Annotated in this window: 52 protein-coding genes and 1 pseudogene (1 of these 53 running past the window's edge); 31 read left to right on the forward strand and 22 right to left on the reverse strand. The window is 64.0% G+C overall.

What is annotated here, in order from left to right; all coding sequences use genetic code 11:
- Window positions 1-229 precede the first annotated feature (229 nt).
- The 4 genes and pseudogenes from ACVWZA_RS17930 to ACVWZA_RS17945 form a co-directional block, all read left to right on the forward strand.
- Window positions 230-328 (forward strand): annotated as a pseudogene (locus ACVWZA_RS17930) (hypothetical protein); the annotation flags it as partial.
- 98 nt (window positions 329-426) lie between these two features.
- Window positions 427-546, forward strand: coding sequence for a hypothetical protein (locus ACVWZA_RS17935; RefSeq protein ID WP_457312724.1), 120 nt, complete (start codon window positions 427-429; stop codon window positions 544-546).
- 430 nt (window positions 547-976) lie between these two features.
- A complete protein-coding gene (locus tag ACVWZA_RS17940) occupies window positions 977-1693 on the forward strand; it encodes an alpha/beta hydrolase (RefSeq protein ID WP_457312791.1) in 717 nt (238 codons plus the stop codon).
- Between the two features lie 94 nt (window positions 1694-1787).
- Window positions 1788-2312 carry an AAA family ATPase gene (locus ACVWZA_RS17945; RefSeq protein WP_457312725.1) on the forward strand — a complete coding sequence of 175 codons (525 nt, stop codon included), beginning with the start codon at window positions 1788-1790 and terminating at the stop codon, window positions 2310-2312.
- Between the two features lie 135 nt (window positions 2313-2447).
- Here ACVWZA_RS17945 and ACVWZA_RS17950 read toward each other — a convergent pair whose 3' ends face one another.
- Together ACVWZA_RS17950 and ACVWZA_RS17955 are read right to left on the reverse strand one after the other, a co-directional pair.
- Complete coding sequence (locus ACVWZA_RS17950; protein WP_457312726.1) at window positions 2448-2900, reverse strand: MaoC family dehydratase; 453 nt, start codon at window positions 2898-2900, stop codon at window positions 2448-2450.
- Between the two features lie 21 nt (window positions 2901-2921).
- Window positions 2922-3131 carry a hypothetical protein gene (locus tag ACVWZA_RS17955; protein ID WP_457312727.1) on the reverse strand — a complete coding sequence of 70 codons (210 nt, stop codon included), beginning with the start codon at window positions 3129-3131 and terminating at the stop codon, window positions 2922-2924.
- 153 nt (window positions 3132-3284) lie between these two features.
- Here ACVWZA_RS17955 and ACVWZA_RS17960 point away from each other — a divergent pair, with 153 nt between their 5' ends.
- From ACVWZA_RS17960 to ACVWZA_RS17985, 6 genes are all read left to right on the forward strand, one after another.
- Window positions 3285-4403 carry an 8-amino-7-oxononanoate synthase gene (locus tag ACVWZA_RS17960; protein WP_457312792.1) on the forward strand — a complete coding sequence of 373 codons (1119 nt, stop codon included), beginning with the start codon at window positions 3285-3287 and terminating at the stop codon, window positions 4401-4403.
- Complete coding sequence (bioD, locus tag ACVWZA_RS17965) at window positions 4400-5026, forward strand: dethiobiotin synthase (RefSeq protein ID WP_457312728.1); 627 nt, start codon at window positions 4400-4402, stop codon at window positions 5024-5026. The genes ACVWZA_RS17960 and bioD overlap by 4 nt, the downstream gene beginning before the upstream one ends.
- The gene (locus tag ACVWZA_RS17970; protein ID WP_457312793.1) at window positions 5023-6273 is read left to right on the forward strand and encodes an adenosylmethionine--8-amino-7-oxononanoate transaminase; all 1251 of its coding nucleotides are present in this window, start codon (window positions 5023-5025) and stop codon (window positions 6271-6273) included. Before bioD ends, ACVWZA_RS17970 begins: the two co-directional genes overlap by 4 nt.
- A 361-nt stretch (window positions 6274-6634) precedes the next feature.
- Complete coding sequence (locus ACVWZA_RS17975) at window positions 6635-9346, forward strand: TonB-dependent receptor domain-containing protein (RefSeq protein ID WP_457312729.1); 2712 nt, start codon at window positions 6635-6637, stop codon at window positions 9344-9346.
- A 16-nt stretch (window positions 9347-9362) separates the two neighbouring features.
- Window positions 9363-10079, forward strand: coding sequence for a hypothetical protein (locus tag ACVWZA_RS17980; RefSeq protein WP_457312730.1), 717 nt, complete (start codon window positions 9363-9365; stop codon window positions 10077-10079).
- The gene (locus ACVWZA_RS17985) at window positions 10076-10816 is read left to right on the forward strand and encodes a PepSY domain-containing protein (RefSeq protein WP_457312731.1); all 741 of its coding nucleotides are present in this window, start codon (window positions 10076-10078) and stop codon (window positions 10814-10816) included. The genes ACVWZA_RS17980 and ACVWZA_RS17985 overlap by 4 nt, the downstream gene beginning before the upstream one ends.
- A 10-nt stretch (window positions 10817-10826) precedes the next feature.
- On the opposite strand, the gene hutC is transcribed toward ACVWZA_RS17985, so the two are convergent.
- The 3 genes from hutC to ACVWZA_RS18000 all read right to left on the reverse strand — a co-directional run bounded on the left by hutC (window position 10827) and on the right by ACVWZA_RS18000 (window position 14427).
- Window positions 10827-11549, reverse strand: a complete 723-nt coding sequence (hutC, locus tag ACVWZA_RS17990) for a histidine utilization repressor (protein ID WP_457312732.1) — start codon at window positions 11547-11549, stop codon at window positions 10827-10829.
- A 233-nt stretch (window positions 11550-11782) separates the two neighbouring features.
- Complete coding sequence (cueR, locus tag ACVWZA_RS17995; protein ID WP_457312733.1) at window positions 11783-12172, reverse strand: Cu(I)-responsive transcriptional regulator; 390 nt, start codon at window positions 12170-12172, stop codon at window positions 11783-11785.
- Window positions 12169-14427: a heavy metal translocating P-type ATPase gene (locus ACVWZA_RS18000; RefSeq protein ID WP_457312794.1), complete on the reverse strand. Its 2259-nt coding sequence runs from the start codon at window positions 14425-14427 to the stop codon at window positions 12169-12171. Before ACVWZA_RS18000 ends, cueR begins: the two co-directional genes overlap by 4 nt.
- Here ACVWZA_RS18000 and ACVWZA_RS18005 point away from each other — a divergent pair.
- Window positions 14329-14550 carry a hypothetical protein gene (locus ACVWZA_RS18005; RefSeq protein WP_457312798.1) on the forward strand — a complete coding sequence of 74 codons (222 nt, stop codon included), beginning with the start codon at window positions 14329-14331 and terminating at the stop codon, window positions 14548-14550. The two genes, ACVWZA_RS18000 and ACVWZA_RS18005, sit on opposite strands and share 99 nt — an antisense overlap.
- Before the next feature lie 200 nt (window positions 14551-14750).
- On the opposite strand, the gene copD is transcribed toward ACVWZA_RS18005, so the two are convergent.
- Together copD and copC are read right to left on the reverse strand one after the other, a co-directional pair.
- Window positions 14751-15689: a copper homeostasis membrane protein CopD gene (copD, locus tag ACVWZA_RS18010; RefSeq protein ID WP_457312734.1), complete on the reverse strand. Its 939-nt coding sequence runs from the start codon at window positions 15687-15689 to the stop codon at window positions 14751-14753.
- Window positions 15690-16067: a copper homeostasis periplasmic binding protein CopC gene (gene copC / locus ACVWZA_RS18015; RefSeq protein ID WP_457312736.1), complete on the reverse strand. Its 378-nt coding sequence runs from the start codon at window positions 16065-16067 to the stop codon at window positions 15690-15692.
- Between the two features lie 136 nt (window positions 16068-16203).
- Here copC and ACVWZA_RS18020 point away from each other — a divergent pair, with 136 nt between their 5' ends.
- From ACVWZA_RS18020 to ACVWZA_RS18080, 13 genes are all read left to right on the forward strand, one after another.
- The gene (locus ACVWZA_RS18020) at window positions 16204-16488 is read left to right on the forward strand and encodes a hypothetical protein (protein WP_457312737.1); all 285 of its coding nucleotides are present in this window, start codon (window positions 16204-16206) and stop codon (window positions 16486-16488) included.
- 17 nt (window positions 16489-16505) lie between these two features.
- A complete protein-coding gene (locus tag ACVWZA_RS18025) occupies window positions 16506-16925 on the forward strand; it encodes a periplasmic heavy metal sensor (RefSeq protein ID WP_457312796.1) in 420 nt (139 codons plus the stop codon).
- Window positions 16922-17491 (forward strand): RNA polymerase sigma factor, encoded by a 570-nt coding sequence (locus ACVWZA_RS18030; RefSeq protein ID WP_457312738.1) that lies wholly within the window; start codon window positions 16922-16924, stop codon window positions 17489-17491. Before ACVWZA_RS18025 ends, ACVWZA_RS18030 begins: the two co-directional genes overlap by 4 nt.
- Window positions 17492-17630: 139 nt before the next feature.
- Window positions 17631-19598 carry a copper resistance system multicopper oxidase gene (locus tag ACVWZA_RS18035; protein ID WP_457312739.1) on the forward strand — a complete coding sequence of 656 codons (1968 nt, stop codon included), beginning with the start codon at window positions 17631-17633 and terminating at the stop codon, window positions 19596-19598.
- A complete protein-coding gene (locus ACVWZA_RS18040) occupies window positions 19595-20821 on the forward strand; it encodes a copper resistance protein B (protein WP_457312740.1) in 1227 nt (408 codons plus the stop codon). The genes ACVWZA_RS18035 and ACVWZA_RS18040 overlap by 4 nt, the downstream gene beginning before the upstream one ends.
- 69 nt (window positions 20822-20890) lie before the next feature.
- Complete coding sequence (locus tag ACVWZA_RS18045) at window positions 20891-21466, forward strand: c-type cytochrome (protein WP_457312741.1); 576 nt, start codon at window positions 20891-20893, stop codon at window positions 21464-21466.
- 101 nt (window positions 21467-21567) lie between these two features.
- Window positions 21568-22014 (forward strand): DUF305 domain-containing protein, encoded by a 447-nt coding sequence (locus ACVWZA_RS18050; protein WP_457312742.1) that lies wholly within the window; start codon window positions 21568-21570, stop codon window positions 22012-22014.
- A 130-nt stretch (window positions 22015-22144) separates the two neighbouring features.
- Window positions 22145-22579, forward strand: coding sequence for a DUF411 domain-containing protein (locus ACVWZA_RS18055; RefSeq protein WP_457312797.1), 435 nt, complete (start codon window positions 22145-22147; stop codon window positions 22577-22579).
- 86 nt (window positions 22580-22665) lie between these two features.
- Entirely contained in the window at window positions 22666-23007 is a 342-nt protein-coding gene (locus tag ACVWZA_RS18060; protein ID WP_457312743.1) for a HoxN/HupN/NixA family nickel/cobalt transporter, read from the forward strand.
- 172 nt (window positions 23008-23179) lie between these two features.
- Complete coding sequence (locus tag ACVWZA_RS18065) at window positions 23180-23539, forward strand: hypothetical protein (RefSeq protein WP_457312744.1); 360 nt, start codon at window positions 23180-23182, stop codon at window positions 23537-23539.
- 422 nt (window positions 23540-23961) lie between these two features.
- On the forward strand, window positions 23962-25197 hold the full coding sequence (locus ACVWZA_RS18070; protein WP_457312745.1) for a TolC family protein: 1236 nt from the start codon (window positions 23962-23964) through the stop codon (window positions 25195-25197).
- Window positions 25197-26444: an efflux RND transporter periplasmic adaptor subunit gene (locus ACVWZA_RS18075; RefSeq protein ID WP_457312746.1), complete on the forward strand. Its 1248-nt coding sequence runs from the start codon at window positions 25197-25199 to the stop codon at window positions 26442-26444. Before ACVWZA_RS18070 ends, ACVWZA_RS18075 begins: the two co-directional genes overlap by 1 nt.
- A complete protein-coding gene (locus ACVWZA_RS18080; RefSeq protein ID WP_457312747.1) occupies window positions 26441-29563 on the forward strand; it encodes an efflux RND transporter permease subunit in 3123 nt (1040 codons plus the stop codon). The genes ACVWZA_RS18075 and ACVWZA_RS18080 overlap by 4 nt, the downstream gene beginning before the upstream one ends.
- Before the next feature lie 304 nt (window positions 29564-29867).
- On the opposite strand, the gene ACVWZA_RS18085 is transcribed toward ACVWZA_RS18080, so the two are convergent.
- Window positions 29868-30185, reverse strand: coding sequence for a helix-turn-helix domain-containing protein (locus tag ACVWZA_RS18085; RefSeq protein WP_457312748.1), 318 nt, complete (start codon window positions 30183-30185; stop codon window positions 29868-29870).
- 300 nt (window positions 30186-30485) lie between these two features.
- Here ACVWZA_RS18085 and ACVWZA_RS18090 point away from each other — a divergent pair, with 300 nt between their 5' ends.
- From ACVWZA_RS18090 to ACVWZA_RS18115, 6 genes are all read left to right on the forward strand, one after another.
- The gene (locus tag ACVWZA_RS18090) at window positions 30486-32054 is read left to right on the forward strand and encodes a DUF389 domain-containing protein (RefSeq protein WP_457312749.1); all 1569 of its coding nucleotides are present in this window, start codon (window positions 30486-30488) and stop codon (window positions 32052-32054) included.
- Complete coding sequence (locus tag ACVWZA_RS18095; RefSeq protein ID WP_457312750.1) at window positions 32051-33322, forward strand: cation:proton antiporter; 1272 nt, start codon at window positions 32051-32053, stop codon at window positions 33320-33322. Before ACVWZA_RS18090 ends, ACVWZA_RS18095 begins: the two co-directional genes overlap by 4 nt.
- On the forward strand, window positions 33319-35043 hold the full coding sequence (locus tag ACVWZA_RS18100; protein ID WP_457312751.1) for an SLC13 family permease: 1725 nt from the start codon (window positions 33319-33321) through the stop codon (window positions 35041-35043). The genes ACVWZA_RS18095 and ACVWZA_RS18100 overlap by 4 nt, the downstream gene beginning before the upstream one ends.
- Window positions 35044-35151: 108 nt before the next feature.
- Complete coding sequence (locus tag ACVWZA_RS18105) at window positions 35152-36363, forward strand: hypothetical protein (RefSeq protein WP_457312752.1); 1212 nt, start codon at window positions 35152-35154, stop codon at window positions 36361-36363.
- A 2-nt stretch (window positions 36364-36365) separates the two neighbouring features.
- The gene (locus ACVWZA_RS18110) at window positions 36366-37694 is read left to right on the forward strand and encodes a chloride channel protein (RefSeq protein WP_457312753.1); all 1329 of its coding nucleotides are present in this window, start codon (window positions 36366-36368) and stop codon (window positions 37692-37694) included.
- Window positions 37695-38710: 1016 nt separating this feature from the next.
- Window positions 38711-39265 carry a hypothetical protein gene (locus ACVWZA_RS18115; protein ID WP_457312754.1) on the forward strand — a complete coding sequence of 185 codons (555 nt, stop codon included), beginning with the start codon at window positions 38711-38713 and terminating at the stop codon, window positions 39263-39265.
- 55 nt (window positions 39266-39320) lie between these two features.
- Here the strand turns inward: ACVWZA_RS18115 and ACVWZA_RS18120 are convergent, their stop codons facing one another.
- The 12 genes from ACVWZA_RS18120 to tssK all read right to left on the reverse strand — a co-directional run bounded on the left by ACVWZA_RS18120 (window position 39321) and on the right by tssK (window position 52678).
- Window positions 39321-39719: a hypothetical protein gene (locus tag ACVWZA_RS18120; RefSeq protein ID WP_457312755.1), complete on the reverse strand. Its 399-nt coding sequence runs from the start codon at window positions 39717-39719 to the stop codon at window positions 39321-39323.
- 26 nt (window positions 39720-39745) lie between these two features.
- Entirely contained in the window at window positions 39746-40087 is a 342-nt protein-coding gene (locus tag ACVWZA_RS18125; RefSeq protein ID WP_457312756.1) for a peptidoglycan recognition protein family protein, read from the reverse strand.
- A complete protein-coding gene (locus ACVWZA_RS18130) occupies window positions 40078-40293 on the reverse strand; it encodes a hypothetical protein (protein WP_457312757.1) in 216 nt (71 codons plus the stop codon). Before ACVWZA_RS18130 ends, ACVWZA_RS18125 begins: the two co-directional genes overlap by 10 nt.
- Window positions 40294-41189: 896 nt before the next feature.
- Window positions 41190-41453: a hypothetical protein gene (locus tag ACVWZA_RS18135; protein ID WP_457312758.1), complete on the reverse strand. Its 264-nt coding sequence runs from the start codon at window positions 41451-41453 to the stop codon at window positions 41190-41192.
- Between the two features lie 70 nt (window positions 41454-41523).
- Window positions 41524-42114, reverse strand: coding sequence for a hypothetical protein (locus ACVWZA_RS18140; RefSeq protein WP_457312759.1), 591 nt, complete (start codon window positions 42112-42114; stop codon window positions 41524-41526).
- Complete coding sequence (locus ACVWZA_RS18145; RefSeq protein WP_457312760.1) at window positions 42111-43115, reverse strand: BPSL0067 family protein; 1005 nt, start codon at window positions 43113-43115, stop codon at window positions 42111-42113. Before ACVWZA_RS18145 ends, ACVWZA_RS18140 begins: the two co-directional genes overlap by 4 nt.
- Window positions 43116-43264: 149 nt before the next feature.
- The gene (locus tag ACVWZA_RS18150; protein ID WP_457312761.1) at window positions 43265-45094 is read right to left on the reverse strand and encodes a protein kinase domain-containing protein; all 1830 of its coding nucleotides are present in this window, start codon (window positions 45092-45094) and stop codon (window positions 43265-43267) included.
- On the reverse strand, window positions 45091-45855 hold the full coding sequence (locus tag ACVWZA_RS18155; RefSeq protein ID WP_457312762.1) for a PP2C family protein-serine/threonine phosphatase: 765 nt from the start codon (window positions 45853-45855) through the stop codon (window positions 45091-45093). The genes ACVWZA_RS18150 and ACVWZA_RS18155 overlap by 4 nt, the downstream gene beginning before the upstream one ends.
- A complete protein-coding gene (tagF, locus tag ACVWZA_RS18160) occupies window positions 45852-46364 on the reverse strand; it encodes a type VI secretion system-associated protein TagF (protein ID WP_457312763.1) in 513 nt (170 codons plus the stop codon). The genes ACVWZA_RS18155 and tagF overlap by 4 nt, the downstream gene beginning before the upstream one ends.
- Window positions 46361-49885 carry a type VI secretion system membrane subunit TssM gene (gene tssM / locus ACVWZA_RS18165; protein ID WP_457312764.1) on the reverse strand — a complete coding sequence of 1175 codons (3525 nt, stop codon included), beginning with the start codon at window positions 49883-49885 and terminating at the stop codon, window positions 46361-46363. The genes tagF and tssM overlap by 4 nt, the downstream gene beginning before the upstream one ends.
- A 13-nt stretch (window positions 49886-49898) precedes the next feature.
- Entirely contained in the window at window positions 49899-51362 is a 1464-nt protein-coding gene (icmH, locus tag ACVWZA_RS18170; RefSeq protein ID WP_457312765.1) for a type IVB secretion system protein IcmH/DotU, read from the reverse strand.
- On the reverse strand, window positions 51338-52678 hold the full coding sequence (gene tssK / locus ACVWZA_RS18175) for a type VI secretion system baseplate subunit TssK (protein ID WP_457312766.1): 1341 nt from the start codon (window positions 52676-52678) through the stop codon (window positions 51338-51340). Before tssK ends, icmH begins: the two co-directional genes overlap by 25 nt.
- A gap of 132 nt (window positions 52679-52810) precedes the next feature.
- Between tssK and ACVWZA_RS18180 the strand changes: the two genes are divergently transcribed.
- On the forward strand, window positions 52811-54250 hold the full coding sequence (locus ACVWZA_RS18180) for a peptidoglycan DD-metalloendopeptidase family protein (RefSeq protein ID WP_457312767.1): 1440 nt from the start codon (window positions 52811-52813) through the stop codon (window positions 54248-54250).
- A 162-nt stretch (window positions 54251-54412) separates the two neighbouring features.
- Here ACVWZA_RS18180 and ACVWZA_RS18185 read toward each other — a convergent pair whose 3' ends face one another.
- Both ACVWZA_RS18185 and ACVWZA_RS18190 read right to left on the reverse strand, forming a co-directional pair.
- Window positions 54413-55267: a CPBP family intramembrane glutamic endopeptidase gene (locus ACVWZA_RS18185; protein ID WP_457312768.1), complete on the reverse strand. Its 855-nt coding sequence runs from the start codon at window positions 55265-55267 to the stop codon at window positions 54413-54415.
- 5 nt (window positions 55268-55272) lie between these two features.
- A protein-coding gene (locus ACVWZA_RS18190; RefSeq protein WP_457312769.1) for a CHAT domain-containing protein crosses the window boundary here: on the reverse strand, window positions 55273-57671 show its 3' portion. 727 nt of this gene lie beyond the right edge of the window; 2399 of the gene's 3126 nt are visible here — the last part of the coding sequence; the start codon falls outside the window, past its right edge — the gene reads right to left on this strand; it ends in the stop codon at window positions 55273-55275.

A 57671-nucleotide genomic window follows, 5' to 3' on the forward strand; every position in this document is an offset into this window, starting at 1 on the left:
CCAGGACCCAAAACCATGGCACAAGGATGGAGGCAATTCGCCGCCGTCCTCTCAGGCTTCCTCATCGCTCACCAACTTCCGTGAATCCCGTAGCCCAGCGGCACCGCATCATGGAGGTGCCGGCGAAGCACGGCCATCCGTTTCGCAACTTCGCCACTTCCCGGTTCTAGCTTTCGATTATCGATCATGGTGGTCTACCCCGTCCGAAAGAGGATCGTTCAGCGGACGGTTGCTGGCTGAACTGTCGAGGCACGGAAATCCGCCAAAAGCCGAGCCTCACAATATTCTCGCCACCTTCGCCGAGTTCGAGGCGGACCTGATCCGCATACGAACCCGTGAAGGGATGGCAGTTGCACGATCCAAGGGGAAGCTCCGCGCGGCGAGAAGCCCAAGCTCTCAGAGCGGCAGCAGAAGGAGTTGCGCCGCATGTACGACACCAACGACTATTCGATTAGCGATCTCGCCGAGGTGTTCTCGATATCGCGTCCAACCGTTTATCGAACACTTGGACGCCAACCCGCCGCGCTTGCGGTAAAGGCAGCATGACCTTGCCCCGGCCATCCCACAGAATCTTCCCTTTTGGGAAGCTATCTATTTGCGCAAAGTGCATCGGTCGCTAGTCTCCGCTCCTGCAATCAGCCTGATTTCAAAGCGCGGATTGCACCCTCAAAGAAGGAGATATGGTTTGTCACGGTTCGGTTTCGTCGTGCCCTCTCTCCTTGCGATTGGCATCGCTGGCGCAGCTTGCGGTCAGGTCAGCAAGCCCGACACTTCACCGGCGAAGGCGGTCCTTCCGAAAAACGAGCGGGTCGGCATATGGCGGGCCACCGGGAGTGGTGTTCAAATGCCGCTCTGGCCGGCGAGCATACCTCTCGCCAAACCGGACTCTGGCGACCGTCCCGAGGGGACCGGTAATGGCACGGGCCTTGTCGGAGGGCGCAAATGGTATTGGGCGAGCTATGTCACCCGGCCTACCATGACGATCTATCGGCCGAAGGGACGCAATATAGGGACAGCCATGTTGGTCCTGCCGGGCGGCGGCTTTGAGGTCATCGCGACCGATCTGGAAGGCACGGAAATCTGCGATTGGGTGGTGCAGCAGGGTATGACCTGCGCCGTGCTGAAATATCGGGTGCCACAAGCGTGGCCGAGGAAAAATGGCAAGCAGCAGCGGCCCAAAGTGCTATTGGGTCTGGAGGACGCTCAGCGCGCGATGGGGCTGCTGCGACAGCGGGCATCGTCCTACGGGATCGATCCGCGCAAGATCGGCGTGATCGGCTTTTCGGCGGGTGCCTATCTCGCGGCAAACATGAGCAACAACGAAGAACGCTCCTATGCGCTTGCGGACGCAGCTGACCGGCTATCGCCACGGCCCGACTTCGCGATCGTCGCGTACACAGCCCGTATGTTGGATGACAGCAAGGGGAGGAATAGTCTCGAACTTAAGCCTTGGGTGACCATCAGTCCCAAAGCCCCGCCGACCTTGATCCTACACGCCATGAACGATCCCACCGATCCAATCCGGCAACCGATGGCATATGCCCTGGCGCTCAGCGATGCGGGCGTGCCGGTCGATATGCGGCTATACGCCAAGGGCGGCCATGCCTTCGGGATGCGTCCAACTGCCGATCCGATCTCGCGGGAATGGCCGGCGCAGGTCAAGCAATGGATGCACGATATCGGCATGCTGTGACGGCAACGGCACGGTGAGTGCGGCTTACCGTTTTACCATCGTTGTGAGACCGCCCATGCAAACATGTGGCGTCGTCAGGAGAGGTATCGCGGTCATGACGCTGGACGAGCTTGGGTCACGCATCTGCATCATGGGGCCGTCCAACAGCGGCAAATCTACGCTGGCGGAGGCAATATCGCGGACGCGGAGCTTGTATGTCGTCCACCTCGATCAGCTTCATCATCTCCCGCACACTGATTGGGTGCGCCGGCCGGCAGACGAGGTCACCGCCCTCCACGATGCGGCGATCAGTGGTGAGCGCTGGGTAATTGAAGGCAACTACTCCCGGCTGCTTCCGCAAAGGCTGGAACGAGCTACCGGGTTAATCCTTCTCGATGCTCCCACCGCGACTAGCCTATATCGCTACATGCGGCGGTGCTGGTTCGAGCGCGATCGGCGCGGTGCGCTGGAAGGGGAGCGCGATAGCGTTAAGTGGGATATGACCCACGACATCGTCGCGACCAAAGCCAACCGCAGCCGCTACCGGCACATGATCGACGGCATCAGCCTGCCCAAAATGCAGATCGGTTTAAGCAAGGATTTGGCCGCGTTCTACCGCTCAAATGGCCTGAGCCGTTAAGCCGTCACATTCCCATTTCATGATCACAATCAGGAACGCGATCCCGCCGCGCGGGGAGTCATTTATCGCTGATAGACCGTGCCAATTAGCGCTGACACCTACACGGAAGGTGTGATGCCGTTTGGCGCAAATGCCTTAAGCGGGTTTGCTCATCATCAACGCCGCGCGCATTGTCCGCAGGATGACCTCGTCGCGCTGGTTGAGACCGATATGCTCGAAGGTGACGATGCCCTGGCCGGGTCGCGACTTGCTCGGACGCAGCTCCTTGACCTCGGTCTCGGCACGGATCGTGTCGCCGGCGAAAACCGGTTTTGGGAATATGGTTTCGCTCATGCCGAGATTGGCGACGGTGGTGCCGAAGGTCGTGTCCTGCACCGACAGGCCGATCACCAGGCCGAGGGTGAAGAGCGAGTTCATCAGCGGCTTGCCGAATTCCGTCGTCGCGGCGTAGGCGTGATCGATATGGATCGCCGCCGGATTATAGGTCAGCGACGAGAACAGCATATTGTCCATGTCGGTCACCGTGCGGCGGATCTCATGGACGAACTTCCGCCCGATCTCGAACTGCTCGAAATATAGTCCCGCCATCGTCATCCCTCTCGCAATTCGTCAGCGCGGGGTTGAGCCGATTTGGCGGCCAAGATCAACATGGCCACCGCATCTACCATGCCAGTCGCGCCTGTTCTCCTGCCAGGCAGTTTCGAGCGCGGCGGCCAGTGAGATACCCGCCGCTATCTCGGCCGAGTCGAGCGCAGCCCCGTCGAAGATCAGCTTGCCCGCCTTGAAGCGGTCGAGGCGCGTTCGGCGGATATCACGCAACGCCGGGAGGTTTCGACCTTGAACAGAAATTTCGTTCCGCCCTTTTGATCGTTTAACGCGTCGAGTTTCGCTGACCGTAACGGTTACCCTTCAGCATAACCCTAGATTCTTGGGGTCGTCATCGCCTGATCGCGCCGCTACGGCACGCTCGTGATCCTCGACGACCTCCAAGCCGATCTCGCGCGCCTCGAGACTCAGGATCGATTGCGACGGCTGATTCCGCGACGGGGAATCGATGTCTCTTCCAACGATTATCTGGCGCTCGGCTCGTCGCGCCGGTTGCGCGACGCGGTTGCCGCAGCGATCGAGCGCGGCGTGCCGATCGGGTCAGGCGGATCACGGCTGCTGCGCGGCAACCATGCGGAGCATGAAGCGCTCGAGGCGGAGGCCGCGACTTTCTTCGCAGCCGAAACCGCGCTGTTTTTCTCCAGCGGTTATGCCGCCAATGCGGCGCTGTTCGCGACGCTGCCGCAGCGTGGCGACCTGGTCGTGTATGACGCATTGATCCATGCCAGCGCGCATGAAGGCATGCGGCTCGGCCGTGCCGAATGCCGGTCCGCCGCGCATAATGACGCAACCGCCTTTGACGACGCGATCGGTCGCTGGCGGCGGGCGGGGGGCACCGGGCGACCGTGGATCGCGGTCGAAAGCCTGTACAGCATGGACGGCGACCAGGCGCCGCTCGAGGCGCTGGCGGCGGTTGCCGAACGGCATGACGGCGTGCTGCTGATCGATGAGGCGCATGCGACCGGCGTGTTCGGCGAACAGGGCCGCGGCCTCGCCCATGCGCTGCGGGGGCACGATAATGTCGTCACCTTGCACACGTGCGGCAAGGCGCTCGGTTGTGAGGGTGCGCTGGTCTGCGCGCCCCCCATTGTGCGGGACTTTCTGGTCAATCGCGGCCGCGCCTTCATCTTCTCGACCGCGCCATCGCCGTTGATGGCCAGCGCGGTGCGCGAGAGCCTCCGCATCCTCGCCGAGGAACCGGAACGTCGCGCCGAGCTCTGGCGATTGGTCGCTGCCGCCGAAAGCGCCCTGGAGCGGTGTGGTGTCGCGCCGACCGGCTCGCAGATTCTGCCATTGGTCCTGGGTGACGATGCTCGTGCGATGCGCGTAGCGGTGGCGGTACAAGCGGCCGGTTTCGACGTTCGCGGTATCCGCCCGCCGACCGTGCCGCAAGGCACGGCGCGGCTACGCATCTCCCTGACACTCAATCTGACCATTGCCGATGTCGACCGGCTCGCCGGCGCGATCGAACAGGCGCTGCGATGACCGCCCGCTTCGTCATCACTGGCACCGATACGGATGTGGGCAAGACGATCTTCGCCGCCGCACTGGCCGGGGCGCTTGGCGCTTTCTACTGGAAACCAGTGCAGGCGGGCCTTGATGACGGCGGGGATTCGGCAACCGTCGCAGACCTGTCGGGGCTGCACACAAAGCATATCCTGCAGGAGGCCTATCGGCTGGCAACGCCCTGCTCGCCCGATCTCGCCGCCGAACGCGACGGCATCGCAATCGATCCGCGGCGCCTGATCCCGCCATCGGTCCATGGGCCGCTGGTGATCGAGGGCGCGGGTGGTGCGCTTGTTCCGCTGGTCGGCGACATGGTCTTCGCCGATCTGTTCGCGCAATGGCAATTGCCCGTCATACTGGTCGCGCGCACCGCGCTCGGTACGATCAACCATAGCCTGTTGTCGATCGAAGCGCTGCGCAACCGCGGGGTGCCGATCCTGGGTATCGCCTTTAACGGCGATGCGGCCGAGCATAGCGAAGCGACGATCGCGCGGATCGGCGGCGTGCGGCGGCTCGGTCGCCTGCCGTATCTGACGACACTCGATCCGGACTCCTTGCGCACCGCCTTCGCGGCGAACTTCGATCCGGAGGATTTCCGCTGAGCGGCTCTCCGATCTGGCATCCGTTCACCCAGCATGGGCTGAGCGAGGTGATCCCGCTCGTCACCCATGCCGAGGGCGCGGCGATCTTCACCGCCGATGGACGCCGGATCGTCGATGGCATCTCGTCCTGGTGGGTGACGACGCATGGGCATTGTCATCCCCGGATCATGACGGCGATCGCGGCGCAGACGGAATTGCTCGACCAGATCATCTTCGCCGGGTGGACGCACGAGCCGGCCGAAACTCTCGCGCGGGGGCTGGTCGACATGATGCCTGCGGCACTGACCCGCGTATTCTTCTCCGATTCCGGATCGACCAGCGTCGAGGTCGCGTTGAAAATGGCGCTCGGTTATTGGGCCAATCGCGGTGAACCACGCCACCGGCTGCTGGTGCTGGAACATAGCTATCATGGCGATACGATCGGCGCGATGTCGGTCGGCGCGCGCGGTGTGTTCAATCAGGCCTATGCGCCCTTGCTGTTCGAGGTCGGCACGCTGCCCTTCCCGGCCGCTGGCCGCGAGCAGGAAACGCTCGACGCGCTGGAGGCGGCCTGTCGCGACCAGCCTGCGGCACTAATCGTCGAACCGCTGATCCTCGGCGCGGGCGGCATGCTGATCTATCCGGCATGGGTTCTGGCGGCGATGCGCGAGATTTGCGCGCGCCACGGCGTGCTGTTCATCGCCGATGAAGTGATGACCGGTTGGGGCCGGACCGGCACGCTGCTCGCATGCGAACAAGCGGGCGTGGTGCCGGATATCCTTTGCCTGTCCAAGGGCCTGACCGGCGGTGCGGTGCCGCTCGCCGTGACGATGGCGACGGAACCGATCTACGCCGCGCATCTGTCGAACGACCGCGCCCGGATGTTCTTCCATTCATCGAGTTACACCGCCAATCCGATCGCTTGTGCGGCGGCCAACGCCAATCTCGCCATCTGGCGCGAGGAACCGGTGCTGGAGCGAGTCGCCGATCTGACGATGCGTCAGGGGAAGCGACTTGCGGATCTGTCCGACAATCCTTCGGTACGCAATGCGCGGGCACTCGGCACGATCACCGCGATCGAGGTCGAGGCCGACAAGGGTGAATATCTTTCCAGCCTCGGGCCGCTGCTTCTGGCAAGCTTTGGCCTGCACGACCTGCTGCTCCGTCCATTGGGCAATACCATATATGTCATGCCGCCTTATTGCATCGACGATGCGGATCTCGAGTTGATCTATACCGGCATCGGCACAGCGATCGCCGGTGTATAAAGGATTCACGGTTGGCGGAGACGGAGGCAGTCCCAATCCGGAAGATGATCATCGCGACCGAAAAGGACTATACCCCGCCGATCCCGGCGTGCGATGCGCCTGCTTGCGGCGACGGCGGCGCGTCCACGGATGAAAGCCTGACGCGCCAATTCAGCGGCCCTGTCGCGTGATTGCGAGCCAACATGACAAAAAATTCACAAAAGTATGAGGGATACAGGGAATGGTTGCGTATTAAAGTTGGCAAGCCATGCCCAAAAATATTTCAGCTAACTATTTGATAAAATACGAAAAATACATATTGACCTGTATATACAACCAGTGTTCTCTGTCATGAATAAGAAGCGAAACAGGGAACGAGCATATGAAAATGAGGGCGGCGCTGCTTCTCGGGGCGGCAACGATCAGCGGCATTTCGATGCCCGCGCTGGCGCAAACACAGGATTCGGCTGGCGACGACGCTGCCGCTGAAAGCCGCGATGCGGCTGCCAGCGACATCGTCGTCACTGGCTCTCGGATTCGCCGTCAGGATCTTGCCGGGGTGGGGCCGGCAACAGTCGTTTCGGCAGAGCAGATCGAAAATACCGGCATCGTCAACATCGAGACGGTTCTCCAGCGCCTGCCCGCGAACGCGGGCTTTGCGGGCAACCAGACCTCGGCCTATTGGACGAACAACGGTTACGGCACCGCACAGGTAAACCTGCGTGGCCTCGGCATCAAGCGCACGCTCGTTCTCCTGAACGGACGCCGCCTTGTCGCCGGCGGCACCGGCGCCAATTCATCGCCCGACCTCAACATGATCCCGGTCGTCGCGTTGGCGCGTACCGATGTGCTCAAGGACGGTGCATCGGCGATCTACGGGGCCGACGCGATGGCGGGGGTCGTCAATCTCGTCACCCGCACCGATTACGAAGGGCTTGGCGTCAGCGCACGCTACGGCATCACCGAGCAGGGGGACGGTTCCGACTTCTCCGCCGACCTGCTCTGGGGCATTCGCAACGATCGCGGCGGCTTCATGGCGGCGGTCACTTATCAAAAGACCAGCGCGGTCAACATGGCGAGCCGCGCGCCCTGTTCGCTTGCCGAGACGACACCAGGCTCGCTTTCCTGCGTCAATAGCGCATCGACCATTGGTGGACGGGCGGCGCTCCCCAATGGCCAGCAAATCAATTTCAACCAAGTGCTTGGTGGGAATGGCAATTTCTACGAGCCCTACAGCGCGGCCAGGCATAACTTCAATTCCGCGCCCTTCCTCAATGCGGTCAGCCCGGTTGAGCGCGTCAGCACCGCCTTTTTTGCGGATTACGACCTGAGCGACGATGTCGAGGCGTTCGGCGAGTTCCTCTACACGTTCCGCAAGTCAAACCAGATCGCCACACCGGGAACGCTGCGCAACCTATCGATCGCCGCAAGCAATCCGACCAATCCGACCGGCCAGAATATCGTGCTCATTCAGCGGCGGCTTGCCGAGCCCGGTCCGCGCCAGTTCTTCCAGGAGACGGACACCTGGCAGGGCACATTCGGGTTGCGCGGCAAGCTCGGCAATAACTGGGCCTGGGAAGTTGCGGGCAGCTTCGGGCGCAACACCGCGGTCGATGGATCCACAAACATCGCCAATCTGGAGCGCGTCGCCAACACACTCGATACCAGCAAATGCAGCCTTGCGGTCGGCGCTGCGATCCCGTGCGCGGACTATCTCGGCTTTGGTGACCTGACGCCGGCCGCGCTCGACTATATCCTGTTCACCTCGCGCGATCGGGGCGGCAACGAGCTTGCCACCGTCACGGCAGATCTGACCGGCAGCCTCTTCCAACTACCGGCGGGGCCGGTCTCGTTCGCGACCGGTGCAGTCTACCGCAAGGAAAAGGGCTGGCGTGATCCGGACCCGCTCACGGTCCTCGGTGTCGCCAACACCAACCAGCAGGACCCGATCTCCGGATCGAGCACCGCAAAGGAGGCCTATCTCGAACTTTCGGTGCCGGTGCTCGCCAATGTGCCATTCTTCAAGGCGCTGACTCTGGACGGTGCGGTGCGTTACTCCAATTATAACCTGTTCGGCAGCGACTGGAACTACAAGCTGAGCGCCGACTGGATGATCAGCGAAGGCTTCCGCCTCCGCGGAACCTATGGCACGGGCTTTCGCATCCCCAATGTTCCCGAGCTCTTTGGCGGCGTCTCCGAAGGCAATCTGACGACCACCGATCCATGCAGCCGCTACGCATCGAGCGGCAACGCGACGTTGATCGCCAATTGCCAAGCCTCGCGCGTTCCCGCCAACTATGTCCAGCTCGGCACGACCATCTTGACGACCGCGGGCGGCAATCAGGACTTGAAGCCGGAAAGCTCGACCAGTTGGACGATCGGCACGGTGATCCAGCCCAAGGGACTGATTCCCGGTCTGTCGCTTACCGCCGACTGGTTCGATATCGACATCAAGGACGCGATCCGGGCGATCCCCGGCTCGACCAAGCTCGCGGTCTGCTATGCGAGCGCCAATCTTTCGAGTGCCTTTTGTGATGACTTCACGCGCAGCCCGTTGACCGGCGAGGTTACTTACCTGTCCGCGCAGCCGATCAACACCGGGCGCGAGCAGATGAACGGGCTCGATCTCGGGCTCGTTTACAACCGCACCGTCGGCGGTATCGCGGTGTCGCTCGATATGAACGTCACCTGGCTCAACAAATATGTCGTGCTGCCCTTCCCGGGCGGCGCTCCGATCGACTTTGCCGGCTATATCGGCGGCGGCAATGGTGGCTATCCGAAATGGCGTGGTTACGGCGTGCTGACCGCCCGGAAAGACGGGATCATTGCAACCTGGTCGACGCAGTGGATCGGCAAGGCGACCGACTTTAACGCGGACCCGGGCGACATCGGCTACAGGACGCCCAACGTCTTTTATCACAATGCGCAGATCGCCTTCGAGATCGACAAAAAGACCCGCTTTCAGCTCGGCGTCGATAACATCTTCAACCGCAAGGCACCCTATATCCAGAGCTTTACCGACGCCAACACGGACACCATGACATATGACCTGCTCGGCCGCCGGTTTTATGTCGGTTTCCGCACCGCGTTCTGATACGGGAAAAAGGAGAATGGCAAAGGTTCGCTGGCCGCTCGTCGTCCGAAGAACGCACAAATGGATTGCCCTATTCGTCGGCATCCAGGTCGTGCTGTGGACATTGACTGGATTTTACATGGTCGTCGTCCACATCGATACGATCCATGGTGACGATCTTGTCCGTGCACCTGTCGCCCAGTCCTATGACCTCGCCGCCCTCGCCCCGCCGTCAATGATCGTGGCGGCGGCGGCGGGCACGTCCGAAGTGCGGTTGCAACGGCTGTTCGACCAGCCGGTCTGGCGAGCGGAGACACCGGAAGGGCCAGTGCTGTACGACGCGAAAACCGGTCAACGCCTGGCCGCTCCGACCGAACGGCAGATCCGTGTGCTCGCTCGCAGAATCTATACCGGCAGGGGGGACATCGTCGCCGTCAGTCTGCTGACCAGGGCGCCGCTCGAAATGCAATCGCGCAAGCCGCCTTACTGGCAGGTCGAATTTGCCGGCTGGAACCGGCCGACGCTCTATCTCTCGCCGGAGACGGGCGAGCTGATCTCGCGCCGGCATCTGCTGTGGCGAGTCTTCGACTTCGCCTGGATGCTTCACATCATGGATTATGAGAACCGCACCGACGTCAATAATCCACTTCTTCGGGTCGCAACCTGGAGCGCCCTTGCGATGGCGTTGAGCGGGGCATGGCTGCTGGTCTGGTCTTTCTCCGGCCGCAGGAAAAAGAAAAAGGTCGCGGCATGAAACGTATCCGCCTTTCCCCGCTGCTGTTCCGCCGCATTCATAAATGGATCGGGCTGATCCTCGGTCTTCAGTTCCTGCTCTGGGCGCTGAGTGGCTCGGTGATGGCGCTGCTCGACAAGGGCGAGGTCGGCGGCCATGATGCCGTGATGGAGCATGCCCATCCGCTTCCCGCGGACGGCCCGTTCATCGCGCCGGCGGCAATCACTGGCATGGGCCTGGTTTCTGGAGTGACGCTCCGCGATCTCGCCGGCCGGCCTGTTTACGAACTGCGCACGACCAGGGGCCTGCTTCTTGCGGACGCCACGAACGGAACGCCGGTGAAGGTCGATGCCGCAATGGCCAGAGCCGTGGCATCGACAATGAATGAAGCGCCCGTTCGCGGTGTCGAGGCCCTCGAAAAGCCAAATCTCGAGGCGCGCGAGCATTCCGGACCGATGTGGCGAGTCAACTTTACCGATCCGGTCAACAGCAGCGCCTATGTGTCGGCGGAGACAGGCCGGTTTCTCGTGATGCGCGGCGACACGTGGCGGACCTGGGACTTCTTCTGGATGCTGCACAACATGGATTATGTAAACCGTACGAGCTTCAATCATCCGCTCATCATCTTCATCGCCTTTGGCGCGCTGTGGCTCTCCGGCACCGGCTTCTACCTGTTGTTCAAGAGCTTCCGCCGCACCGACTTCCGCTGGCTGCGCCGTCACAAAGCTCGCGCCAAGCCGGCGGTCTCCGCTGTTTAATCGTCGTGCATCAATCGTGCGCGACGGAGAATGCGGCGGAAAGCTCGAACCGGCTCCCGGGATGGGTCAACCAGGCATGTGAGACGAGACGCGACCGGCTCCAGGTCTGCCGCGTCAAAAGGAGGACGGGTTCGAGTTCGTTCAGTCCCAGCAGACTCCGGGTTCGTGCGTCGGGCATCGTCGCTCTGACGCGGTGTGCGACACGTTCGAGCGGGGCGATCCGGGTCAGATACTCGTTAGGCGTGGTTTTCGTGAAATCGATGTCGCCATAATCGGGTGCTATCGACGCAAGGACAACGCGTTCTTCGAGCTGGATGGGAAACTCGGCTTCGTGATGAACAATGATCGAATGGAACAGGCGGGTTCCGACCGCCACGTTGAGTAGAGCGGCGGTCTCCTGCGTCGCTTTTTCCGAGGCGTTCTGGATCACCCGAGCCCGGTAATCGTGCCCTCGCGCGCGCACCTCGTCCGCTATATTGCGGATTTCGATCATGTGCCCGATTGGCTTTGGCTCGGCGATGAACGACCCGATCCCGGCACGCCGCACCAACAAGCCGGCGGTCTGCAGTTCGCGCAGCGCCCGGTTGGCCGTCATGCGCGACACGCTGAACTGCGCCACCAGTTCGGCTTCCGAAAGCACGCGGTCACCGGGCTTCAGCGCGCCACGACGAATCGCGTCGGTTATGAACTGCTTGATTGCGAGATAGCGCGGCGCGGCTGGCTTATCTTTCATCTCCGCGCTGGTTCGATTGGGGCCAGCGTCTGCGACATCGGGTAAATCTGGACGCGCAGTTTCGAATATTCTCATCACCTGTCTATACAAGATGAAGCGGACCGGACAAAGCGTAGTTGCCACGCGAAGCGATTGGCCTTTCTCGGTTATCTTGGTGCTTGAGGCTGAACGGGCGTGCGACGGAGCTCTGGCTTGGCCGATTTATGATCGCATTGCGCCGTGGCGCTTCGCCATCAATTTGTTTCCAGGGCTTCGATGATCGGACAATCGGGACGATCATTGCCGTGACACCGTTCGGCGAGGTGGACCAAGGTTGTCCGCATTGCTTCAAGCGCACGCGCTTTGCGGTGCAGTTCAGCCGCCCGATCGAGCGCGAGACGCTTGACTTCCGCACTCTCCCGATTGCCGTTGGACCAGAGACTGAGCAGTGATCGGATCTCCTCGATCGGAAAGCCGAGATCACGCGCATTGGCGATGAATCTCAGCCGGTGGACGTCCGTGTCGGAATAATCGCGATAGCCTGAATCCCGTCGCGGCGCGGCTTCGATCAGACCAATCGCCTCATAGTGGCGGATCATCCTTTGCGACACGCCGCTGGCGCTCGACGCCGCGCCGATCTTCACAGTTTCACCCCGTTCAGCCGCAGTGCGTTGAGCACGACTGTAAAGGAGGACAACGCCATGGCCGCGCCCGCGAACATCGGCGACAACAGAATCCCCGCGACGGGATAAAGCACGCCGGCCGCGATTGGCACTCCGATACCGTTGAACAGGAACGAAAAAAACAGGTTCTGGCGGATGTTGCGCATCGTCGCGCGGGCAAGTCGCCGCGCCCGGACCATCGCCGCCAAGTCGCCTTTGGTCAGAGTCATACCGGCACTCTCGATCGCAACATCGGTGCCGGTTCCCATTGCAATCCCCACATCTGCAGCGGCGAGCGCGGGCGCGTCGTTGACTCCGTCGCCGGCCATCGCGACCTTCGCGCCGGCGGCCTTCAGCTCGCCGATGATTCTCGCCTTGTCCTCGGGCAGCAGATCGGCGCGCACCTCGTCAATGCCGCCGATGCGTCGCGCAACCGCCTCTGCAGTCGCAAGACTGTCCCCGGTCAGCATGACGATGCGCAGACCCTCAGCGTGCAACGCCGCGATCGCTGCGCGCGCGGACTCCTTGATCGGGTCCGCGACCGCCAGCAAACCGGCGAGCTTGCCATCGATAGCGACGAACATCACGCCCGCACCGTCCCGGCGATGGAGGTTGGCGGCGGCCTCGACCGGCGCCGGGTCGATCCCAACCCGCCGCATCTGTTCCGCATTTCCGACGACCACGTCCTGCCCGCCAACGCGGCCGCTGACTCCAAGACCGGTTTGCGACTGAAAGTCTTCGACCCCCTCCAGCCGGAGACCAGCGTCCCTCGCTCCTGTGATGATTGCCTCGGCGAGCGCATGCTCTGATTGTGCCTCAAGCGCTGCGGCCAGCGCCAGCATCGCCTTGGGATCGCCCTTGTCCAGCGTCTCGGTGGCGACCAGCTTCGGCCGTCCTTCGGTCAGCGTGCCGGTCTTGTCGATAACCAACGTGTCGATCTGGTCGAGCGCCTGTAGCGCTTCCGCATTCTTGACCAGCACGCCGGCATGGGCGCCGCGACCGGTACCCACCATGATCGACATCGGCGTGGCGAGCCCGAGCGCGCAGGGGCAAGCGATAATCAGGACCGCGATCGCGTTGAGCAGCGCATGACCAAAGCGCGGTTCCGGGCCGACCAGATTCCACACGATGAACGTGACGATGGCTACGAGTACCACGAGCGGCACGAACCAGCCTGAAATGCGGTCGGCAACCGCCTGGATCGGTGCGCGGCTGCGCTGCGCGTCGGCGACCATTCGCACGATACGCGCAAGAACCGTGTCCGAGCCAACCGCGCGCGCCTCGATCAACAGGCTGCCCGTGCCGTTCATCGTCCCGCCAGTAACGCTTGCCTCCGCTTCCTTCGGCACGGGCGCAGGCTCGCCCGTGAGCATCGACTCGTCGACCGCCGAACGACCCTCAATCACAATACCATCAACCGGGATGGCTTCGCCGGGCCGGACACGAAGCCGGTCACCTGCGACCACGTCGGCAAGCGGGACCTCCTCGTCCGCGCCATCCGCGTTCATGCGCCGCGCGGTCTTCGGCGCGAGGTTCATGAGGGCGCGGATTGCGCGGCCGGTCGCGGCGCGGGCGCGCAGTTCGAGCACCTGCCCCAGCAGCACCAGCGTCACCACAACGCCCGCTGCCTCATAATAGACGGGCACGATGCCGTGCATGCGAAAGGATGCGGGGAAGAGCCCCGGGGCGAGCGTGGCCACCACGCTATAGGCGAACGCCGCCCCCACGCCGACCGATACCAGCGTGAACATGTTGAGCTGCCAGGTACGGATCGACGTCCAGCCGCGCTCGAAGAACGGCCATCCAGCCCAGAGGACGATGGGTGCCGTCAGCGCGAGCTGGACCCAAGGCGATATGCTGGGCGGCAGAAACTCGACCCCAAGCATTTCGGCGAGCATCGAGACGGCGAGCAGCGGAACAGTCAGGATTCCCGCCACCCAAGTCCGTCGGGTGAAGTCTGTGAGTTCCGGATTGGGGCGATCGTCGAGCGACGGTGCCTCTGGCTCGAGCCCCATGCCGCAAATCGGGCAGCTGCCCGGCCCCTCCCGGCGAATCTGCGGATGCATCGGACAGGTCCATATATCGCCAGGCGCGGCAACCGGTTGGACCCTTGGTACGTCGTGCAGGTATGTGTCTGGATGAGCGATGAACTTTACGCGGCATCCGGCACTGCAGAAATGGAAAGACTGCCCGGCATGGTCGGCATGGTGCGGTGTCGTTGCCGGATCCACGGTCATACCGCAAACCGGATCGACCACCACAGCCGCCGCCGTGGTCACGCCTTGCGAGCAACACGAAGAATGAGAATGAACATCGGTCATGGAAAGAATCCTCCTGGCCCGATGCAATATGGTGTCTGACATGATGTCAGAGTCAAGCCGCATCAATTGCGATCGTCGAGCACGTCTATACCCAGTACGCGCTCGGCCTTCTCACCCCTCGGCTGCAGTGCTTCTGCCCCATCGCGACGCTGGGGAGAGGCATCGGGGTGCAGGACGAACGGCTATCCCGGTTCGACGCATCGGCGTCGATCGGCACGCCGAATACGATCGGAGCGCATTTACAATGGTGTGACGGCAAGGGGTTCCAGCGTTCCGAGCCAGGCGACCAGGGCAAGGATGACGATCGCGCAGCCAAGCTCTAGCAGGAGGCTGCGGCGCATTGCGTGGAGCGCCGCGCGATTATCTCCTGTCGCGATCACCTTCGCGAGCGCCGGCACGAGCCGAAACCGATTGGCCGCGGCGAGCGTGAGCATCGTTGCGAACAACGCCACCTTGGCGATCAGCAACTGGCCATAAAGCACTGTCGGCAGCTTGACGAAATTCTCAGGGCCAATGATGAGCCAGGTGTTGACGATCCCCGTGGCCAGAACCACACCCACGAACATCGCCCCCATCGTCGAGAAGCGCTCAAGCGCGCGATGAGCCTGGGCCACGCCGGATGGCATGGCCGCCATAGACGGGCGCAGCAGCAAGATCAGCGCCGCGATCGCCCCCAGCCAGCCGCCTGCTGCGAGCAGATGGAGCATGTCCGCACCAAGGTGCACCCAGCCCCGTGCCCCATCATCCATCGCACCGTGTCCTGTCCAGGCGAGCGTGGCCGTGGCAATGCCGGATGCTCCGAGCGCGACCGCCAGCATTGCCGACGGGCGATTGTACAGCAATCCCCCCGCGAGCGCGAGGCAGAGCAGTGCGGCAACCCGCGTCAGCCACGCATATCCGACCGCTGTCCCAAGGACGAGATCAAGAAGGGTTTGCAGGTCGATATCGCCGATGCCGATGCCGGCCATCGCCGCCGCCATCGCCACGATCTGGGCGATGGAGGCAACGAAACCTGCCGCGGCCAGGCCCGCAAGAAGCGGGCCTGGCATTGCGAACGCGCCTGCCCCGCTTTGCAGCCGGTGTGCCGATTGCACCCCGAACAGGCTGACCCCGAACGCAGACAGCAAGGCTGCGTAGACAATCCAGCGCGCGGCGATCAGCAGCAGACCGACGTCCACCTATTTGACGCGGAAGACTAGGCTGCCAGTCACTCGGTGGGTGTCCGTCGACACGATGTGGTAGTCGACACGATAAGTTCCGGCCGGCAGCGGCCTGGCGGGCACTACGGAAAGCGTCTTGCCGTCGCCGCCGACCGACGCGGTGGCGGGCATCTTCATCGGCGTCTTCATCGCCATGCCGGGCATGTCGACCATCACGAGCTCGGCGCCCGAGAACTTCGCCATCAGCTTTTCGGAGAAATGCAGGTCCACGTGCTTTGGCGCGACCCCGTTGGCGTTCGCGGCCGGGGTGGATGAAACCAGCTTGGGATGGGCCTGCGCCGGGCCGGCAAAAAACGCGGTGGCGGCGATCGCGGCAACGGTCATCTTGCGAAACATCTTGATCTCCTCAGAGGTCGACGGAAACGCCGACGCCTGCCAATACGCAGTAGCATCTATCATCCCTCATTCGGTCAAGGGCGAGGGATTGCGTGCGCGAATGCGTATCATTGCGCACGGGGGCGGAGGAACAGACATGCACGATGATCTCGACAGAGCACTCGCCGGCGTGGCGGCAATGCCGCTGGACCCCCGCCTGACCGGCCTTGATGCCGTCGTGCTGGCCCGGCTTGCGAGCGATGCCGGTGACGCCCGGCGCGGCGCCCGGATCGGTGCCGTCGCCACGTTCGGTGCGCTGGCTATGGGAATCGTCGCTTCAACCACGCTTGCCACGCCAACGCCGGCGCGGGCCTCTCCCCTTGCGCCGTTCGGCGCGGCGGCACCGCTCGCACCTTCGACGCTGTTGGAGGGCGGCCAGTGACCACGAGCCACCGTACGCTGTTGATCGTCGCGGCCGCGTTTCTTGCGGCTCTCGCGGGGGTGTTCGTCGGTCGAGGCCTCGTCACGCATGGCGAGGGTCCGGGTGCGGAGCTGCACGATATCCTGCATGATCATCTCGACCTCGATGCCGCGCAAAGGGCCCGGATCGATGCGCTCGAACGTCAGTTTGCGGTGCGGCGAAGGGCCGTGGAGTTCGAGCTGCGGGCCGACAACACGCTCATCGCCGAGGCGATCGAGGCCGAGCATGGTTACGGTCCAAAAGTGGCCGCCGCGGTCGATCGCTCACACGAAGCGATGGGCAGACTGCAGAAGGAAACCCTGTCGCATGTATTCGCGATGCGACAGCTGTTGCGGCCTGATCAAGCGGCACGCTTCGACGGGGCGGTGACGAAGGCGCTAACCGACGAAGGTCGGTGAGTCTGGACTTCCCAACTCTTTCCGATGGCGAACTCGCCACGCTCAGCGTGGCGGGGCGCGACAACGCGTTTGCCGAGATCGTTCGCCGCCACCGGGATGCACTTTACCGGGTAGCGTTCGCCAGTCTTGCGAATCCAGACGATGCGCTGGACGTGGTTCAGGAGACGTTCGTCGCTGCGCACCGGGCGCTGCGCCGGTTCGATCTGGCCCGGCCGATGCGGCCTTGGCTCGCGCGCATCGCGCTCAACCGGTGCCGCGACCGAATTCGCCGGCGCATCGTCAGGCGCATGCTGTTGCCCTTTGGCGCAGGTGACAATCCGATCGATTTGGTTGCGGACGACAGGCCTGGACACGATGTCGAGGCCGCCGACCGTCAGGAGCTGGCCCGAACGTTGCGCGCGATATCCGAGTTGCCGGGACCGATCCGCGAGCCGATCGTGCTCCGGACGATCGAGGGATTGAGTCAGGCCGAGACTGCAGCGGCGCTGGGAATCACTGAAAAAGCGGTCGAAACCCGCCTTCGCCGCGCCCGGGAACGACTCAGGGCGGCGCTCGCCACCGACTGACCGGATTGGTTCTTGACCCTGACATGATGTCATGCCCGAAATGCGGCGGCGCACGGAAAATGCGGCAGCCCAACGAGGGATGGCCGTGTCAGCCGCGTAAAGCGAACGACTGCTAAAAAAATCCTTGAACGGAGCTATAATGAAAGAGCTGATGGACCGACGCCAGTTGCTGCGCGGCGCCTCGTTTGCCGGCGGCGTCGCGGCGTTCGCTGCCTGGATGCCGGCTTGGGCGCAATCCGTTTCGGCGGGCCTCACGGCGCCGCTTCCGGTCGTGTCGGGCGAAGATATCAAGCTCACCATTGCACGACAGTCGATGGTCATCGACGGCAGGCCCTCTCGCGCAATTGGCATCAACGGCACCGTGCCGGGGCCGTTGATCCGGCTGCAAGAGGGGCAGAACGTGCGGCTGCACGTCATCAACGACCTCGACGTCGAAAGCTCGATCCACTGGCACGGACTGCTCGTGCCGACCCAGTTCGATGGTGTGCCGGGGGTCTCGTTCCCCGGTATCAGCCCGCGCTCGACCTTCGTCTATGAATTCCCGCTCAGACAGTCAGGCACCTACTGGTACCACAGCCATTCGGGGTTGCAGGAGCAGCTGGGCCATTACGGGCCGATCGTGATCGATCCCGCAGATGCGGACCCGATCCAGTCGGACCGCGACCATGTAATCGTGCTGTCCGATCACAGCCGGATGTCACCCGAGGCGATCTTCCGCAAGATGAAGGTCGATCCGGGTCACTTCAACTATCAGCGTCAGACTCTGGCCGGCCTACTCGCCGGGCGCGACCAGCCGTTAAAGGATCGGCTCGACTGGGGCCGGATGCGCATGGACCCAACCGATATCTCCGACGCGACCGGACCGGCCTATACTTATCTCGTCAACGGCCACGGGCCGGCGGACAATTGGACCGCACTCTTCACCCCCGGCCAACGAGTACGCTTGCGGGTGATCAACGCGTCATCGATGACCACTTTCAACGTTCGCATTCCCGGCCTCAAGCTGACGATCGTCCAGGCCGATGGCCAGAATGTCACGCCGGTCGCGGTCGACGAGTTCCAGATCGGCGTCGCCGAGACATATGACGTGATCGTGACGCCTGCCGACGACCGGGCCTATACGCTGGTCGGCGAGGCGATCGACCGGTCGGGCATGGCGCGCGCGACCCTCAGCCCACGCGCCGGCATGACTGCCGAAGTGCCCCCGCTCCGCAAGCGGCCGGTGGCGACGATGAAGGACATGGGCATGGACATGGCGAACATGCCCGGCATGGAGGGTATGGACGTGTCGGGCGGCATGGCAAAGCGCGCGATCGACCCGACCGCCGAACAGAACGCTTCCACTGGGCTCGCCACCGCCGGTAACATGGCCATGAACGCAACCAAAGGCAGCGCGATTCCCGGCATGGATCATGGCAGCATGGCCGGCATGGATCATTCTGGCATGGCGGGAAAGGCACCGGCCGGCACCGACATGGCCGGGATGGATCACGGGTCGATGGCTGCAACGCCCGGCCAGGGCGGAAGCATGTCCGGCATGGACATGGGCTCCATGAAAATGCGCGATTTCTCGAATGCGCCGCACATCGACAAGAATCCGGGCGTGCAGACGATTTCACCGATGACGATGGACCGCACCGGGGAGCCCGGCCAGGGTCTGGACGATGTCGGCCACCGCGTGCTCGTCTACAAGGATCTGATGGCGCTCGAGCGTAATCCCGACGTCCGCGCGCCCGAACGAGCGCTCGATATTCACCTCACCGGCAATATGGAGCGATTCATGTGGTCGTTCGACGGCGTAAAGATGTCGGACACGATGGAGCCGTTTCCGTTTATGCTTGGCGAGCGGGTGCGCGTGAACCTCATCAACGACACAATGATGGGTCACCCGATCCACCTTCACGGCCATTTTTTCGAGCTGGTCACCGGGCACGGCGATCATGCCCCGCGCAAGCATACGGTCATCGTCCAGCCTGGCGGCAAGGTGACGTTCGACCTTACTGCCGACGCGGTCGGCGACTGGGCGTTCCACTGCCATCTGCTCTATCATATGAACGCGGGCATGATGCGCGTCGTGAGTGTGCGGCCGCGGGGAGAAGCGGCATGAGCCGGTTCTTGATAATGCTCGCTGCAGGCACCGCACTCGTTCTCTCGCTGCCCGTCGCCGCGTTCGGGCAGTCGATGCCGGGTATGGACCATGGTTCCATGCCCGGTATGAAGATGTCCGCGCCTGCCAAGAAACCGGCGGCCAAAAAACCGGCGGCCAAGAACCCGACGGCACGCAAGGCCGCCGACAAAAAGCTACCGGCGCGAAAGCCGGCTGCAAAGACGAGGTCGGTGCCGGCACGGGCCGTCCCCGCACCGGCCCATGCCGACCATGGTGCGATGCCAGAGATGGACCATGGTTCCATGCCGGGGATGGATATGTCGGGCGACAAGCCAGCTTCGTCGAGTTCGATGCCGGGCAGATCATCGGCCGATGATCGGGCAGCCCAACCAATGGATGCAATGCCCGGTATGGCGATGCCCGAAGCGGCGACACCAGGGATGCCGATGCCGGGCATGGAAATGACGGGTACAGCGTTGCCCGCGGGCAATGCGCCCGCTCCGGCTGCTCCCCGGGATCATTACGCTGACCGTTTCTTTCCCGGGAATGACATGGCATGGTCGCATTCGCTCATGATGCGTGAACAGGGTGGCCAGAATTTCCATCAGGTGATGTTCAATCTTGCCGAGGTTCAGATTCGCGATGGCAAGGACGGCTATCGCTGGGACGGCGAGGCATGGTTCGGAGGCGACCTCAACCGGCTGACGCTGAAGAGCGAGGGAGAAGGCGTGTTCCGGGAGGGCGTCGAAAGCGCCGAAATCCAGGCGCTCTACAGTCGCGCCGTCGGGCCCTATTTCAATCTGCAAGCGGGCGTTCGCCATGATTTCCAGCCGTCGCCCACACGTACGTATGCGACGGTCGGATTCGAGGGACTCGCGCCCTATATGTTCGAGGTCGAGGGTGCCCTTTTTCTCTCGGACAAAGGCGATCTGCTCGGCCGCCTGGAAGGCTATTACGACCAGCGACTTACCCAGCGCCTCATCCTACAGCCGCGCGTCGAACTGAACCTCGCGGCGCAGGACGTGCGCGAGACCCGGACCGGCTCGGGCTTCTCGAACGCCGAACTCGGACTCAGGCTGCGCTACGAGATCACGCGTCAGTTCGCCCCCTATGTCGGCTTGTCCTGGGACCGCAAGGTCGGAGACACCGCACGCTATGCCAGATTCGATGGCCACGACGTCGAGGCAACCAGTCTCGTGGCCGGACTGCGCTTCTGGTTCTGAACGGTCGGGCACGACCAGAACGCTGGTCCAGACGATCTGCTGGCGCAATGGAGATCAAGGGAGATGGTCATGAACCGGGAGAAACTTCGCTACCATCTGCCGAGCTTGTCCTTTGTGGCGGCACTGGCGGCTTTGCTCGTGACCACCGCCGGCGCCTTCCTCTGGTTCGGCGTCTACAATATTGCCGCCGATGCGCCGCACACACGCGGCGTCTATACGCTCCTGCAATCCCTGCGTGACCGATCCATCGCGATGCGAGCCAGCGATATCACGCCACCCGCCGATCTTGCTTCTGCGGCACGGATCTCGGTCGGTGCCGGACTTTATTCCAATATGTGCTCTGGTTGCCATCTTGGGCCGGGCATCGAGCCGACCGAGATAAGTCAGGGTCTCTATCCTCCCGCGCCCGAGCTGGCGAAGACCAATGACCTCAGTCCGCAACAGCAGTTCTGGATCATCAAGCACGGCGTCAAGCTCAGTGCGATGCCAGCCTGGGGCAAAACGCACCCCGATCAGCTGATCTGGGATATGGTCGCTTTTGTCAGGAAAATGCCCACACTGTCACCCGATGCGTATCGACAGACCGTCGCAACCGCGCCCGCCGACCATGACGAGATGATGAAGGACATGCCGGGAATAAAGTGAAGCTCCCGAGCCGTCCGGGCAGCCATCACGCCAACGCAGCCTCGGGCGGGTGCCATGACTTCACGATCGTCGAATACAGCCAACTTCAAGGGACGAGAGCGATGATAAAAAACGCTTATGCAAGCCTTGCACTGCAGACCGTCGTCGGGGGCGCGACCATGTATCTGGTCATGTTCGTCATGATCGACGGGCTCGGCAGCTTCTACAACAACCTGAATATGCTCTATATGACGCTGATGATGCTCGCGCCGATGGCGGTGCTGATGATCCTCGCAATGCGCCATATGTTCCCTTCCAGGTCCGCCAACACCGCCTTGCTGGCCGGATCGATCGTGATATTCTTCGGCTGCTTCGCGCTAATCCGCACCCAGACGACGATCGGCGATACGGCGTTCCTGCGCTCGATGATCCCGCATCATTCGGGCGCGATCCTGATGTGCAGGAAGGCCTCGCTCAGCGACCCCGAAGTGAAGGCGCTGTGCGACGGAATCATCCGGTCGCAGCGTCAGGAGATCGATCAGATGAAGACGATCCTGACGCGGAATTGACGATTTCCGCGAGGGCGGTGGCAGAGATGCAAGCGTGGTTGCGCCAGCATCGCAAGCGCGCGCAAATAGAGTTCGACCGCTGCGCCGCATCCCGGCGCAGCAGCGACAGGAGGAATTGATGGCGAAAAGTATGCGGATCTTGGCGGCGGCGCTGGCGCTCGTCGTCCCGGTCGCGGTGGTTGCCGCCGGGCCTATTGTCATTCACCGTGATCCTGGCTGCGTTTGCTGCGAGAAATGGGCCGCCCAGGTGCGTGCCCAGTTCGGCCGGCAAGTGCAGATCGTGAATGATGCAAAGCGCTCCGACTTCAGCAAGCGTGCCGGGGTGCCGTTGGACCTGGAATCGTGCCACACCGCGATCATCGACGGCATGGCCTTCGAGGGTCATGTCCCGATCGCCGACATGAAGCGCGCGCTGGCGCAGCATCCGAAGGGCGTTACCGGCCTCGCCGTCGCCGGCATGCCGATGGGATCGCCGGGCATGGAGATGGCCGGGATGAAGGCCCAGGCCTATGATGTCATCGCCTTCGGCCCCGGAGGACGCAGGGTCTTTGCGCATCATGGTTGAGCGATCGGCGTCGGCGCTCCGCTGACCGTCGCCAGATCGCGAATGCGTTGCAGGCCGCCCGGCGGGTGGAGCAGGACGGGGATTTCATGGATGCGCACAAACGTGCCCCTGCCAACGATATCACGCGGCGGTTCGGCGGGCGCAACGTCACGACCAGTCAGATTCTGCTGTTCGGGCCGACCCGCGGCCTGACCCCGTGTCTCGCCGCCATCACTGTCCTGCTGCTGTGCCTCCAGCTAAAGCAGATCACGCTCGGCGTGATTCTCGTGCTGTTCTTCAGCATCGGCCTCGCGGTGACGATAGTGAGCGCCGGCGTGCTCGCTTCGCTCAGCGTCGAGCATATCAGCAAGCGCTGGTCCGGTTTCAGCACGTTCGCGCGGCGGGTACCCTATGCGTCGGGCGGACTGATGGTGATCATCGCACTCTAATATGGGCATTTCGGGCTGGATGGGTCTGAACGGTGGGCATCTGCCCCGGGTCTGATCGACGGGTTGCGTAACCGCGAAGCGCGAACCGCCGCGCGTGAGAGAACGCGCTCAGGCCGCTCCGCCGGCTCTCACCGAGTTGACTTGTTCCGCCGTCGTCCTAGGTTGAGCTATCTTGTCCCGCTATCTGCGCCTCGTCCTCTCGATCTTTGCCATCGTCGGCCTTGCCGGCCAGTCGACGGCAATGGCGATGGCACCCGTGATGGCAAGCCAGGCGCACATGCAGGCGGCGATGGCGGGGATGGACTGCAAGGACATGGTGACGACACCGTCCTCGGACGGTTCGCTGTGCAAGAAGCTCACCTCGCAGTGCATTGCCGCGATGGGCTGCCTCACGGCAAGCGCTCTCAAACCGGCGATACTTGCGATGGACGTGCATCAACGCGTTCGCTCCGCGCCCGCACCGGCTGAAGTCACGCGCCTCATCGGCCGCTCCTACGGCCCCGAGCCCGATCCCCCCAGTTTCCTGATCTGACACCCGGAATCCGTCGGCTCGCCGCCCGGTTTGAGCGCGCAGTCGATCCCAAAGTTCAGATCAAGGAAATCATCATGTCGAATCATATCTTTGCGGGGGGCCTCGGCGTTGCCGCGCTTCTTGTCGCCGTACCCGCTTTTGCTTCCACGCCGCAGGCTTCCGCGTCCGGACAAGGTCATTTCGAATGGCGAGCCGGGACCCAGGCCGGCCCGCGCGGGCCGCTGAGCCCGCCCCGGCGGGTATGGGTCCCGTCCGATGCCGATCGAATGGCATCGTGCGACTGCGCGATGATGCGCGTCCGGCCCGAAACGTGCGGCCCGACCCGCGCATCGTGATCGTCGGATCGTAAGCACGACCGGCAGGCGAGGCTCGCCCCGCCAGCCAAACGACCGCTCAGGCGGCCGCGATCAGGGGAACCCAGCATGAAACTATCCACCTTCTGCGCCGCTCTGGCCGCGTCGGTATCGTTCGCGGCACCGGTTATTGCCGGCCCGCTCACTTTCGACGAGGCGCTGGCGCATGCTCGCGCCAATGCGCCCTCCCTGCATGCCCGGCAGCTCGGCGCCGATGCCAGCCGGGCGGCGCGCGGCGCTGCCGGTGCACTGCCCGATCCGAAGCTCTCGCTCGGCGTCGAGAGCTTTCCCGTATCGGGGCCACTGGCGTTCGAGCCCTCGCGCGACAATTTCACCATGGCGCGCATCGGCGTGTCGCAGGAGTTTCCCAATCTCGCCAAGCGTCATGCGCTACAGACGCGGGCCGATTCGGATATCCTGGCGGCGGACGCCGCGATCCTCGCCGAGGCGCGGACCATCGAGGTCGAGACCGCGATTGCCTGGATTACGCTTGCTTATGCCGAGCGACGGCTTGCCGCTCTCGACGCGGTTCGCGCAAAGCTCGATCGGCTGGTCGGGACGACCCCGAGCGCGGTCGCTTCGGGCGGTGCCCGACCGGCATTGATACTGGCGGGCAGGCAGGCGCTCGCAGCACTCGACGACCGGCGTGACGAACTCGTCTCCGCGATCGGACGGGCGCGTGCCGACCTGGTGCGCTGGACCGGCGACGTGGCACCGATCATCGCGGGGCCGGTGCCCGATTTCCCGGTCGATGCTGCGCGACTGCACGACGCGCTCGATACCAATCCCACCCTGGCAGTGATCGCGGCGCGGGTCGGTCAGGCCGAGGCCGATGTGCGGCTCGCCCAGGCCGAGCGCCGTCCCGATTTCGGGATCGATCTCGGCTATCAGCGCCGCGACCCGCGGTTCGGTGACTATGTGTCGGCCGGCGTGGCCATCGGCCTGCCGCTGTTCAAGCGCCACCGGCAGGAGCCGATAATCGCCGCGCGGCAGGCCGAGGCGGCGCGGGCCGGGGCCGAGCGCGAGGATGCCGCGCGGGTGCTGACAGCATCGCTCGATGGCGGTCTCGCCGACCATGCGATGCACCACGCACAGTGGATGCGCTCGCGCGATACGATTGAGCCGCTGGCACGCCAGCGCGTCGATCTCGAAACCGCCAGCTACGGTGCGGGCCGGGCGAGTCTGGTCGATGTCGTCGACGCGCATCTTGCGCTGGTCGAGGCGGCCCTCGAGACACTCGACCGGGAAGCCCTGGTCGCGATCGACGGTGCGCGCCTTACCCTTACCTATCGGAGCATATCCTGATGACCTCGCGCGATCTCATTCGCCGCAGCGTCGTGCCGCGCGTTGCCCTTGTCGCGATCCTGGCGGGCGGCGCGATCGGCTTCGGCGCCGCGCGGCTGACGGCTCCGTCGGCACCGGTGGTGACGCAAGGTGGCGCCGCGCCCGGCGAGCGCAAGATCCTCTATTGGTATGATCCGATGATCCCCGCCGAGCATCATGACGGCCCCGGCCTGTCGTCGATGGGGATGGCGACCATTCCCAAATATTCCGACGCGCAAGCGGGTACGGCTCCGGCCGACACTGGCGTTCGGGTCGATCCGGCAGCGGTCCAGTCGCTCGGCGTCCGGCGGGTGACCGTCGAGCTCGGTTCGCTCGCGTCGGACCTGACGGTCACCGGCGCGATCGATTTCAACCAGCGCGACGTGGCGGTGATACAGGCGCGTGCCGCCGGGTTCGTCCAGCGCGTCTATGCGCGCGCGCCGGGGGATGTGATCGGTGCCGGCGCGCCGCTGGCCGATGTCCTCGTGCCCGAATGGGGAGGCGCGCAGGCCGAGTTGCGGGCCGTAGGCCGCACCGGCGACGCGGCGTTGATCGCCGCCTCGCGCGAGCGGCTCCGGCTGCTCGGCGCGCGCGGCACCGGCGGTGGGGGCATGACGACGATCCGAAGCCCGATCGGCGGCGTGATTCAGACGCTCGACGTGCGCGCCGGCATGACGCTCTCGGCCGGTCAGACGCTGGCGCAGGTATCGGGGCTTGGTACCGTGTGGCTCAACGCCGCCGTGCCCGAAGCGCAGGCCGCTTTGGTTCGGGTCGGCCGGCCGGTCCGCGCGGAGCTGACCGCACTGCCCGGCGAGACTGTCACCGGCCGCGTGGTCGCGATCCTGCCGACCGCACAGGCCGAGAGCCGCACGCTGACGGTGCGGATCGAACTTCCCAATCGCGGCGGCCGGCTGAGGCCGGGCATGTTCGCGACGGTCCATCTCGGCGGCGAAGGCGGTTCGGGGTTGTTAGTGCCGAGCGAGGCGGTGATCCGCACCGGCAAGCGTGACCTTGTGATGGTCGCCGGCCCGGGTGGCCGCTACAGGCCGGTCGAGGTCAGGCTTGGCCGGGAAGGAGGAGGGAGGACCGAAATCCTGGCCGGGCTTACCGAGGGCCAGAAGGTGGTCGCTTCGGGCCAGTTTCTGCTCGATTCCGAGGCGAGCCTCGGCGGCATCGATGCGAAGCCCCTTGAGGGGCCCCCGATGACGCCCAAGGACCAGCGGCGATGATCGCCGCGGTCATTAGAATGTCCGTTCGGGCGCGCGTGCTCGTCCTGATCGCGTCGCTGGTGCTGGTCGTCGCGGGCGTGCTTGCGGTGCGGTCGACCCCGATCGACGCCTTGCCCGACCTGTCCGATGTCCAGGTCATCATCCGCACCAGCTATCCGGGCCAGGCGCCCCAGCTGGTCGAGAATCAGATCACCTATCCGCTGGCGACGACCATGCTGTCGGTGCCGGGCGCACGGGTGGTGCGGGGTTATTCGTTCACGGGCGACAGCTATGTCTATGTGCTGTTCGAGGACGGCACGGATCTCTACTGGGCCCGCTCCCGCGTCCTCGAATATCTTTCGCAGATTCAGGCTCGCTTGCCGCCCGGCGCGACCGCATCACTGGGGCCTGACGCGACCGGAGTCGGCTGGGTCTATGAATATGCGCTGGTCGACAGGACCGGGCGGCACGACCTTTCCCAGCTACGCTCGATCCAGGACTGGTTCCTGCGCTACGAGCTGAAGAGCGTGCCGGGCGTGGCCGAGGTCGCCGCGATCGGTGGCATGGTGCGCGAATATCAGGTCGTGCTCGATCCGGCGAAGCTGGTCTCCTACGGCATTCCGCAATCCGTCGTGGTCGATGCGCTCAAGCGCGCCAATCAGGAAGCGGGCGGCTCGGTCGTCGAGATGGGCGAGGCGGAATACACCGTACGCGCCAGCGGCTATCTGAAGACACTCGACGATTTCCGGAGCGTGCCGCTGAAGACCGTCTCTGGTGGCGTGCCCGTCATGCTCGGCGATGTCGCCACGATTCAGGTTAGTCCGGAGATGCGACGCGGTGTCGCCGAGCTGAATGGCCAGGGCGAGGTTGCGGGCGGGGTCATCATCCTCAGGTCCGGCAAGAATGCTCGCGAGACGATCGGCGCGGTGAAGGCGAAGCTCGCCGAGCTGCAGCACAGCCTGCCACCAGGCGTGGAAGTCGTGACGACCTATGACCGGTCGGCGCTGATCGATGCGGCGGTCGAGAACCTTCAGGGCAAATTGCTCGAAGAGTTCCTGGTTGTCGCGATCGTCTGCGCCTTGTTCCTCTGGCACGCGCGCTCGGCGCTGGTCGCGATCCTGACACTCCCTATCGGCGTGCTGATCGCGTTCCTGGTGATGCGGTTTCAGGGGGTCAACGCCAACATCATGTCGCTCGGCGGCATCGCGATCGCGATTGGCGCGATGGTCGATGCGGCGGTCGTGATGATCGAGAACGCCCACAAGCATCTCGAACGCTGGGCGCACGATCATCCGGGCGAGACGCTCGCCGGCGAGGAACGCTGGCGCGTGATCACGACAGCGGCGAGCGAGGTCGGCCCGGCGCTGTTCCTCAGCCTGCTCATCATCACCTTTTCGTTCATCCCGGTGTTCAGTCTGCAAGGACAAGAGGGCCGCTTGTTCGCGCCGCTGGCCTTCACCAAGACCTATGCGATGGCGGGGGCGGCGCTCCTGTCGGTGACCTTGGTCCCGGTGCTGATGGGCTGGCTGATCCGGGGCCGCATCCCGGCCGAGAGCGCGAACCCGATAAACCGCTGGCTGACCGCGCTATATCGGCCGGCGCTCAACTGGGTGATGCGGAGGCCGAAAGCGACCCTGGTGATCGCAGCTCTGATCTTCGCGACCACGGCCTGGCCGCTCAGCCAGCTCGGCGGCGAGTTCATGCCGGCGATGGACGAGGGCGACCTGCTCTATATGCCCTCGGCGTTGCCCGGCATTTCGACCGCGCAGGCGTCGCGGCTGCTTCAGCAGACCGACCGGTTGATCAAGACCGTGCCCGAGGTCGACACGGTGTTCGGCAAGGCCGGCCGCGCCGAGACCGCGACCGATCCCGCACCTCTCGAGATGTTCGAGACCACAATCCGCTTCAAGCCGCGTGACCAGTGGCGTCCGGGCATGACGCCGGCGAAGCTGGTGGAGGAGCTCGACCGGACAGTGAAGCTGCCGGGCCTCGCCAATGTCTGGGTGCCGCCGATCCGCAACCGGATCGACATGCTCGCGACCGGTATCAAGAGCCCAATCGGAGTAAAGGTTTCGGGCTCGGACCTTGTCGAGCTCGATCGCGTGGCGCGCGATGTCGAGCGTGTGGCGAAGGTCGTGCCGGGGGTCAGTTCGGCCTTTGCCGAGCGACTGACCGGCGGGCGCTATATCGATGTGACCATCGATCGCGCAGCGGCCGCCCGCTACGGTCTCAACATCGCCGATGTGCAGAACGTGGTGTCAGGGGCGATCGGCGGAGAGACGGTCGGCCAGACGGTCGAGGGCCTCGCCCGTTATCCGATCAGCGTGCGCTATCCCCGCGAACTACGCGATAGCGTCGCTGGCTTGCGCAACCTGCCGGTGCTGACCCCATCGCTTCAGCAGATCACGCTCGGCACTGTCGCCGATGTCCGGGTGACCGAGGGTCCGCCAATGCTTCGCAGCGAGAATGGGCGGCCGACCACTTGGGTCTATGTCGATACTCGCGGCCGGGCACTGTCCTCTGTCGTCGGCGACATCCAGAAGGCGGTCGCGCAGGGCGTACAACTTTCGCCCGGAGTGAGCATCGCCTATACCGGCCAGTTCGAATATCTGGAGCGCGCGGCCGAACGGCTGAAACTGGTCGTCCCGGCGACGCTGCTGATCATCTTCCTGCTTCTCTACGCCACGTTCCGGCGGCTCGACGAGGCGGCGCTGATCATGGGCACGCTGCCGTTCGCCCTTACGGGCGGGATCTGGGCGCTCTATCTGCTTGGGTACAACCAGTCGGTGGCAACCGGGGTCGGGTTTATCGCGCTGGCCGGCGTCTCCGCCGAATTCGGGGTGGTGATGCTGATCTACCTGAAACAGGCGCTCGCCGCGCGGGGTGCGGCGCCTTCCCCCGCGCAAACGGAGGAAGCGATCCGCGAGGGTGCGCTGCTGCGCGTGCGCCCCAAGGCGATGACGGTCGCGGTCATCCTGGCCGGCCTGTTTCCGATCCTGATCGGGCACGGGGTCGGTGCCGAAGTGATGAGCCGGATCGCCGCCCCGATGATCGGCGGCATGCTGACCGCTCCGTTGCTCTCCATGCTCGTCGTACCCGCCGCCTATCTTCTGCTGCGGAGGCGGTCGAACGGAAGTTAAATTAGTCTAGCGGCCCGGTCGCCCAGTCGCCACCGTCCGTCGTTGCCAAGCAGCGTGATCTCGGCGTCGGGCGACCGCCACGTTTGCGGCAATCGCACCAATACGCCGCACCCCGACATATTCGACTGGCCCATCAACAGGGATATCTCGGGCACCACAGGCGCCGAGGCGCTGATGAGCTCATGCCGCGCGGGCGACCGCGCGGCGCGGCTTCGGTGTGGGATTCGGCGCGACCGTCATGCGCGACGGTGATAGGCGAATGAGCCGCGTCCCGGTATCGACTTCGGGTACAAGGCTTGTGCGATCAGGCCGCGATGCTGCTGCCGTCGCGCCCGCTCCGACCGGGCTTGGTCACGTAAGCGCTGGGCGGCTGCCCGAAGGCGCGGTGAAACATGGCGGTGAACGCGCTCGCGCTTTCATAACCGACATCGAACGCAACGGTCGTGATCGGCTGTCCTAACGCCAGTCGCGACAGTGCCGCCATCAATCGAACCTGTTGCCGCCATGCCGCGAAGCCGGCCCCAGTCTCGCCCTTGAACAGCCGCGTAAAGGTTCGCCGGCCCATACCGGCGACGTTCGCCCAATCGTCGATATTGCGCTGATCAGCCGGATCGTCGATCAATGCCCGGCACAGGCGTTCATCTCAGAAACGGGCGATCTTTTCGGTGATGAACTTGCTTTCGCTCGCACAGCGCTGCTTGGAGCGGGGGAGCTTGCTGTCGGGCGGCAGGTTGTCCTCGTCCATCTCGCCTCCTCGAGGCGAATTTGCCGATCGGTACATCATTTTTTGAACGAGCTGTCCGTACGGATCGGTTTGGCTTGGTCGGTTGGCGACGCGGCACTATTAGTGAACCGATCCCGTCCAGTTGTACTGAGCAGGCTAGCATGATTGTTGCGACTGCTACGCAGTCCGGGAGGCCGTATGGCAGTTGAAGACACACCAAGCGGCCTCTGGGATTCCGCACAGGAACGCCTCGATCATGTCCCTGTCTATCGTTGGTGGCGGCGCAATGTCGTCGGGAGCGTCGATCATGCCCAGGTGATGGAGCGCATTGTCGACGAAAGTGGCTGGTCGCCGCGCTACGCCTTCATGACGATGATGTCTGCCGGCATAGCGGTGCTTGGCCTGCTGCTCTCGTCACCTGCAGTCGTTATCGGCGCCATGCTGATCTCGCCTCTCATGAACCCGATCCTCGGCCTTGGGTTCAGCTTGGCCCTGTTCGATTTCAGCGAAATGCGCCGCGCTGTCATCGCTCTCGCGGTTGGTGCGGTTGCCGCGATTGCGTTCACCGCGCTCATCGTGATGCTGTCGCCATTGCAGGCGCCGACCAGCGAGATTATCGCGCGCACGCGGCCGAACCTGTTCGATCTCGCGGTGGCTCTTTTCGCGGCGCTGGCAGGCACCTTCGCCATCATCCGTGGGCGTGGCGAGACCATCGTGGGCGTCGCCATCGCGACCGCCCTTATGCCGCCCTTAGCGGTTGTTGGCTTTGGCCTTGCAACCTGGAACCTTCCAGTTCTGGGCGGCGCGTTCGCGCTGTTCGTCACTAATTTCGTCACGATCGCTCTTTCTGCGACAGTCATGGCCCGTTATTACGGGTTCGGTCACTATCTCTCCAGCCAGCAGAGCTGGACGCAGACCGTAGTCCTGTCGCTGGTCTTCATCGGGATGGCGATCCCGCTGGGTTTCTCTTTGAAGCAGATCGCGACCGAAGCCGTCACGGTCACCCAAGTGAGATCTTATCTGTCCGACCGTTTCGGTGCGGATGCGCGCGTTACGCAGCTTGAGGTTGATTTCGATGCCAGCCCGATCACCGTTCGCTCGGTCGTGATCACACCGCGCGCCAACATGCAGCGCTCGGCGGCGCTCCAGCAAAATCTAGAAAAGCACCTTGGCCAACCCATTCGTCTGCGTCTCGATCAGATATTGCTGGAGGCCGGCGCCGGCGCGATCGACGCCCAGCGCGAGGAACTCCGCCAAGCTGGCGAAGCCGCAGCCGCCGAGACTGCGCAGATTTCAGCGATGACGCGCATGCTAGGCCTTGCCGCCGGCATCGCGCCCGAGGCGGTGACGATTGACCGGGACCATCGCCGGGCAAGCGCAATCGCCGCACCGCTGGCCGGCGCCACTGTCGCGACGTACCGTGCGCTGGAGCAGCGATCTGGCGCGCAGGTCGAGGGATGGGACATAGCCATCACGCCGCCGCAGGCCCCCTTGCCGCTGATCAGCTTTGCCGACGATGCCGACACCCTCGATTCGACCGCGCGCGAGGCGGTCCTGACCTCCGCCTGGGCGGCGCATCGGTGGAATATTCTGGCCCTGCGTGTACCCGGCCTGTCGCAAACGACACCTGAGAAACCGACCCTTGCGCAACGTCGCGGAATGGCGATCGCAGCTGTACTGCGCAATCAAGGGATCGAGACCATTGCAGCACCAGTCGAAGGTCAGTCCTTCCGCCTGGCAGGCGCTCAACAAGGTGTTGCTCCATGATCGTCGGCATCGCATTGTCGCCTTTCGACGCTGCCGCGATCCTGATCGTACTCGCGGCATTGCTCGGCTATGTGAACCACCGCTTCCTCAAGCTGCCGCCGTCGGTCGGCCTCACCGTTATGGGCGCGGTTGCCTCGTTGATTGTCGTTGGGCTGGACAGCGCCTTGCCCGGCAGCTCGTTTGGCGCGGATGTCAGGCGCTTTATTGCCGGTATCGATTTCCACACGACGCTGATGGATGGAATGCTGTCCTTCCTGTTGTTCGCTGGCGCACTCCATGTCGATTGGACGGAGATGCGGCGGGGGCGATGGCCCATCCTGGTGTTGAGCACGATCGGCGTTCTGATCTCCACCGCACTGGTCGGGGGGGGCTTCTACCTACTCAGCTCGCTGCTGGGCCTGGATATTCCCGCGATCTGGTGCCTTGTTTTCGGCGCGCTGATCAGCCCGACCGACCCGGTCTCCGTGATGGGGGTGCTGACGCGCGTGAAGGTGTCGCCGACTCTGGAGGCGACGGTGGCGGGCGAGAGCCTGTTCAACGATGGTGTTGGCGTAGTCGTGTTTGCTATCCTGCTGGTAACCGCGACGTCGGGCCAACCATTTTCGCTCGCCCATGCCGGGCATCTCTTCCTGCGGGAAGCAGGCGGTGGCATCCTGCTCGGCCTGGTCATCGGCTGGATCGCTTTCCGCGCGATGCGGTCGATCGACGATTATAAGGTCGAGGTGATGATCAGCCTGGCGGTCGTCATGGGGGGCTATGCGGTTGCGAGCTGGCTGCATGTCAGCGGCCCGGTGGCGATGGCGGTAGCTGGGTTACTGATCGGCAATGCCGGAGTCGCTTATGCGATGAGCGACGTCACGCGCGACTATGTGCTGAAATTCTGGGCGCTGATCGACGATATTCTGAACGCGGTATTGTTCCTGCTGATCGGCCTTGAGGTCGTCACAATTCCGGCCGACCCACGACTGCTCGTTCTCGGCGCGCTCGCGATTCCGCTCGCGCTGCTGGCGCGGGTGATTTCGGTAATGCTGCCGCTTACAGCGATGCGTCCCTTCCTGAACCTGGGGCCGCTGGCGCCGGTGACGCTAATATGGGGCGGGCTGCGCGGCGGCATCTCGATCGCGCTGGCGCTGGGGTTGGCCAGCGAGGCTGCTCGGCCGAGCCTGCTCGCCGCGACCTACATGGTCGTGCTGTTCTCGGTGATCGTCCAGGGCGGAAGTATCGAACGTGTGCTCAAGCGGGTCAGCGCACGGGCGCAGACTCAATGAGCAGCGCGGCGCTCAGTGCACTGATCCTTGGCGGCGCACTCATCCTGTTTGTCAGCGAGAAAGTGCGGCACGACCTTGTCGCAATCATTGCGCTGTTCGCTTGCCTGCTCGCTGGTCTGGTGACACCTGCCAAGGCGTTTGCCGGCTTTGCCGATCCCGCCGTGCTGGCAGTCGCCGCCATCCTCGTCGTCGGGCGCGCGGTCGAACTGTCCGGCATTGCCTCGGTAGTGGCCAAGATCGTTATCCCGCAACGGGCCGGATTCCTGTTTCGGTTGGCCGCGCTGCTGGCGGTTGCGATGCTGCTGTCCGCCTTCATGAACAACATCGCCGCGCTGGTCATCACTATGCCGATCGCGACTGAGATCGCGCGTGACGCGAAGTTGCCGCCGACGGTGACGCTGATGCCGCTCGCTTTCGCAACCATTCTTGGTGGGATGACGACGCTAATCGGCACGCCCGCCAATCTGATCTTGTCGTCGGTACGCGAAACAGAGCTTGGGGCCCCATTTGGTTTCTTCACCATGACGCCGGTCGGCGTTGCAGTGTCGGTGCTGGGCCTCATCTATCTGGTTTGGGCTGGCTGGCGCCTGCTTCCGATCCGCGAGAACGCAGAACAGCGCAAGCGTCCACCATGGCGCGTGTTCGAACTGACAATGCCGTCTGCGATACCTTCGAACGAAGGGCTTCGTCTTGGACTGCTCGCGGCTAAGGCAAGGACGCTCGCGCATTTTCGTGGCGGCGAGCACGCACCTTCCGCTCCCAAGCTGTTTGCAGCAGGTGACCGGTTACTTGTCCTGTCGCGCGCCAACCAATGGACTGTCGCCAAGGCCGTTGGTCTCGAAACCGCAGCGCGCCTCGATGGCTCGCCGGATGCCGTCACGGCACGGGTCGTGGTAGCGCATGGATCGTTGTTGATCGGCCTTGGCTACGACGAAGTTCGAACCCAAAGCGAAGATCGACTGGAGGTCGTAGCTGTCGGGCCGAGGGTCGCCCGCGAAAAACAGCCGCTGGTCCGCATGCGCATTCGCGCGGGCGATCAACTTTATCTACGCGGCGCACAGGGCGATCTGGCGCGATTTATCGGGAGCGCGCGATTGCTGGAGATCGATCGGCTCGATCCGGTGCCGGTCGCGGCCCGCAACGCGGCGATCATCCTTGCGATTTTCGGGTGCGCCATTGCGAGTATCGTCATTGGCGGGCTCTCACCGGCTATCGCATTCGTTGGCGCAGCGGCTCTGCTGGCGGCCGGACGACTCCTGCCGGCAGAGGAGGTCTACCGCTCGATCGACTGGACTGTCGTCATCCTGCTGGCTGCTATGATACCCGTGGGCCAAAGCTTCAACGACAGCGGCGCGGCCGACATCGCTGCCCATTGGCTCGGCGAGGGATTGGCGGGGCAACCGTTGATGGTCGTCCTCGCGGCGCTGTGCGCAGTGACCATGCTGCTTTCGATCTTTCTCAACAATATCGCGACCGCTGTCATCATGGGGCCGCTCGCGATCGACGTTGCTGGCCTGCTCCATGTCAGCCCCGATGCCGCATTGCTTGCTGTTTTGATCGGCGCCTCTTCGGATTTCCTCACCCCGATCGGTCACCAGAACAATCTTCTGGTGATGGGACCTGGCGGCTACAAGTTCACCGATTACGCGCGCATGGGTGCCATCCTCGTGGTTATCGTGATCGCGACGTCAGCCGTGACTCTAGGCTGGCTGTATCGCTAAATGCATCGGCGCGGTTCCTATCAGGCGCTTACGGCGTTAGTGTGAAGACGTCGGCTTCCGTGCTCCGCTTCGCGAACCGTTTGTCGCACCCGAACCGGAAGTGAGCCCATGCTGATAACAGTCGTTGCGCTTGTCTGTGCAATCCTCGTCACTCTGTTTCTAACTTTCGGGCGCTTTGCGCGATCCGAAAGCTGGCGGGCAACGGTGACGCCACTTGCCTCGATCATTGGCAGCGGCTTCCTGATTTGCGGTCCGATCCTCGCACGCGAGTTCGGACGCGCGGCAATCATTGCCGAGGCAGCGTTGCTGCTCATCGCCTATGCGGCTGGCGCGGTGATCCGCTTCAACATCATCCATGTCGAAAACTATCTCGCAAAGGCCGGCTTCAACGATCCTGTCAGCTGGCTGGCACGGGTGACCCAAGGCGTGCTCGCACTCGCCTATGCGATCTCGGTTGCTTATTATCTGAAGCTCCTCGCCGAGTTCCTGCTCAAGCCGATCGGTATTGCCGACAACTGGCACGTGCTCGCCTCGAACGGCATTGTCACGGTGATCGTGCTTGCCATCATCGCGCTCGCATTCGGTAATGGTCTGCGCCGCGTCGAGCACCTCGCCCACGGCACGGTGTCGCTGAAGATCGGGATCATTGCCGGCCTGCTCGCAGGGCTCGCCTGCTGGTGGCTCACCAACAACGCCGCCGATCCCCTGCCGCCGGCAAAAGTTTCCTGGGGCAGTATCCCGTTGCTGCTCGGGCTTGTCATCACCGTACAGGGATTCGAGACGTCGCGTTATCTCGGCCATGCGTATTCGCAAGAGCTGCGTATCCGCACGATGCGTCATGCCCAGTGGATCGCCGCCGTGATCTATCTCGCCTTTCTCGCGCTCCTCACACCGTTCCTTGAAAGAGCGGCCGAGTCAGAGGGTGTGGCGGGAATTCTCGACATCATGACGCTGGTAGCGCCGGCGCTGGGCATCTTCGTGCTCGTAGGAGCATTGTCGAGCCAATTGAGCGCGGCGGTCGCAGATTCGATCGGGTCCGGTGGCCTGATGAGCGAAGTCACTCGGCGCAAGCTCAGCGTTCAAGCGGCCTTTGCGCTGGCCGGTGCATTGGCGGTCGGCGTTGTCTGGCTGACCGACCCATTTCAGGTGGTTGCGATTTCCTCGCGTGCCTTTGCGCTTTTCTATGCGCTGCAATGCGCGCTGGCGCTGACCGTAGCTCGCCGCACCGGGGTCAGCACTGCGGCGCGGACGGCCGGTTTCCTTGTGGTTGGGATAATCTGCCTGGTCGCGGTGTTCGTCGGCGCGCCAGCGGAAGGCTGAGCATGCGCCTGCGTAATCTCAACCTCCGCCGCGTCCGCGAGCTGCTGCGTCAACACGGACCAGAGGCTGAAATCTGGAGGCGGCGTATCGCCATATTAGGTGGGGCGATCCTGATTGGGCTCGTCGCGCTCTTCTTCGCGCGGATGGCAGACTGGGCAGGCGAGGTGTTTCTGCGCGTTCAGGGCCGCTGGTGGTGGGCGCCGTTAGTCGCGACGCCGACCGGGTTCGTCGGCATCGTCTGGCTAACGAGGGTTTTCGCGCCGGCCGCCAGCGGCTCAGGTATTCCACAGGTCATCGCGGCCTCCCGCGATCCAGAGCGCGGCATGACCGCGCTCGTATCCGCACGGACGGTGATCGTGAAACTGTTCCTGACTGTGGTGGCCCTGTTTGTCGGCGCATCGGTCGGGCGTGAAGGCCCGACCGTCCAGGTTGCCGCGTCAATCATGGGCTACGCGCACCGATTGCTGGCGATCCCGTTGCGCGCATCGGTTTTTATCGCGGGAGGAGCGGCAGGCGTGGCCGCCGCCTTCAATACCCCGCTCGCCGGAGTGGCCTTCGCGATCGAGGAACTGGCGGCTGCTTATGAGCAGCGCATGACGCTCCTGGTCATGGCGGCTGTTCTGATTGCGGGCATGGTCAGCCTCGGGCTGGCAGGCGACTATATCTACTTCGGGGCGATGCGGCAGACCTTGGGCGTCCAGCAGGCATTGGTCGCGGCGCCCGTGGCCGGCATGCTTGGCGGTGCCGCGGGCGGGCTTTTTTCACGCGCGATGCTTGGCTTTGGATCGACCGCCTATGCGCCCGTGGCATGGCTGCGCGCGCGACCCTATGCGTTCGCCGGGATTTGCGGCGCGATCGTCGCCTGCGTCGGCGTCGCCACCGGTCTCACATGGGGGACGGGCTACCGTACCGCGAACGCGATCATCGCCGGCTCGGACGTCCCGATGTGGTTCGGCGCAGCAAAGTTCCTGTCGACGCTGGCGACCGCGGTGTCGGGTTTGCCCGGCGGCATTTTCGCGCCATCGCTCTCGGTTGGAGCCGGGATCGGCGACATGCTCCGCAGTATCTTCCCAGCCTATCCGCCCGGCGCCGTCGTGCTGCTCGGCATGGTCGCCTATTTCACCGGAGTGGTGCGGGCGCCGCTGACAGCGGTCATCATCATTTCTGAGACTACCGCCAGCCGCGGTCTCATGATGCCCCTACTGGCATCCGCGCTTGTGGCGGACTTCGCGGCGCAACTTGTGTGCAAGGAACGTCTCTATCACGGCCTGTCCAAGCGCTTCGCCATGACCTCGCCCGACGTCGAACATCCCACACCGAAAGCAGATTAGCAGCCTCTTCCGCATCGGAGCGACCAACGCATTCCGACGATATCGAGAGACGGTTCGACACCATATCCATTAAGTTATTGATTTAAATCGTAACCTAGCACTTGGCGGAGACGGAGGCAAGCGAAATTATTTATTAACGCATTGAAATACAATAGAAAATAAATTATTACCGATTTCAGCCCCACAGTCAGCCCCACAAACGTCCAGACACGTTGGAGTACGTCATAGCTGGCGTCCACGGGTTCGATCTTGCGTGGCGCGGGTGCCTTAAAACATCATTCCCGGCTCGGTCGCATCTGTCTAATCCGCGCTGGATTTCTGACACCCAAGGTTTGTGGCGACGCTGAATTTTGTCGATGTTGAAGGCCAAGGTGTCATCGAAATGGCGTGACGGCGTTCCGTGTCGTTATTTCCGATGCATATGCTTCGATCTCACCACTGTGCCTCGCGCAGCGTTGTCGTGCGCGAGGCATAGTCAGCGAAGTCGTCGTTACGGCAGTCAACCTGATCGCCGAGCAGTGACAGCATGGCGGCGGTCAGGCATCATACAAAGATCCCCACGAGGCGGAGACGGCGCGATGGTAACGAAGCTGCTTGCCCGGTCGGGCTGGCGGCTATGCTCGCGTCGGCCGGGTTGTCCATGCCGCAATCCTTCAAGGTCAGCCGCGCATCGCGGCGCAACGCTTCGCTAAGGCGAAGGGAGTGACCCAGCAGGACTGCTGGAGCGGCTCGACTGGACCCAATGCTCGACCACTGGAACGCTGCTGACCGACGGTGGGTCAACGGGCCGTCTCGGTCTACCTGCCAGGGCGAGAACTACCGTTCGGCACACGCTGAGCAAAGCAATCATCGTACCGCCTTAGCGTACGTTTTGGGCCTTCTCTCACCGGTCCCCTATGTGGTGTGGTTGCCGTAATGGGAAACGAGCAGGTACGAGCGTGTTATTACAATACGAACCCTGAGAAAGGCGGCCAGTGGCCCATTGCACGTTTCTAAACGCATCGGACCGACCGGGAATGCCCGACGGCGCATCCGGAGAGTGGAAAACCTTTTGGGAAGCGCCGGGCCTGGAGCTGGAGTCGAAGAACGGCATTCCCTTGCTGTGGTGGTGTCTGTTTTCGCAAGGAGACATTGCGCATGCCCGCCTGATTGACGATTTCGATGCAGGCGATACCGAAGGGGAACGTGAAAGCTTTGTGGAGGATAGCGGCTATTCGGCCGAAACCAGATATCCCTATCTGATCACCAGCGTGGAGGCGGCTTTGACCCGCCTTCGCGAACGTCGCTCCGTCATGTTGGAGGGCATCGGCGATCGATACGCGCCGATCTACGATGAGTTCATGATCCTGATCAAAGACCACTTCAGGCCGTTCGTACTGGTCCGCACGTCGGGCCTGCCTGACATTCCCGAGGCGGAGCAATGGATCAGAGATACGGCGATCGAGATGGACCACTTGGGCCATCAGCCAGGTCCTGCGGTTCAGTCGATGATAACCAACTTCAAACGCTGGTCCAAGAACGACCCTGTCTGGTTGAGGGCAAGGCGATCATCCTACGCTAAACAACCCTAAGCTGTGATCTGTATGCCTGCTGGCCGCCGTCCGGGTCGAACCTCGTCACCTTCGATTACCCGTCGATCGCAGGATCATACGGCACGTCGAAACGGGACGACGTGCAAGCGCGGCAATAATAATGGATCCTCTGCCCGTTGTTGAGGATCAGTAGACCGCGACGTTCCATGTCGATCCACCAGCGACCGCGAGAGCCGTTCGGGTACAAAACCCGGCCTGCTGCGTAGCAGCGCGACATCTCCAGATCGTGATTGTAATCGCGAGCTGTCACGCGTTTCGACTGCTTGAAAAACTGCTCAACATCACGCTTTGTCAGACTGAATGTGGAACACAACGCTGGCGTCTCATTACCGCTGACACTGTTCGAACGAGCACCGTTTTCGGTAATGGTGACAACCATCCCCTTTCTGGTTGCATTTGCAGGCGCAATTAGCCCGCTGCCGATGACCGCCATTCCTATGGCTGTCGTTAAAAGCTGTCTTACCATCTTGCCGTCGATGCCTCCGAAGGAGTCTTCTGCGATACCGTGGGATGACGGAATATCTCTGTCCGTTTAATATTCATCACGCGTGTTAAGCCGTCTACCAGCCAAGTGAGTGAAGCATTTTGCGCTGGAGTAACCGATTCGTAATTTCTATCGGCTTTTGGCGTTGGCCCAGGAAAAGACTTTCCGACCAGTTCAATTCCAAGACTATCTGAATTACCTGGATAGCGATCTGGCACAGACTTAGTCATTTCGTTACGTCGCACATCCGCGCTTTTCTTCCAGAGGATAAAGCCGCCAAACGCCGCGAATACAAGCCCGAAACCGATCAGAAACATCGCGAGGTGTTGCTATCGATCGCGCTGTTGTTCGAGGCGCTGATCGCGCGCGCCGCTTCATTGGTATCCGTTGTCGTCATGGCTGTCGCGAAGGTGGCTTCGTCACATTTTGCCACCATGTCCGCGCCCTGATCCTTCATCCGCCCCTTGCACTGCGCTGCAATCGCCGGATCAGCTTTTGCGGGTTCTAAGGACAAGCTCATCATTGCGAGCTGCAATAGTTAGGGCCGTGAGGAGCTACCGATTGTTCCCGAAGGGTCGCATATCGAGCGGCAAGGTTGAGGTGTATAGCTTTGACGGCCGGATCATTAGCGGCAGCCGCTATACCGAGTTCCTGAAGTGCGCGCCTTGCGAAATATTGTTCGTCACTCTCGTCCGCCATTTACCCTGCCCCCCGACAACCGGCACGATAGCGCTCAGTTCTGAAATCGCACGATATATTCCGCGCGGTCGGACATTAACTGAAATGCGGAGATTGATAATAGCTCAATGCTTGGAGAGATTGCACCAGAACGGATATTGTTGTCCGATCACACCTGCTTCCGCTTCGTCGCGGGCACGCCGCTAGCTTTGTCAGTTGTCGAAGCCAATGTCAGCGGATTTTCAAAGTCAGTGCTAGCCGACAGCGCAGATGAAAACACGCGGCTCGTCGATACGCGCCGCATTGCATAATTAGCCGCGGCCGCAAGCGTGGTTGACGGGCGTCAGTCAGATGTTGAACGGAAGGCTAACTCAGGCCCCAAAAGATATAAATCCTCCTACCCTAGTCAGGAAACGCTACCGCGCCCGGACTAATCCAAGGACCACTTGTAGGTTCGGCCGCGCGACAGGACGCTGCCGCTGGCACTGAATTGAGTCCACTCGGCCTGATCGAGCCAAAAAGAACTTGGTGATTGTGCGGGCTCGAAAAAACCAGCGCTTCACCTCCTGCATTCGTAGGCTTAAAGCGGGAGCAGTGTCGATGAATATCTGTTCCATAACGATTAGGTGACCATCGACAGGATTCTGTGACTTTTACCTTATCCGCAGGGAATCTATAGACGGGCCAATGCCGGGCTAGGTACCCAAAGCACCAACAGAAGCCATGTGGCCAGATATTTTATCATTTTGCGGACTCCGCCTCGTGTGGATCCTTTCGGGAAACTTCAGGATGGCGGAATACCTCCGAAACAGGCACCTTGAACGCTTGTCTCAATTCCTCAATCAGCCGCCGCAATGAGGTATTCTGTGGTCCCGTTACCGCTTCGTATCCGAGATAATCATCTTTCTGCACCGAGGTGGTTCCGCCGATGATGTCAATGCCGATCGCGTCCTTGTTGGCGGGATAGCGGCGAGGGATTGGCTTCGCTAGTTCGTGCATCGCCATTGGCCTAGCCTACCCACCCGCCCTCACGTTCGGTACTTTAGGTCTAACACTGCTTGGTCACGGCTTTTTTTCATTTAATAGGACGTATCGGGCGGCAGGTCATCGACGCAACAGCGCCGCTGGTTGCGGCGATGAAGCGGCACTGCGCCCATTTCGGCTTGAGCGGGATCAGCAGCATCGCCTCGCCGGACAGCGGCAGGACGGACTTGCCGTACCGGCATACCAGCGACACCGCCGGCAGGCTGGGCGCGTAGCTGAAGCTGGCGCCGACAATGCGGGCGTCGCCGTCGACCTCATCGGCCTCGGATTCGGCGAGGTTGCCGAGTTCGGGGTCGTAATCTGCAGGCGCGATGGTTGCGATCGAGGCGTCGGTCAGCGGCAGATCGCGCTCATTGGCGTTGCCCAGACGACGCGCGCCGGCAGGGATCGCACCAGGCGCGCCGATTGTCGATGGGCAATGCGCCAGATCGCCGGCCTTTTCGGCCGATGGCGTCGTTGCTGCGGTGGCGGCGGCGGGCATGGTGACGTTGCCGGTCCGAACATCGACGGCGGGCGCGACGATTTGCACGGCGGTGTTCGCCGTCGTTTCCGGGGGCGAATTACCGCAGGCCGAAAGCATCGCGAAACCGAGTAAGGTGGCGATCGACGAGGCCGTGTTCATTTGGTCATCACCACGAAATATTCCTCGCCATCCTTGGTCCAAGACTTGCGGTTATTGGTGGATACGCCGCTGCTCATCCACGCCTTTTTCGAGACGCCGCCATACGCATTGGCATCGATCGCATAGGCTTTGGTGCTGTCTTGCACGATCTGGCCGTTCCACTGGTTGCACATGCGCACCCCGGCAGTCTTGCTGTGCGACGCAACGTATGATGCGTAATCGTCATGACCGACATAGATGCCCACATGCGAGCGGCCGGAATAATCGCTGTGATAGACGTTGTCGCGCATCGTCGCGATCACCGTACCGATCGGCAGCTCGCCGGGCTTGAAGTGGCAGACCTGCGGCCCGCGGCGCCAGGTGCCGGTATAGGGAACGCCGAAATATTTTACGAGATGGACGCATTCGCTGATCCCGAAGCGGGCGGCGCCGGCGGGATTGATCGCGAATGTGCCATTGCGGAATTCGCGGACCTGCTTGCCGCGCAGATCAGCGAAATTTTTGATCACCCAGCTGCGGCCGTCATATGAATCGAAGCCGATCCGCAGGAACCGAGCGCCGTCGGTGCCGACCACCAGCGTGGGCGCGGCAGCCGTGCCGGCGCGGGTAAGTGGTGTGGCCGGCGCCCGTGGGGCAGCCGGCGCGCCGGGACGCGGGGCGCCGCCGCCACGGGACGCCGCCGCCTGCCCACCGAACGGATTATGATCCTCCAGCCAGGCGCCGGTATCGGTCAGCATCTTTTCGAACGACCAATCGCGCTGGATCGGCCGGTCGGGCACTTTGCGCTCCGCGTGAGCGGCACCGTGGAGCGCATTCCATGTCCGGGGGCCGACGATGCCATCGGACGGCAGACGCATGCTCGTCTGGAACGCGCGCACCGCCTTTTCAGTATCTGGGCCAAACACGCTGTCGGGCTTGAGCGTTGCACCACGGAGGCGCAAATTCTGCTGCAACTCCCTGACGACAGGTCCGCTTTTTCCGCGCGAGATTGTTTGCGGCATGACATCGTTCCCCAAAAAACCGCCTTATTACCGAAAAACGGCCAGCTCACAGGATGAGATCGCCCCTTTAGCGACGAAATAAGTACGCTAAACGACACGTGTAGATCCGTCCATCGCGCCGGGAAATGGTTTTTTGGCGACGACAGGGATCAATCGGCAATCTCATCGACCGATTTGAACCATACCATATCGGCCTGCCAGCCGCGGTCGGCAGCGAGCGAGACCAGCCGATCGCGCCACGTCGCATCGCGCTCGCCGAGCGGCGGGGCGACCACCGCGACATCAAACGGCCCCTTGCCGCTGACCAGCAGCAGCCCGGACCAGCCTTGGTGATTCAGATCGATCTGCAGGCGATAGCGATCCCCGCCGAGATCGTTGATCGGCACGCCGTTGCGCGATGCCGCGATCTGCGCTTTGAACGCCGCACGATTGGGGATGACCATGTCGATCTTGCCGGAGGGCTCCAGCCCGACCAGCGTAAAATCCCGGGTCGGATCAGCGATGCCGATGACGACCACTGCGGTGGCCGCGGTCGTGCCGGGATAGGCCGACCCCGGCGGCTGGCGGCGCATTTCGAAACGCGGCTGCGCCACTGTGAGGCGACTGCCGTCGCGCGCCCTGATCTGGCGGTATGCATCCAGCGCGGCACAACCCGCCTGGGTGATCGGCGATACGTCGGAGAAATCGAGATCGGCCTCGGCGATGCCCTGCGATGCCAGTGCATGGCTGATCTCGCCCTGCGCCATCGAAGGGTTGCCAGCGACACCGGTCAAAGTGATCTTTGGGCGCCGCACACCGCGCTGGATGTCGGCGATACCGAGCCACGTGCAATTGACCGAGGGCAAGGCAGAGCTGATCGCGTTTCGAGCGACCTCGACCGGGTCGCGCGGCGGCGCCGCAGCGAAGGGTGCGCTTTTGCCCGGCGTCGGCGCGCGGGCGTAGAAAAACAGCGCCACTGCCGCGACGATCACCAGCACGAGCCCTGCGACGATGGCGAGCGGCAGCCAGCGCGACGCTGGGTGGATTAGCGCGACCGGTGGCGGCAGATCGATCGCATTCAGTTCCGCCAGCACAGCGTCCATCGAGGCGAGCCGCGCATCGGGATCGGCACGCGTCATCCAACCGAGCAGCGGGCGCAGGTTTTCGGGCGCGGCGGACAGATCGGGGCCGGCGCGGCGCTTGTCGACCGCATCCACCAACGTACCGCCCAGCCCGACATCGCGGCCGTTGGCCACGGCCAGGATGACTAGCGCCAAACTATAGACGTCTGTCCACGGCCCAATCAGTCGGTTATAATCGCCGAGTTGCTCCGGCGCGACGTAACCGAGCTTTCCGGCAAAGCCGTCACCGACGATCGTCGCCGTGCCGGGATCGAGGTCCTTGGCGATGCCAAAATCAATGATCTTCGCGCGCGCCAGTTCGTTACCGCCGAGTAGGACGTTGTCGGGCGAGACATCACGGTGGATCGCGCCCAGCGCATGCGCCGCCTGCAGCCCGGAAGCGAGCCGGCGCAGTAACGCGGCAAGCTCGGCTGGCGTGGGCGACAGCGTGCCGAGCACGTCGGCCAGGTTGGTGCCGTCGATATATTCGGTGACGATGTAGAGCACACCCAGTTGCGGTTCCTGCGCGAGCACCCGGTATTGCACCACCGCCTCGTGATGCAGCCGGGTGAGCGTGCGGGCCTCGCGCCGGAACAACGAGATGACATTGGCATCGGCGGCAAGCGCAGGCAGCATCACCTTGATCGCGACGCGTTCCTCGGTGATCGCATTCGCGCCCTCGAAAACCTCGCCCATGCCACCGCGGGCAATGAAGCGCTTCACCTCGAAGATGTGGTTGAGGATATCCCCGACCTTGATCCCCTTGGCCGCCGCAACGGGCAAGGGGCGGACGGCGCCGGTGGGCTCGAACGCTGTGCTTTCAGGTTCGGTTCGGGGCACGAAAACCGTGCGCCCGGTATCGTCTTCGTCGCTGATCACGCGAACGATCCGGGTAGCGCGAAGGACAGCAAGGTCGCTTCCTGCACGCCGACGACCAGCGCCGTGACGTTGTCGGGCGCGCCGCGGTCCAAGGTCAGCGCGATCAACCGATCAAGCGTCGCCTGTCGATCGCTGCCTTGGGCGAGCAATTCGGCGAGTTCGACATCTGGCACCTGCCCCGTCAGGCCATCGCTGCACAACAGGAACACGTCGCCCGGCTCCACCGCGTCGACCACCACATCGACCTCCAGCACGCCCTGCACGCCGACGGCGCGCGCCAGCACATGGCCGCGCGGATGCGACGCTGCCTCGTGCGGCTGGAGCAGGCCACGATCGACCATTTCCTGCACTTGCGTATGATCACGCGTCAGTTGATGCAGGCGGGCATCGCGGAACAGGTAGATCCGGCTGTCCCCGACCCACAGCACGCCGAACCGCCGATCGCGAATGAACAAGGCGGCGACGGTAGAACCCATCTGTTGTCCACGGGCCTGCGCCTCCCGCCAGATGCGCGCATTGCCAGTGTGGATCGCCCCGGCAATGGCGTGGCACGCGGCATCGAATTCGGCGGGCAATTCGGCGATAGCGAGTTCATCGGCCAGTATGCGCGATGCCCAATCGCCGTGCGCATGGCCGCCCATCCCATCCGCCACCACCCAAAGGCCATCGGCCGCGCGCGTGCAATAACTGTCCTCATTTGCCTTGCGAACCAAGCCGACATGCGTGGCGACGACAGCCTCGATTCGGAGCGGCGCGTTCACGACACGGCCTCCCTGCCCTGTACCATCGTCATCATCAGCCCGGCGGGGTGCGCGCCGGGCAGCGTGGCGGCGGCAAAGCCTTCTCCGCCGAGTGTCCACCAGCGTGGATCGGTCGTTTCCGGCGGCGTCTCCGCGAGCGCCTCGGCCTGCTCGACCAGCATATCTGCGCTCCAGCCGCCGGCGATCGCGTCATACAGCAGCGCCTCGCAGGCTGCGGCCGCCCGATCACCACCGCCGCGCAACATCAGCAGCACGGGATAGCGGCGACCGGCGGCATCCTGCGATGCCGCAAGTGCCCCGGCCGCCAGTTCCCCCTTGGCTGGTATGAGGCAACGCCATGGCGGCGCAAGATCGTAGCGTTCGTCGAACGTCGCGCCCGCCGCGTCGCGCGCGTCGGCCAGCGACCCGGACAGCCAGTCGTCCAGCGCATCGCGCGCCAATGGCGCCCAACCACGCGAGACGAAATCGCCATGCGCGGGCAGCTTGCCGAATAGCAGGACGCGGCTCACAGCGTGCTCGGGCAGCGGAACGACCACAGGCCGCCGCGGCTGAACGGATTACGATCGCTGGGCAGGCCGATCATTAGCGTGGCACCGCTGGTGCCGCTACCGAAGCTCGCCTTCATCGACTGTGGGCCTGCGTTCTGCTTGACCGCCTTGTCCATCAAGCGAAACAGCGCCCACGGCCCCTCGGCTACCCAGCGGGCGAGTTCCGGACCGGGCACGGGTTCGCCGCCGGTGCTGGGGGGGGCGGCGCGATACAGCACCACCGAAGCCTCGGGCAAGCCACTGGCCGACCATAATAACGATTTGGCGGCATTGGTGGCGGGGGTAAAGCGATAGCGCGTCCCGCCGCTAGCCACCTCGACCATGCCGACATCGTTGCCGAAGCTCGCCATCGACACCTTGATCGGCAGGCCGGCGGCGAGCAGATCGCGAAGTTCACCGGCCTTGGCGAAGGCCTCCGGGCTCGACGGACTAAGCGCGGCGGCGATCGGATCGTCGGTGCGCCAGCGCCAGACCGGGCCGGACGTTTCGAGCAACGGCTTCAGCCGGGTCTGCGCGAAGCTATCGATGATGCCGCTCATCCCGAACACCCGCAGCACGTCAACCATCGCTGCGTCCGCCGGGGCGGCACCGAAGAAAGGGTAGTGCTCCTGGGCAACCTCCCGACATAGTGGCAACACGCTCTGCGCATAGGAATCGGACACCGCGCCGGTCGCCGCGCCAACCTGCGCCGAGGCACCGCCGCCGGTCGTCGCAGCGACGAAATCGTGCAGTTGCGGTGGTGCGCCGGCCGCCGCCGCGCGGACCGAGGCCATCGCCGTCGCCATCTGCGCCTGCGTCGCGTCGGCGCCACCGCCGCCGCCGACCGACTGCACCGCCATTACCGCCTGCCCTGCAGCCTTTAGCGAGGCGACGAATTCATCGACCGGCGCCGCACCGCGGCCATCGCCGGCATATTCCTGCAACGGCTGGAAATAGGCGCTGATCTCCTCGCCCGCGTCGATTCCCGCCGCGCGATCGCGCCCTGCCTCCTGCGCGAAGCGACCGAGGCGCGAGCGATTGAGCGTATAGCGCTTGGCGCGTGCGATACCGGCCTTAGCGCCCCCTTCGAACAAGGTGTTCTTGCGCAGTTCGAGCAGCACGCGCTTCAACGGCGACGGGCTCTTGGTGAAGGCGCCGAATGCCACCGGATCCTTGAAATACGCGCCGGGCTGCAGCGATTTCAGCACGTCTTCCCAAGCGGAGATATAATCCTTGGCATAGAGGCCAGCGACGCCCGGGCGGACATTGCTCATCTCTTCGCGCACGCCACCGGTATCGGCATCGCCACCAAGCACCCACAGATCGCGCTTCAGATCCTGCTGCACCGTCGCGAGCCCGACCACATAGGCGCGTTCATAGCCGTCGCGGGTGAAGAAATAGGGAATGCGCGTGGACAATATCTTGGCGGGATTTGCGAACGCCAGTGCATCGCCCTGCGACAGGATGTTGGCGAGTTCCCACGGCGCGCCGGCGCTGGCCGCCTTCTGGCGTAGCACGGCATAAGCGCGATCGGCGAGCGACAGCGTCTGCACCGCAGCGCGTGCGCGGGTGACCAACGCACCGTCGAGCGGCGGCTTGCGCCTGGGCCAAACGCTGGCCATGTCGGTATCGCCAAGCAGGGCATCGAGATGCCGCGTCAGCCGCGTTCTTTCGGCCTGGCTGTCGGCGCCGGGGAAGACTTCGGTCGCCCAGTCGTTGGTCACCCAGGCGCGCACCGTCTTGGCATCGAGCGGGCCTTGCTGGCCGAGCATCAGATAGACCTTTAGCGGCTCGTACAGCGCCATCGGATCGGCGCCGTCGGCCTTCATCGAAATTTCCAGCCGAAGCAGCAGGCGGGGGAGTAAAACGCGGCGCAACGCATCGCGATACGTTTCCTCCGCCTCACGGCTGAGGCCAGATTGATACAGGCCGAACGTAATGGCGAGCGGCGGGCCGCCCGACGTGCGTGCGGCGTAACCGCGCGGCAACGCACGCAAGGCGTCCAGCCCGGGCAGCGCGGCGCGCAGGTCGGCATCGCCATCGCGCACTTGACGCAGATCGACACCGGCATCGCGGAACTGCGCCTCGGCTGCCGCAGTCTGTTTGGCGAGATCGTCCTGGAAGCTGCGGTTGCGGACGTAGCTGACGCCCCATGCCGCGAGCACCAGGGCAGTGACGATGCCGATCGCGATTAGCGCGCCGATCAGCCGCCCGCGCATCCTGGCCTTGGCGCGGGGATCGGTGGTGACGAGCCCCGCCTCGGGGAACATCACCTCGCCGAGCAGACGGTTGAGGAAATACGCCCGGCCGCCGGTGCCGCAGCCTGACACGGCGCTTTGTGCCGGCTGGTCGTAGACCTCGGCCATGCCGGCCATGATGCGGTCGAGTGGGGTGCCCTGCTGCACGCCACTGGTGAGGTAAAAGCCGCGCAGCACGCCGCCCGGCTCGTCGCCCGACACGAAGGCGCCATCAAGGAACCGCATCAGCCTGGCGCGGAGCGAGCGCAATTGCGCCGGCAGCCCGAGCACCAGCGCGCGGCGACGTGGATCGACCTCGTCGAACAGACGCTTGGCCTGGCGGTCGGCGATCGCCTGCGCCATCTCGTCAAACGCGCGCGCCAGCGTCTCGGCATTGGCCTTGCCGTCGGCAAAGGTCACCGTGCTGCCGAGCACGGCGCGGCGCCCCTCGACATCCAAATCGTCGAAATATTCGGCGAAGCCGGCGAGCAGATCGGTCTTGGTCAGCACGACATAGACCGGGGCGGCGACCTCCAGCGTGCGGCGCAGTTCGACCAGCCGGCGGCGCACCGCGCGGGCATGCGCATCGATCTTCGCGCAATCGCTGCGGATCAGTTCGTCCACGCCTATCGCGACCATGATACCGTTGATCGGCTGCAGCGGCCGATGCCGCTTGAGCAGCCCGAGAAACGCGTTCCAGCCGGCGGAATCGACTGTGTGATCGGAATCCTGCGTGGTGTAGCGGCCCGCCGTATCGACCAGCACCGCTTCGTCGGCAAACCAGAAATCGAGGCTGCGCGTGCCGCCGACACCGCTGACCGCCTGTTCGACGAACGGAAAGCGCAAGCCCGAATTGAGCAACGCGGTGGTCTTGCCCGATCCCGGCGGGCCGATGATCACGTACCACGGCGTCTTGTAGAGATAGTCGCGCTTCTTGCCCGCCGCGCCCTTTAGCTTGGCGAGTGCCTCGGCCATGCGCTGCCCGAGCGCTCGGCCCTCGGCATCAGCAGCGTTGGGCCCGGCGAGCTCGGCGGCGATCGCATCGGCGGCACGGCGCGACCGGCGAAGGCGCAAGAATACCGCCAGCCCCCACAAGGCGAAAACACCGAGCGCGAAGGCGACGCGCACCCAGAACGGTCGCATCCAGCCGACGAACAATGGCAACCCGAGCGACAGCAATGCCGCGAGCAGCAACGCGCAGGCGATCGTGACCACCCACCAATTGCCGAACAAGATGGTGAAGACCCTGCCGAAAAAGCGCCGCATCGCCCACATCGCGTCAATACCTCCGCGGCACGATGATTTCGACACGTCGGTTTTGCGATTTGCCTGCCGCAGTATCGTTGGAAACGATCGGCACCGTCTCGCCCAGCCCCTTGGTGATGACACGCCCCGGATCGCCGAGATCGACGCGCACCAGCTTGCCGACAGTCTCCGCCCGCGCCTGCGACAGCGCCATATTATCGGGGAATTGCAGCGATCCGACCCGGTCGCTATCGGCATGGCCCTCGATCGTCACGCTGCCCTGTTCCTCCTCGATCGCGCGACCGATGCGGTGGAACAAGGGCTCGCGTCCCGCCTCCAGCAAATCGGAACCGGAGCGGAACAATTGCCCCACCGTGGTCCGCACGCGCACCGTCTGCGCATCCTCCTCGACCGCGACCAGCCCCTCGCGAATCTCGGGCTCCAGGAAACGCTTCAGCTTGCTCGCCTGCGCGCTGTCGGCCTGCGCGATGCCGCCGCCGGCGCGCGACAGCGTCAGCCGCTCGCTCGGCCGGATCGCCGCGAGACGATCGGACGGCGTCCCACCGTTTGACATCAGCAGCAGCTGGAAGACGATGAAGGCGAGCAGCAACAGGCCAGCGGCGATCGCAGCGACCAACGCGATGATGCCCCAGAAACTCAACCGGCCAAGCGGCGCATTCTCGCCCTTCCAGCGCGGCGACATCTCCGTCGCGGACAGCGACCGGACGTGCGGCAGCGCGCCCTGCAACCGCGTCATGATCTCGTGCAGCCGGCGACGGCCATCGGGCATGATGCGGAACCGGCCCTCAAACCCGACGGCGAGGCAGGCGTGATACAATTCTATCAGATCAGCATTGTCCGTCGGCGCGCGCAGCATGTCGTCGACCAGCTGCCAGAAACGATCGCCACCGATATTTTCCTGGAAAAACTGCACGACCATCGATCGGCGCGCCCATTCCGCGCCATCCGTGCCGATCCCCGGCAGGTTCTGCGCGACATCGTCGGTCGTGGCGCAAACGGCATATTTCGCCCGCTGGCGCTGCTCCTCGGAATAATGCGGTGCGATCGCCTGTTCGAAACGCGCGATCGCCTGACTGGCCTGTCGGTGAAATTCCGGCATGGCGAGACGGACCCGTCCGCTGCGCACCGCCGCGACCAATGCCAACACCGGCTCCGCCTCGGCCAGCATGATGTTGCGCACCGTGCGCGGCGTCGCGGGCAGCGGCACATCATCCTCGGCCAGCCGCGACGGCGCCAGGCCGCCACCCTGCGGCCCGAGCCCACTGCGCGACAAGGGCGGCGGCGCGCCATAGTCGGGATCGGCGCCGACATAAGACGGCGTCGGCGAGAATGGCGCAGCGGGGGGCGGCACGATGCCCTCATTCTGCCGTAGACCCTGCAGCGGCGACGGCCGGAATACCGTCTTGCCGTTGCCAGGCCCGTCCCCCCCTCGACCGTCCCCATCCGTGCCGCTCATCGCGCGGCTTTCTTCACGCACCACAGCTCCATCTTGAGCTGTGGCCAGTCACCCGCGACATGCAGGCCGAGCGCCGGCGAGGTGGCGAATTCGCGCCAGTCCGGCACACCACGATCAAGCTCGAAATAGACATAGCCGGGCAGCACGCGCAGCTGCGGCGGCGGCGTCGGGGTGTGGCGCAGCGGCACGCCGGGCAGCGCGGAATCGACAATCTGCCGCATTTTCTGCACCGTCCCGACCTTGGCGACGGCGGGAAACAGTGCGCGAATTTCCTCAATCGGTGCGGCGGCGGCAACCGCCAGATAGAAATAGCCGGTGGCGAACAGATTCGGATCGGTGATCTTGGAAACATACGCCCCCGGCCCGGCCAGTTCGAGCGGCAGCTGTACCGCCGAACGATCGAACATCGCCGACAGCATGGATTGCAGCAGATCGATCACCGGTTCGAAACAGGTTTGCGGGTTTTCGTGATCGTAGCGCGGCAGCGGCGGCGGGCGGCGATCGGGCCGGATCAGGGTGGCGAGTTCGCCGGCCATCGCGATCAGCGTTTCGTAGAGCCGTTCCGGATGCACCATCGGCAAATTTTGCAGATGTTGTAACACCGGCATCCAGCGGTTGAGCGCCTGCAGCAACAGGAAGCTAACGAACGTATCGGAGCCGCCATCGGTCGCCTCCACCGCGCGCAACGCCAGTTCCTCGGCGCGCTGTTCGGCCCGACCGGCGACATCGGCCAGCCCGCCACGCAGACGAATCGCCGCCGCGACATCCAGCGTCGGCGGGATATAGCGATCGTCGAACATCAGCCGGCGATTGTGCATCTCACGCACCCGCGCAAGGCCCAGGGTGACGCGGCCATATACTTGATCGCGCGTGACACCGAAGCGCAGGTTGGGCAGGCCGAATTCGATAGGCTCCGATGTGCGATCGTCCGAAAAGGCATCGGCGACTTCGAACTCGGAGACGAGGTAGCGCGCCTCCAGGGCGCCACCCTCGGCCTCGCGAAACTGCACTGCGCCGGCCTGTTGCGCCGGCAGCGTCAGCGAGACGACGGCATCGCGCGCATCCGCCGGCACATCCAGCGGCGGCGGCGGGGGCAGATCTCCGGGAATCGAGAACGGCGTGCCGTCCGGCATCACACCGGCGGCGCGGATGATCCCGAACTTGCCCAGCGTGGCGAGATCCTCGTCGATCACCAATTCGGTCAGGCCCCACGGCCAAGGACGCACGGCATCAACCCGCGCACGGATCTGTTCTTCCAGAAAACGGTCCTGCGCCTGGAAATGCTGCGGTCGCAGAAACATGCCTTCGTGCCAGCCGACACGATTCTTGCCAGCCACTGTCTTGCCCCTGTCATCATGCGATCCGGGGCAGTCGGCGCCCCGTATTGCTTGCCGTGGTTATTGCCGCCGCCCGCCAAACAGGCAATAGCTTTCTCCCGAAACGGGCGACGCGAAGGGCGATCAGGGGCAATGGTGGACCAGCGCGACGACCCATCGTTCGATCCTCGCCAATGGCGCAAGGCCGGCGCCGCGGCTGCGCCTGAGCCCGACTCGCTATCGTTCGATCCGCGAAGCTGGGTGAGCGAGGCACCAACGCCACCACCCCCGCCACCGCCGTTTGCGTCGGTCGCGCCGCCGCCGAGCCCACCGCCAGCCCCGCCCTTGGCGCCCAGCGATCGCCGGGCCTTTCAGGCCGCGGCGATCGCTTTTGCGATCCTGGGGCTTGGCGGGATTACCGCTTTCCTGTCGCGCCCGGTTGCCGTGCCGGCGTCGACGTCCATCGCCGCGGTCGGCGCGGGCCCGGCGGTCGCGGCGGGATCAAGCCAGCGGACGCTGAACCTCTCGGGCGGGGCGGACATCGTGCCGAGCCTGCTGGCCTCCGGCATTGCCCCCGCCGATGCCGCGCTGGCCGGGCGGCAGGCAGCTGCGACGCTGGGCAAGGGCCCGGGCGATATCCGGCTGATCTTCGACATGGCAGGCAAGCCCGGCACGGCAACGCTGTCGCGGCTGGAGGCAACGCATGACGATGGCGGCGGCGTAACGCTGACACGCGCCACCGACGGCCGCTTCGTCGAGCAGCGGCAGGCCGCGCATCTCGTCACCCGGCTGCAGGTGGTCCGGGGGGAATTGGATACGGAGAGCTTCTACAGCTCGGCGGTAGCCGCCGGCATCAACGACAATCTGGTCGGCGATTTCGCCAACGCCTTCGTGTTTGATTTCGACATGCAGCGCGAGGTCACACCGGGCGACATTTTCGAGGCCGGATTCCAGCAACGCTACAACCAGACAGGCGATGCGGTGGGCCAGCCGGTGCTGGTCTACGCCGCGCTAAATACCGAGGCGAAATCGCGTGCGTTGTATCGCTTCACCCTGGCCGGCGACAAGCAGCCGGGCTGGTATGACAGCAACGGGCGCAGCACGGTGCGCACGTTGATGCGCACACCGATCGACGGCGCGCGCATCTCATCGCAATTCGGCTTTCGCGAACATCCGGTGCTGGGTTTCGTGAAGATGCACAAGGGCACGGATTTCGCCGCGCCGACGGGCACGCCGATCTTCGCGTCGGGCGATGCCGTGGTCGAATTCGCCGCGATGAAGGGGCCGAACGGCAATTTCGTGCGGCTGCGTCACGACAATGGCTGGCAGACCCTGTATCTCCACATGAACCGCATCTGGCCCGGTATCGCGCCCGGTGTGCGTGTGACGCAGGGCGAGCAGATCGGCGAAGTCGGCACGACCGGGCGATCGACCGGCCCGCATTTGCATTACGAAGTTCATATCGACGGTCAGCCGGTCAACCCGCTGAGCATCGAGACGGGCAAGGGCAGCCGCGTGCTGAGCGGCGCGGCGCTGGTACAATTCCGGCGGTTGCGCGATCTGATCGATGCTCGACGGGCGGCGAGCGACTGAACGACGACCGCAGCACAGCTCGGCTGGAACGGTTTGCAATCCACCGATCCGATCCGAAACCGTTCGCCCCGGGAGCGTCGAAGCCTGTTCCAAGCTTCGTCGAGGGGGACGCAATTCCTTTCACCGACGCGACTGCCCGGCCCGGTCAGATCACAAACTGCGCTACGCCAAGCGGCGCGTGTAGACGATCAGCGACGCAAGGATCGCGAGCAACGCGACGCTCATGCCTAGGCTGCCGTTGAGGCCGTCCGTAGAACCACCCCACCAGGGCGAACCGACCAGGTCGAGGTCGAACAGCGCGCCGAAGCTGCCGAGGCCGGGATTGGGGTCCAGTCCCAAAACCAATTGTTCGGTTCCGTTCCATGCCAGGTGCATGCCGATCGCCGGCGCGATTCCGCCGGCGTGCGCGGCGAGCAAACCGAAGGCGAGACCGCCGAGCAACAGGTTGAGCAGGGAGAGGGAATCGCGCGCGCCGCCCAGCACATGCAATGCGGCGAAGCCGGTTGCGACCAGCGGCACGGCGACGCGCAGGCCGCAGGCGCGGGCGAGCAGTGGCTGCAGCCAGCCACGGAAATACACTTCCTCAGCAACCACCTGCAGCAGCACAACCGCGATACCGAGCAGAATTGTGCCGCCCGCCGAGGCGGTGTCGGTCGGGGCGTTGAGGCTGCCGGCGATCCAGCCGAAGATCGTGGCGGTAAGGATGCCGGCCAAGCCCAATGCGGCGCCGACCGCCAGCGTCGCCAGGGCTCGAGCGCCGAGCGCAAAGGTGCGCACCCGGGTCACCGCGCCGCCGATCGCAGCGGCCAATAGCAACCCGCCGAAAATCGCGGCGGTGAACAGGCTTTCGTCCCAGGCGGGGCTGTGCGGATCGCCCGCCAGCCCGGTCGCCTCGACCAGCATCGGGCCGAACGCGATAATCACGCCTGCCACCGCCAGGCCGGCCAGCGCGCCGATCACAACGAGCGGCTGGCGCGGATCGCTCGGTGGGTGCGCCGGCTGGTTCGGGATTGCCACCGGGCTCATCGCCGGGCGGCGAGGACCGGTGCGATGGCCCGCGTCGTCAGCATCGTCTTGCTGCTGTCACCGACCAGGAAATACGCTGCCCAATAGAATGGATGCGAGTAATCGGGCTGCGCGATCAGGTCGCGCTGTGCGTCCTGCAGTGCCGCACCGATCGTTTTGGTACGGCCCGATTCGTAGAATACGCGCATGAATTCCTTGCTCTCGCGCTCTGCCGACACCTGCCAATAGGTCGCCATCACGGACCGGGCATTGGCGGTAAGGAATGCGCGGACCAGCCCTTCCAGCGTCGATCCGACCTCCTCCTGACCCGATTGGCGCGCCAATACTTCGTTGCGCACGCCGCTAGCCGTATCACAGGCCGAGAGCACGACGAGATTGGCGTCGAGGTTCAGCCCGGCAATCTCGGTAAAGCTCAGCAGGCCATCGGAACCCGCGCCACCAAACGAGGTGACAAGCGCGGGCGGCGACATCGCGCAGCCCCATTGCCCTTCCTCCAGGCCGTGCGTGGCGAAATGCAGCACCTCGTACTCATTGAGATCGCTGCGCGAATCGATCGCGGAATCGGTGAATGCCGCGCCGGTCACGACCGGCGCACCCGGTACGCCCAGCGCATCGGCAGCGATGGTCAGCTCAAGCTCGCTGATCGGGCGGAAAGCGCGCGACAGATTGCTCAGCCGCCCGAAATCGACCGAGCAGGAATAGCCGACGTTGATCATCCGCCCGGTGATCGCAGCAGCGGCGACCGGTGGGACATGCTGACCAAAGCCAAGGAACGGATGCGTTGCCTGCGACGGAGCGCGGACGCGCGCGGCGAGGAACGAGCGCGGCGACAACGCGGTGGAGATCGTCGCCCCGCGCGCGAGGAACGACGTGGCAGAGAAATCGAACGGCGACGGTCGGACCGCGGCCTTGTCATACGTCGTGACCAATACGCCGATCGGCAGATGCTCGAGCGGCCCGGACGGATCGACCACCAGTGCCGGTGCCTCGGCCAGCACGGCCTCGGCCGGCCCAGCGATCAGGCGGAACAGGGCATAGGCGCCGGCATCGTCGAACGGCACCAGCTTGCCGTCATCGAGCCGCCCGTCGATCGACGCGCGCACGCTTTCGGCCAAGGCGCCTATCGCCGTCTTCGAGCCGGCGTCCGATGCGATCGCATAGGCGAACATGCGGTCTTGGGTGACGACCAGCCCGTAGAGGCGCCGGTTGAGCGTGGCGATCTTCAGGAACACCTCGCCAGACTTCAGCGCCCCGCGGACCTCGTCCAACGTGGCGGGGCGATTGTCGACTGTCTGGAAGCGCGGATTCTGCGCGAGCAGCGCATCGACGACCAGCAGACGCAGTTCAGCAGCACTGCGCGCCTGTTGCAGTTTCTCATCGCTCGTTTCGGCGACATCGGCATTGGGACCGGCAGCGATCGCATAACGAAGCCGCGTGACCTCACGCTCCAGATCGGCGCGTTCGCGGACCAAAGCGCCCAGTGCGGGATCGGCGGTGACCACCGATTCGAGCTGATTGACCTGGCGCGCCACTGACGGCTCGCCGGTCGCCTGCACCGCGCGGAAGAAGCGCGCAAAGGTATCGGGGCGCGGCGTAGTGGAGGCTTCCTCGACCAGCAGATCGAGATACGCCTCCATGCCGTTGGAACTGGCCAGCGTGTCGCCACCCGAATCGATCATCGCATCAATCGCGCGGGCATATTCATCGCGGATCGCCGCATGCGAGGCACCGCTACCGGCAAAGATCGCCGCGCGCTCCAGCCGGGCCTGCGCGATCATGGGCTCGGCGCCCGTCCCCGCCGTCGCAACCGCACCGCGACGCATGTCGAACAAGGCGTCGTCGAAGGCCGACAATGCCTGGCCGGTGCGACCGCCCCGCGCCAGCAGCCGTGCCCGCTGGCGATCGATCTTGGCGCCCAGCCACAGGATCTGCGAGTGATCGATGCGTTCGTTCTGCAGCGGACGATAGCGGCGTGCGGCTAGCTCGATCGCCGCCGCGGCACCCTTTTCATCGCCGAGCGACAATAATGCGATACTGCGCGCCCAATTGGCCTGCGCATCCAGTACGAGTTGCGCGAGTTCCGCCGTATCCGGCACGGCGATCGCGCTGACGACATCGCCGGACCGCGTGCGTGGCTGGTTCAGCTGTCGCAGTGCGGCGGGATCCATCAGCGGCTGATCGACCGGGATGTCGGCGCGGCCGAGCCGATCGAGCAAGGCAATCGCGGCACGAAATTCATGCCGGTTAATCAGGTCCAGCGAGCGATAGGCGTCACGCTTGCGCAGCAGGAACGGCGTCTGCGCGGCGGGCGACTCGGCGAACACCGCATCGGCCTGGGCAAAATGCTCCTGCGCGGCCTCGGGGAAGCGGATATTCGAATCCGCCAGCGCGGCCT

Source organism: Sphingomonas sp. UYAg733 (genome assembly GCF_054057355.1).

What these genes read in the sequence shown, in the direction of transcription:
- ACVWZA_RS18020 (WP_457312737.1), top strand. Translation starts at nt 16,204, where the DNA reads ATGCACGATGATCTCGACAGAGCACTCGCCGGCGTGGCGGCAATGCCG.
- bioD (WP_457312728.1), top strand. Translation starts at nt 4,400, where the DNA reads ATGACCGCCCGCTTCGTCATCACTGGCACCGATACGGATGTGGGCAAG.
- ACVWZA_RS18070 (WP_457312745.1), top strand. Translation starts at nt 23,962, where the DNA reads ATGAAACTATCCACCTTCTGCGCCGCTCTGGCCGCGTCGGTATCGTTC.
- ACVWZA_RS18005 (WP_457312798.1), top strand. Translation starts at nt 14,329, where the DNA reads ATGAGCGATGAACTTTACGCGGCATCCGGCACTGCAGAAATGGAAAGA.
- ACVWZA_RS18130 (WP_457312757.1), bottom strand. Translation starts at nt 40,293, where the DNA reads ATGATGAGCTTGTCCTTAGAACCCGCAAAAGCTGATCCGGCGATTGCA.
- ACVWZA_RS18180 (WP_457312767.1), top strand. Translation starts at nt 52,811, where the DNA reads ATGGTGGACCAGCGCGACGACCCATCGTTCGATCCTCGCCAATGGCGC.
- ACVWZA_RS18040 (WP_457312740.1), top strand. Translation starts at nt 19,595, where the DNA reads ATGAGCCGGTTCTTGATAATGCTCGCTGCAGGCACCGCACTCGTTCTC.
- ACVWZA_RS18075 (WP_457312746.1), top strand. Translation starts at nt 25,197, where the DNA reads ATGACCTCGCGCGATCTCATTCGCCGCAGCGTCGTGCCGCGCGTTGCC.
- ACVWZA_RS18105 (WP_457312752.1), top strand. Translation starts at nt 35,152, where the DNA reads ATGCTGATAACAGTCGTTGCGCTTGTCTGTGCAATCCTCGTCACTCTG.
- ACVWZA_RS18145 (WP_457312760.1), bottom strand. Translation starts at nt 43,115, where the DNA reads ATGCCGCAAACAATCTCGCGCGGAAAAAGCGGACCTGTCGTCAGGGAG.
- ACVWZA_RS17975 (WP_457312729.1), top strand. Translation starts at nt 6,635, where the DNA reads ATGAAAATGAGGGCGGCGCTGCTTCTCGGGGCGGCAACGATCAGCGGC.
- ACVWZA_RS18135 (WP_457312758.1), bottom strand. Translation starts at nt 41,453, where the DNA reads ATGGCGATGCACGAACTAGCGAAGCCAATCCCTCGCCGCTATCCCGCC.
- ACVWZA_RS18080 (WP_457312747.1), top strand. Translation starts at nt 26,441, where the DNA reads ATGATCGCCGCGGTCATTAGAATGTCCGTTCGGGCGCGCGTGCTCGTC.
- ACVWZA_RS18000 (WP_457312794.1), bottom strand. Translation starts at nt 14,427, where the DNA reads ATGACCGTGGATCCGGCAACGACACCGCACCATGCCGACCATGCCGGG.
- ACVWZA_RS18045 (WP_457312741.1), top strand. Translation starts at nt 20,891, where the DNA reads ATGAACCGGGAGAAACTTCGCTACCATCTGCCGAGCTTGTCCTTTGTG.
- ACVWZA_RS18095 (WP_457312750.1), top strand. Translation starts at nt 32,051, where the DNA reads ATGATCGTCGGCATCGCATTGTCGCCTTTCGACGCTGCCGCGATCCTG.
- ACVWZA_RS18090 (WP_457312749.1), top strand. Translation starts at nt 30,486, where the DNA reads ATGGCAGTTGAAGACACACCAAGCGGCCTCTGGGATTCCGCACAGGAA.
- copC (WP_457312736.1), bottom strand. Translation starts at nt 16,067, where the DNA reads ATGTTTCGCAAGATGACCGTTGCCGCGATCGCCGCCACCGCGTTTTTT.
- ACVWZA_RS18120 (WP_457312755.1), bottom strand. Translation starts at nt 39,719, where the DNA reads ATGGCGGTCATCGGCAGCGGGCTAATTGCGCCTGCAAATGCAACCAGA.
- ACVWZA_RS17950 (WP_457312726.1), bottom strand. Translation starts at nt 2,900, where the DNA reads ATGGCGGGACTATATTTCGAGCAGTTCGAGATCGGGCGGAAGTTCGTC.
- hutC (WP_457312732.1), bottom strand. Translation starts at nt 11,549, where the DNA reads ATGAAAGATAAGCCAGCCGCGCCGCGCTATCTCGCAATCAAGCAGTTC.
- ACVWZA_RS18050 (WP_457312742.1), top strand. Translation starts at nt 21,568, where the DNA reads ATGATAAAAAACGCTTATGCAAGCCTTGCACTGCAGACCGTCGTCGGG.
- ACVWZA_RS18115 (WP_457312754.1), top strand. Translation starts at nt 38,711, where the DNA reads ATGCCCGACGGCGCATCCGGAGAGTGGAAAACCTTTTGGGAAGCGCCG.
- ACVWZA_RS18110 (WP_457312753.1), top strand. Translation starts at nt 36,366, where the DNA reads ATGCGCCTGCGTAATCTCAACCTCCGCCGCGTCCGCGAGCTGCTGCGT.
- ACVWZA_RS17935 (WP_457312724.1), top strand. Translation starts at nt 427, where the DNA reads ATGTACGACACCAACGACTATTCGATTAGCGATCTCGCCGAGGTGTTC.
- tssM (WP_457312764.1), bottom strand. Translation starts at nt 49,885, where the DNA reads ATGCGGCGCTTTTTCGGCAGGGTCTTCACCATCTTGTTCGGCAATTGG.
- ACVWZA_RS18100 (WP_457312751.1), top strand. Translation starts at nt 33,319, where the DNA reads ATGAGCAGCGCGGCGCTCAGTGCACTGATCCTTGGCGGCGCACTCATC.
- ACVWZA_RS18060 (WP_457312743.1), top strand. Translation starts at nt 22,666, where the DNA reads ATGGATGCGCACAAACGTGCCCCTGCCAACGATATCACGCGGCGGTTC.
- ACVWZA_RS17945 (WP_457312725.1), top strand. Translation starts at nt 1,788, where the DNA reads ATGACGCTGGACGAGCTTGGGTCACGCATCTGCATCATGGGGCCGTCC.
- ACVWZA_RS18140 (WP_457312759.1), bottom strand. Translation starts at nt 42,114, where the DNA reads ATGAACACGGCCTCGTCGATCGCCACCTTACTCGGTTTCGCGATGCTT.
- ACVWZA_RS17985 (WP_457312731.1), top strand. Translation starts at nt 10,076, where the DNA reads ATGAAACGTATCCGCCTTTCCCCGCTGCTGTTCCGCCGCATTCATAAA.
- ACVWZA_RS17980 (WP_457312730.1), top strand. Translation starts at nt 9,363, where the DNA reads ATGGCAAAGGTTCGCTGGCCGCTCGTCGTCCGAAGAACGCACAAATGG.
- ACVWZA_RS18035 (WP_457312739.1), top strand. Translation starts at nt 17,631, where the DNA reads ATGAAAGAGCTGATGGACCGACGCCAGTTGCTGCGCGGCGCCTCGTTT.
- ACVWZA_RS18125 (WP_457312756.1), bottom strand. Translation starts at nt 40,087, where the DNA reads ATGTTTCTGATCGGTTTCGGGCTTGTATTCGCGGCGTTTGGCGGCTTT.
- ACVWZA_RS17940 (WP_457312791.1), top strand. Translation starts at nt 977, where the DNA reads ATGACGATCTATCGGCCGAAGGGACGCAATATAGGGACAGCCATGTTG.
- ACVWZA_RS18055 (WP_457312797.1), top strand. Translation starts at nt 22,145, where the DNA reads ATGCGGATCTTGGCGGCGGCGCTGGCGCTCGTCGTCCCGGTCGCGGTG.